Genomic DNA, 57671 nt, shown 5'->3' on the forward strand with positions numbered 1-57671 from the left:
CCCTTTTTGAATCCTGCATTCCTCTTGGTCTATGCACAGGCTTATGGAAAGGAGATGGGTTTCATCGGGGAGGACAATCCCCTGGAGGGTTTTTCAAATGATCCCCTGCTTTTCAAAAATGAGCTCTACGAATTGGTCAAGGAGCATTTCAGCCTACAATTCGGTACGGACCTGTATGAGGAGAAGGTTTTGCCTTTCCCCGACAGTGCCAAATCACTGGACGAAGACAGGCTCCAAATAGGCAAGCTCCAATTGAAGCCTTATGCGGTTCTCGGCCAGTTTTCCCAGAAAACTAGCTTTTTGATCGATGATTATCGGGAATTGCTTGCAGGAGAGGAGGGTGCCGATTTGGAGGAGTTGTTCCACAGGTATTTTTCTGCGGAGGAGGAAAAAAACACCCCCGTCCGCGAAGACCAACTTTACACCGTGTTCCCTTTGGATGCCAGTCAGGAGGAAGTGGTGCGCGCAGTTCGGGAAGGCAGGTCCTGTGTCGTGGAGGGGCCGCCGGGTACCGGCAAGTCGCAATTGATCAGCAACCTCGCGGTCGATTATATATCGAGAGGGAAAAAAGTTTTGATCGTTTCCCAGAAGCGGGCCGCTTTGGATGTGGTTTACAAACGCCTGGATGAAATCGGATTTGGGCCTTTTTTGGCCTTGGTGCATGATTTTCGTGCCGATCGGAAGGATTTGTACAAAAAGATCCACAACCAAATCCTAGCCGTCGATACCTACAAGGAAATGAATATCGGTATTGACGCCATCCAACTGGAGCGGGAGTTTTCGCGGCTTTCCCGTTTGGTGGAGGGGCATTCGGAATACTTCGCCTCACTCAAAAAAGCACTCTTCAATACCGAGGAATGCGGCGTACCGATCAAGGAACTCTATTTGGGTTCCAAGCGGGATGAGGAGTTCTTCGACATGACGCACCACTACCGGAAGTTTCCGGCCGAGAAGGCCGGTGAATTTGTCCGCAACCTCAGCCAATACCAATACTATTTCAGAAAATTCCAATCCACCGATTCTTTTTGGCTGCACAGGGTAGATTTCGGGGCTTTTTCTCCCTCGGTTTCCAATCGCATCAAAGAAGTAATCCGGGAGATAGCGGCTTTGAAATCTGCTTTTGAGGCCGACTTTGCCCATTTGGAGTCCTTTGACTTGTCGTTTTTGTTTTCATTTTTCGAGCAAAAGGAAACGTTAGTCAAGCTCACCAAACTCGCTAAAGACAAGGAAATCTGGGAGGTGTTTTGGAACCTGCGGGAACTTGTAAAGGACCAGGTGGATCGGGCATGGTTGGAAGAGCATCTTGAGAAAATCTTCCTGTTGTTTGACGAAAACGGGATCGAATGGTACAGCAAGGACAATGAAGCTGACGAGCTCTTGCAGCAGACCTTGCTTTTCAGGGAAAAGAAAAGAGGCTGGCGAAAGCTTTTGCCGGATTTGTTTGGGCGAAAGCGCTTCCACGAGGTGTACCGCCTGCTAATGGAAAATGACCTCGACAGCAACCGCTCAGGCATCGATCTGCTGATCAAAAGGCTGGAAAACAGGCTGAACCTCAACCACTACTACACGATTTTGGCTGAGAAGCCTTGGTTGGACTTGCCAGCAAAACCATTCAGCGCCGATCAGTTCCAGCATTTTTCCCACCTCTACCGCCGGGCTATCGGGGGAAAGGAACTGATATGGAGTTTTGGTACTCTGGCTAAGTTCTTGTACGAAAAAACGAATTCTTCCACCCAACTTCTTGAGCGGATTGGGATGCTCTTGCGGCATATTGAGGAATTTGAGCAAAAGATCCCCTATTGGTCATTGTACCTCAGCAAGGTGCAGATCCAGCATTTGGTTTCACATTCCGACAATGCCTTTTTCGAGTTTGTCTTGGAGGATATCGGGCAGAGTTTCGATGACTTGGTTGCCTTTGATCGCCTCAGGGCGACTTTGAGCGAGACCGAGATCGAGTTGATGGACCGATTGCTGAAAACGTATCCCGGGCAGGACTTTGAAGCGATTCGGGGCAAGTTTATGGCAGGTCTCAAACTGGCTTGGATTGGCCACATCGAGGCAAAATACCCCGTACTGCAGGAAACGAGTGGTCCCAAGCCCTTGCAGTTCCAAGAGGAATTTATGGAGTCGGTCGAATCCAAATGGCAGCTTTCGCGCTACATCGCCGAGATTAGGTTGCGGGAAAATACCTACAAAAACTTGGAGTACAACCGCCTCGGCAATCGGGTCACGTACCGTGATTTGGCCCATCAGGTCAGCAAGCAGAAGCGCATTTGGAGCATTCGGCATCTGGTGGAGCATTTTGAGAAGGAGATTTTCAGGTTGATTCCCTGTTGGTTGGCTTCCCCCGAGACCGTTTCAGCACTTTTTCCACTAAATCAATCTTTTGATTTGGTGATTTTTGACGAATCATCCCAATGCTATGTCGAGCGGGGCCTACCTGCCATGCTGCGTGGAAAGCAGGTCGTGGTGGCGGGCGATACGCATCAATTACGACCCTATGACCTTTACCAAGTGCGGTTGGAGACGGAAGATGAGGGCATCGAATCCGAAACGGAATCGCTCTTGGAACTCTGTTCGGCCTATTTTCAGAAATATTGGCTGCAAGGACACTACCGCAGTCGGCACTTGGGATTGATTCATTTTTCCAATGAGCACTTTTATGAAAACAAACTCCAAATGCTGCCAACACGGGAGTCTGTCAATGCCAAGGAAATCCCTTTCGAATGGATCAAGGTCGATGGGATTTGGGAAAAGCAAACCAATAAGGTCGAAGCGCATGAGGTTTTGCATCGGGTGAAGACAAGTCAAAAGCAGCACCCGGACGATACGATTGGCGTGATCACCTTCAATTATTTCCAGATGGAATTTATCCACGAACTCCTGCTTCAAGACGGCACTGTGGATATCGATAGGATCGCCGTGAAAAACATCGAGAATGTACAAGGGGATGAGTTTGATCGGGTGATTTTCTGCATCGGCTACGCCAAAAACAAGAAAGGTAAGTTGATTGCCAATTTTGGGACGCTATCCAAAAAGGGTGGCCTCAACCGCCTCAATGTGGCGATCACGAGGGCAAGGAAAAAAATAAGCGTGGTGACGAGTCTGCTGCCAACGGACTTTTCGACCGATCAAATCAAAAATCCGGCAATTGCCTTGCTGAAAAATTACCTCCAATACGTCCGCAGTGTCCATGATGGGGCCGAAATCGTGATCCAAGAAGATGCTTCTTACCGGTTTAAATCCACTTGGTCCTTGGCGGAGGACTTGTTGGGCAGTTACGAAGGATTCGATTTGGCCAAGTTTCCCGCTTCGAAGTGGATGGACCTTGCCGTGCGGATCGACGGCCAATGGGAAAAGGCCCTACTTACCGACGATCGCAGACTCCACGATTCTTATGGCCCCAAGGAGGCCTTTGTCTACCAACCGCTGCAGCTGCGGGAAAAAGGCTGGCCTTATCAGTTCTATTTCAGCAGGCAATTTTGGGTTGGGAAAGGCGTGGAGGAGTAGGGGATTGGAGGTTTAAAGGTTGCTAGGTTCGAAGGATTTTGAATTGGATTTGAGGATTGGAAAATTGTAAGATTTTTCAATTTGAATGGTGAGGTTTATTGAGTCTTAGAAAGTGTCTTTACTTTCTTTCTAGGTGCCGGTGCAAAGGGTGCCATTTGCCTTTTCCAAAAAATGCCCTTAATATGCCTATTCATTTTAAAGAAGAAAATGGGAGATTTTATCATTCAATTCAGCAATTGGATATGGGATACGCCGATGCTTGTCCTGCTGATGGGCGGAGGGTTTATACTGTTTGTGTATTCCGGTTTTGTGCCGTTTAGGTATTTTGGGCATGCACTCAAGGTCGTCAGTGGTAAGTACGACGACCAAAACCTCCCCGGGCAGATTTCTTCCCGACAGGCCTTGTCTGCAGCCATTGCGGCGACGGTGGGTCTCGGAAACATCTCCGGTGTTGCTATTGCCATCAACATGGGCGGGCCGGGGGCAGTGTTTTGGATGTGGATATCCGCATTCGTCGGGATGGCCACCAAGTATTTTACCTGTAGCCTCGCGATCATGTACCGGGGCAAAGACAGCGCGGGCGTAGTCCAAGGCGGCCCGATGTATGTGATAGAGCACGGAATGGGCAAGAAGTGGAAGCCTTTGGCTATACTATTCTGCGTCGCAGGAGTCCTTGGTTTGTTGGCGATTTTCCAGGCAAATCAGTTGACGGAGGTGACGCGGACCGTATTGCTCAAACCGTATGGATTGGATGCAGGGGATACCACCAAGTGGATCCTCGGTATCGGTATGATGCTGGCAGTGGCAGTCGTGATTTTGGGTGGTATTCAAAGGATTGCTGTGGTTGCCTCCAAGTTGGTTCCATTCATGGTGGTGGTGTATTTTGCTACCGTCTTGATCATCATGTTGAAGTTTTATGACAAGATTCCAGCGGTTTTTTGGCAGATTTTGGAAGATGCATTTACAGGAAATGCTGTCATGGGAGGCGCTGTTGGTGCTGTGATGGTGATCGGGGCGAGGCGTGCGGCCTTTTCCAATGAAGCGGGAATCGGTACCGCACCCATGGTGCATGGCGCGTCCAAAAACAATGAGCCCGTCCGGGAAGGAATGATCGCGATGTTGGGTCCCTTTATCGACACGGTCGTCGTTTGTTCCTTGACTGCATTTGTGATACTGATTACGGGCGTTTGGGAGTCCACGGAAAACGACGGGGTGACATTGACTTTGGCTGCGTTTGAAATGGGCTTACCAGGAATTGGCAAATATCTGTTGATGCTTTCGGTACTGACATTTGCGTTGTCCACCATGTTCACCTATTCGTACTACGGGCACAAATGCTTCAACTATCTTTTCGGCGCCGACAAGGCCAACTATTACAATTACTTCTACTTGGTCACGATTGTGTTTGGTGCGGTGGTATCATTGAACGTCGTGGTAAGTTTCATTGATGCGATGTATGCCATCATGGCGATTCCGACGATGATTTCGACGCTTTACCTCGCTCCTAGGGTGAAGGCTGCTACGAAGGATTACTTCAAGCGCTTTGGCAATGGCTAGCCGCCAAAAGTTTCTGATTGCCCCCAATGCCTTCAAAGGTACGATCGCAGCGGACCGTGCGGCGGATTTGATCGCGGATGCAATTTTGGGGAAAACACCCAATGCGATCATCGACAAACTGCCGATTGCCGATGGGGGAGATGGCACTTGTTTTCTGCTGGGAAAAGCGCTGGGATTGCAGCAAGTGGATTGTATGGCTTTGGATGCTTTGGGAAGGCCTGTCCATGGATACTATTTTTTGGACCCGAAAAATCTAACAACCTACTTGGACGTTTCGACAGTCTCAGGTATCAGGCACCTCAAGCCTGAAGAACGCAATCCGCGGGTGGCGAGTACTTTTGGAACAGGGGAACTTATCGTGGATGCCATAAAAAACGGCGCAGTCCATATTGTCCTGGGCTTGGGTGGTTCGGCCTCGGTAGATTTGGGAACGGGGATACTGAGGGCTTTGGGATTTCTTTTTCTGGATCAAAAAGGCAGGGAAATCCCGGTATTCTCGGATGGCTTTTTCTCGAAAATCAAACATGTGCAAGCACCGATCCAAAAAAATCCAATTCGGTTTACCTGTCTTTGTGATGTGCAGAATACCTTTTTTGGCCCGCTAGGTGCTGTACCCGTATTTGGGCCTCAGAAAGGCCTTTCCATTGCCGATATTCCTGCTTTTGAGTCGGAGTTGGCGAGGATCGTGGAAATGCTGATCAGGAAATCAGGAAAGGCTTTTACCGACCAAGCGGGTTTCGGCGCTGCGGGAGGAATTGCGCTTGGCTTGTCTTTGTTCTTTCCGGTTGAAATGCAAATGGGAGCCAAGTGGTTTTTTGAGAAAACGAATTTGGAAGAAAAGTTGGTAGATGCCGATTGGGTAATCACTGGAGAAGGCAAATATGACGGCCAGTCGGAAGGCGGGAAGGGCTGCTACGAGTTGCTTCAACTGGCCAAAAAACACCAAAAGAAAATCGCCCTGATCACCTCCGGGTCGGAAATTCCCGGTTCGGGGTTTGACAAATGGATTCGCCTTCCTGACTTGGATATGAAAGCTGGAAATCTGGTCGAAATGGCCGAAGAGGAACTGGAAAGGGCTGTCGAATTAACTCTGTGGGACTAAGTGAAAATACTTGGATTACTGACTTTTATCATGCTTTTCTGGCTGTGAATTGTTTACCTTTTCTCTGTCAAAAAAAACGAAAACTATCTATGAAAAAGCTCATTCTTCTACTTGTTTTACTAGTGCCTGTCTCCTTCCTTTTTGCCCAACAAAGCCGGGTTCAATTTGGTGGTGGGTACGTATTTGCAAACATCGAGGACGCCAACAGCAACGGTTCTGGCTGGAGAATCAATGGTAATTATGAGTATCAGCCAGCTGGCGGCTGGGTGGCGTATGGCGTAACCGCGAGCTACGTCAGTATCGTGGCCAATAACAACGGCAATGAGTACACGGTGAATACGGTTCCGATTTACTTTACGCCGAGATTTTTCTTTGGAGAGGGAAACTTCAAACCCTATCTGAAAGGCGTACTTGGATTCCAGTTTTCCGATATCAAAAGGGAAGGTACCTTGGCCACGTTTACCGGAAAGGACTCAGGGTTGAACTTTGGTGCCGGCGCGGGCCTGCAGTACAACACCAGTGGCAACCTGTTTCTCAACCTGGATTACGAATTGATGTACGTAATGAACGGATTCTACCGCGATGGACTACTCAACTCGGTCAATCTAGGTATTGGATTCAACTTCTAACCAAAAAAGCCGGGAAAATCTCCCGGCTTCAATTTTTAAAGACTACCTATCACTCGTTTCAGTTTTTCATAGATATCCCGCGCGAAGGGTTCCACTTCGGGAATTCCAATCCCGCCCATGGCCGCAATCGGATCAACTGCCGCGACTTCGACGTTTCCATCTTCCAGGGTACGCACCGTGACATTGCAAGGTAGAAAGGCGCTGATGTGTGGATCGATACCGAGCACTTTGTCGGCATAGTTTGGATTGCATGCTCCGAGAATCACAAAGGGACGGTATTCTTTGCCCAATTTGTTTTTCATTGTAGCTTGGATATCAATCTCCGTTAGGACTCCAAATCCTTCGGATTTCAGGTTTTCGACGGTTTTCTCCTTGGCCTTTTCGAAAGGTATTCCTCTGAGCGTTTTGTTGATTACAAATGCCATGGTTTAGCTGTTTTTTCGCTGAATATCCGTTTCTCAGAGGCTTCAAATCTGTAACCATTGTTACTTTGTGAACCGGACGGTCACATCGACCTGGACCTTTTCGGGAATCCCATCCTCTGTGATGTCATCGTTATCAACTTCGGAGAACTTGATTACCAAGCGGGTTTGGTTCAGTTCCAAGACTTCCACTTCATCTGTGATGCCTCCCGAAGTCAATTTCAAAATGGTCTTCGCAGCATTCAGCTCATAAGTGCCGGAGTCCTGTACGGTCCCGTTTTCCTTTACTTCGTATTTGCCGTCGTTTGTAAAAGTGATTGTTGAGTTATTGAGCGGAAGCTCGCTTTCAATGCTTCCTTTCAAGAATGCCTCGAGTACTGCTGCTTCACTCGGCGTATAATCCAAATCGTCGATCAGAAAATCCAGGAGCGGCTTGTCGTTTATTTTGATGTCAAAATCCAAACTGTTGAAATTCCAAGTAGCAACGATCTCCGGAATTCCAGGTTCTTCATCATCGTTGCAGGCGGTGGTCAGCAATAATCCCAAGAGTAGCGTTGCCAGCCAAAGGTGTCTTTTGAGTAACATAAGAGAAAAGGTTTAAAGTGGAAAAATTTGAACAAGGGCAAAACAAAGCCCTGACTCCTTTTACGGATAAAGGAGGTATTTCGATCTCAAAATGTTATACAATTCCAATTCTTTTTTCCAGCTTTCCCTGATTTCTGATTCGGACTTCCCTGCTAGGATATCTTTGCGGAGTTGGTCGGAACCGGCCAGTTTGTCAAAGAAGGTGTTGAAGAACTTCTCTTTTTTTCCAGAAATCCTGTATGCTTCCAGCAGGTATTCTAGAGTAAAACGATGGTCAAGGGAAGTATTGCGCAGGTCCCTGCCGTAACATTTTTTGTCCTGTTGGGGTGGGGTTTTGGACATGCCAGGAATGCTTACCGGGGTGAAGGTGAATTCACCAAACTTCGGATCAGGGTAGCCATATACTTGGAATGGATAGTAGGTGCCTCTTCCCGAGGAAACGTCCGTCCCCTCAAAATAGCAAAGGGAAGGATACAATCTGATTGCGACGTCATTGGGTAGATTTGGCGAAGGTTTGATGGGGAGGCTGTAATGCATGGAATGGTTCCAGTTTTTGACGGGAATCACTTGGATGTCCGCTTTGGCTTTTCCCTTGAGCCAACCTTCACCATTGATCATTTTGGCCAATTCACCGACGGTCAGACCGTGGACTACCGGAATCGGGTGCATGCCCACGAAGCTTTCGTATCCAGGTTTCAAAACAGGTCCGTCCACATAATCTCCGTTCGGATTAGGTCGATCAAAGATCAGCAGTGGTTTTTTGTTGTCAGCACAGCTTTCCATCACGTAGTGCATGGTGCTGATATAGGTATAAAACCTGATGCCCACATCCTGAAGATCGTAGATAAGGATATCGACATCCTTCAGGGTTTCCGCCGAGGGCTTTTTGTTATTGCCATAGAGGGAAACGATCGGCAAACCAGTTTGCTTGTCAATCTCGGAATTTACGACTTCGCCCGCATCTGCTTGCCCACGAAATCCATGCTCAGGAACAAAAACCTTGGCGATCGTGACGCCTTCTTTCATTAGGAAATCGACCAAATGCATATTGTCCCGACTGGTCAACACGGCGGTTTGGTTCACGATAAGGCCTACGCGTTTTCCTTTCAACAAGGGCAGGTAAAGCTCGGGTTGGTCGGCGGCGGTAAGGATGGGAGCTGCCGGTTCTCCAGACTCAGGAATGCCGATAGTGTTGGATTGAAATGATGTAGAAGCCTGCCACAAAATTGCCGCTAGGATGAGTATTTTCAAGGTGTTCATGATTACTTTGCAGATCGATTGACCTAAATAAAAGAATTCGTTGAATCTTTCCTATTTCATTGCCAAGAGAATCAGCTTTAAGGGGACAGGTGGCTTTACCGGCACCATCCATCGGATTGCGGTTGCTTCGGTGGCGATTGGGATCATCGTTTCGCTGATTTCCTTCATGATTTTGGGTGGATTCCAGCAAGAGATATCGAAGAAGGTTTTTTCATTTACCGGGCATTTTCAGGCACAAAAGTTTGTCGCTGGCAACGCCTTTGAGGAAAGTCCAATCTCTGTGAACGGTGACTTTTTCAAGAACTTCCCCAACAATCCTTTGGTCAAACATGTACAGGTCTATGCCCACAAACCCGGTTTGCTCAAAGGCGACGAGGAGGTCGAGGGGGTACTGATGAAAGGTGTGGGAAGGGATTTTGACACGCTGGGATTCAAAAATTCGATTGTTGAGGGCCGCTTCCCACAGTTTTCGGACACCGCCGCAAGCAATGAGGTGATCATCAGCCGAAAGATTGCTGACAAGTTGATCCTTTCGGTAGGGGACCGTATCACGATGTATTTTGTGCAGGAGCCGCCCCGCTATCGGAGGTTGGAGATTGTGGGCATTTATGAGACTTTCCTCGAAAACTTTGACGACAAGATCATCCTCGGCGATATTCAAATGATCCGAAATCTCAATGGCTGGAAGGAAGATCAGGTGGGTGGTTTCGAGATTTTTGTCCATGAACCTGGCAGATTGGACGCGATGGAAGAGGAATTGTATGACGCTTTGGATTATGACCTCAAGCTGATCAAGGTGACGGATAAGTACCTCGAGATATTTGACTGGCTCAAGTTGCTGAACAATAACGTTTATATTTTTCTGGGCTTGATTCTCTTCGTGGCGGCCTTCAACATGGTGTCGATCTTGTTTATCCTGATCATGGAGCGTACGCAGATGATTGGGATTTTGAAGGCCCTTGGATCGAGAAACAAGCAGATTAGGCAAATCTTTGTTTGGAACGGCGTTCGTATCATCGCCAAAGGATTGCTAATCGGAAATGCGATTGGAATTGCTTTCGGATTTATTCAGGATCGATGGAAGGTGATTCAGTTGGATCCGATGAGTTATTACATGGCCTTTGTGCCGATTGATTGGAATTGGCCGGTGTTTTTGCTGTTGAATCTGGCGGTGCTGCTCGTGACTTCGCTGGTGCTATTCATTCCTGCCATGTTGATTTCCAATATCCAGCCGATCAAATCGATTCGGTTTGACTGAGGGGGTATTTGCGAAACCAACTCCTGATTTTCATGTAAATCACACCAAAAACTGCCTCCCGAAAAATCCGCGTATTCATTTTGGATGTTCCTTTGGTACGGTCTGTAAAAATGATCGGAACCTCCTTGATTTTGAATCCAAGCTTCCAAGTCGTGAATTTCATCTCGATCTGGAACGCATAGCCGATGAAGCGGATTTTATCCAATTCCATCGTGGACAATACATGTGCCCGGTAGCATTTGAAACCCGCAGTCGCGTCCTTGATAGGCATTCCCGTGATAAACTGGACGTATTTGCTGGCGAAAAAGGACATCAAGACCCTACCCATCGGCCAGTTGACCACATTTACGCCGGTGATATAGCGTGAACCGATCGCAAGGTCAAAGCCCTCTTTGGCGCACGCTTCATGCAAGCGGATCAGGTCATTTGGATTGTGGGAAAAATCCGCATCCATTTCAAAAACGTATTGGTAACCGTTTTGAAGGGCATAATGGAAGCCTGTGATATAGGCAGTTCCCAAACCCAATTTTCCTGTTCGCTGGATCAAATGAATCCGCTCTGGAAACTCTGCCATGAGCTTTTTGACTTCGGCTGCGGTACCGTCGGGAGAGTTGTCATCGATGACCAAAAGTTCAAAATCCCCTGCCAATGCCATCACCGCCTGGGAAATATCCCGGATGTTTTCGATCTCATTGTAGGTTGGAATAATGACTAATTTCTCTTTCTTCATGGCTATGGGAGCCCAAAAATAGGATTAATCGCCCGTATTTTCCGAACCTGCAAAATAAAATGCTAACATTGCGGCCGAAAAGCCCCTGTCAATGTTGAAAGTTGCTGTCATTACCTACCATGCTCCTGAGGCCAATCATGGCGAAAATGTTGTGGACGAAGACAAACTCGTCGAAAGCGTCCTGCGCGAGTTGGGCGTAGAATTCAACTTCGAAGTTTGGTCCGACCAAAACGTCGATTGGAGCCAATACAGCCACCTTTTGATGAAGTCTCCCTGGGATTATTTCGATCGATATCCGGAGTTTTTGTCTTGGTGCAAGAGAATTCAAAGTCTTAGGATACCGGTTTTGAACGATATAGAGACGGTAATCTGGAACTCGGACAAAAGGTATCTGGCTGATGTTGAGGCAAAGGGTTTTCCCATTGTGCCCACCCATTTTCTTGCAATAGGTGAAGAAGTTGATTTGGAACCTGTCTTTGATCGTTTCCAAACCGATACGTTGGTCCTAAAACCCAGAGTCAGCGGGGGCGCGAAAAATACTTTGAAATTGGGCAAGGCAACGTGGGGACAGGAATCGGAAGAGATAAAGCGACTTGTTTGGGAGGAAGCGATGATGTTGCAGCCCTTCGTGCCGCAGATTGCCGAAGTGGGGGAGTATTCCTATATTTTTTTCAATGGCAAATTTTCCCACGCCGTACTCAAAAGCCCCCAGAAAGGCGAATTCCGGGTGCAGCATTTCTTCGGCGGGGAAATCCACCCTTGGCTGCCGGTCGGTTCTGAACTTTCCTATATCCAAAAGATCGCGGATGAATTTGCTGCGGACAAACTCTATGCACGGATTGACGGAGCGTGGGTTGGGGATACGTTTTGGATTATGGAACTTGAACTGATCGAGCCGTACCTGTTTTTGTTTACAAATCCCAATGCTCTAGGTAATTACAGAAACGCGATTGCGAAGAAACTGAATATGGGTTCCTAACTCCCAACCTTTCAATTTTCCAATTTTTAAATTCCTAAATATACCCCGCCACCTTATACATCGCAATGCCAATCCATTCCTTGAAAAGCTTGTGCCACATCAGCATCGCTTGGGGATCAGGAAATAAAAGCACGGGGATATTGAAGCGCAGGTCTTCTGCATAGTAGTCCACGGGGAAAATACTGGTCTGAAGGCCCACCTTGTCGAAGCAGGCTTTCGCCCGTGGCATATGCGAAGCTGAAGTAATCAAAAGATGTTTTTGTTGACTTGGATATCCCGAGGAATCGAGCAATTGCTTGCTGAAAAGCGCATTTTCACGGGTATTTTTTGCCAAAGGCTCAAGCAGGATTGAATCTTCAGGGACTTCCGCCAGAAGCAGGACATTCTTGAGCAGTTGGGCTTCGGGGGTATCTTGGCTTGGGTCGAGTCCCAGACCGCCTGTGATGAGGATTTTGTCGATTTTCCCCAAGCGATAGAGTTGGAGTGTATGCGTGACGCGGTCTGCACCCCTTGCGAAGAAAGTGCGTTTACCGGAAGACTTGTTGATATTGGTAACGCCAGTCAGGATGATGCCGACTTCGTGATGTTCAAGATCATTGAAATCCACCACTTCAGGTTCCCACCAGCGCATCACGGAATTTGCCAAAAATTGATTGGAAAAAAGATACAGCAACAGGATACCGAGGAGGATGCTTTTCCGCCCAAGTGGTTTTTTTCGCTTCCAATAGCCGAAGGCCAAGAACAACAAAACCAAAGTCAATGGCATCGCGAGGAAACTGAGGAACTGCGAAAGGTAGAAAAACATGGACAACAAAGATCTTTGCGCAAAAGTATGCCCGAAATGTCGAAAAACTCAAAACAAGGGTCCTAATTCAAGAAGAACGTCGGTTTGGCACTTAGAAATAGTAGAAGACGATCGCCAAAACAATCACTGCTGCAATGAAAACCCTTGTCCAAAAACTGAGCCGCTGGATATATTCCTTGCGCGCAAACCTGTGCGCCATCAACTCATCGTAGTTTGTGGAGTTGCGCAGTTCGGCTTCCGGTCCCGCAGGGAGAAAGGGATTATCCTTAAGCCGATTTCTTTTTTTCAGAAGATCAAGGTTGTTTTTGATCATCTGGTTCATGGCCGACATCGCTCCGAATCCGATCATAGCAGTACCGATAAAGCCAGCAAACAGACAAAAAGAAACAATCCGAGACCAAGAAAGACAAAAAGTCGGAAGATTTTTGTTCGATCCTTTTGGGCAATACGATGCAGGATTCCCTCGTTCAGTTGGATTTTCTGGGCGTCTTTATTCCTTTTTGGACCCAAATAAGGATTCTGCTTCATCTTCCTTCGGGGGCTTTTCAAGGAAAGGTTGTTCCGAATGGATTGAATCATGTTGAAAGCCGATGTTCCTCCTGCCATGAAAGCAAAATAAGAAATGTATAGTGAAAAGCAAAATAGTTTCTTTTTGTTGAGAACCTTTTTGCGTCAATGCTGGGATTATTTTTGTCAGTCAACCGCATCCATTGGGTACAGATTGGAAATACTTTCAAAATCCCGATGTTTGGATTTGGAATCCTTTTCTTGGGGATGATGAGCACATAGATTTCTTTGACTGCCAACCTTTCGATTTTCAATTTCCCGACCATGCTTGAGGTTTTTCTCACATTCATGATTTTGACGGGGCTGTACTTCTGGAACAGGAAGTTCGGCAACAGCCGTGGATTCCTGCCTTGGGAAAAGACCTTACTGCAGGTCTTATATGGCTATCACATGCTGTTTGCTGGAGTTTTCACATGGTATTTGCTGGAACATGGTGGCGATGCTGTTCGGTACTGGTCCTTGGAGGCAGATGTTTCCCAAAACCCAGTGAATTGGACGGATTATTGGGGACACGGGACATTTTTTCTCCAATGGCTCCATTATTGGCCTTCCAAGGTTCTTGGGCTTGAATTTTGGTTTGGGAATGTACTGTATGCCGGGATTTCATGGCTTGGATTTCGGGAGATTTTTTCCCTAATGCGGCCCTTCATAGCGAATTCGGGCAATCGCGTCCTGGTAGCATCTGGATGGTTGATTCTCTTTTTGCCTAATGCTCACTTCTGGTCTTCCGGAGTCGGCAAGGAGGCATGGTTGCTGCTTGGTCTGGCTTTGGTTTTGAAAGGGTTTTCCTCTTTGCGGGTAAACTGGTTCATTGCCGTTTTTGGTTTGCTGTTGGCATTTTGGGTGAGACCGGCGTTCGGGATCGTTTTGGGCTCGGTATCGTTCGTATTTGTCTTGGCGGATCGGAATTTGGGACTAAAAACAAAAGCCTTGGTTGGGCTCATTGGATTATTGGCTGGAAGTCTGGGTATTCGGAAACTCTCAGTCATGATGCATTTGGAGGACATATCTCTGGCGTCTATTCAGCAGTTTAGCGCATCGCAGCTTGATTTTTTGGCAGGATTCCGAGCCAGTTCCGAGATTCCTATGGCGGAATACAATTGGTTGCAGCGGTTTTGGGCGCTGTTATTTAGGCCAAATATCTGGGAGGCATCGGATTTTTGGAGTTTTGCTGCGGCGCTAGAGAATATGGTTGGACTGGCATTGACGATTTCAGGTCTTTTCGCAGTTTTTTCTATTCCAAAATCCAAGCTGTTTGCTTCTTTACCCAAATTTCTGATTCTTGCCCTTTTCGTTTGCCTGGGTATGTGCGTGGTATATGGACTGACCCTCAACAACCTCGGCATCATCATGCGTATGAAAAGCACCTACATGATATTTTGGTATTTTTCATTTTGGATGTTAGTCGTATTGCGAATAAAAAGTATAATTGCAGGAAAGGATAAGGATTGACTTTTTTCGCCAAATAATGATAATCGATTGAATACCGGGATTTTGACCATTTCTTTGGATTTTGAGCTGCATTGGGGACGTTTTGACAAATATCCCCTGAGTGGCTATGAAGCATACTATGCCCAAACCCGAGAAGTTATCCCGAGGCTTTTGGACTTGTTTGAGGAAAACAAAATTCGTGTGACCTGGGCGACCGTGGGCAGTCTGATGGCAGAAAGCCTCGAAGAATGGAACCACTTCAGTCCGGCCGTTTTTCCAAGCTACCAACTTGATAAGTTTTCGGCCTATTCTTGGGTGAAAAGCCAAAGAAACCTTCCGAGTGAGGCCCTCTTTGCCCCCAACTTGGTGAGACAAATACTGGACTGTCCCGGTCAGGAATTGGGAAGCCATACCTTTTCCCATTATTATACTTGTGAGAAAGGCCAAAACCATGAGCAATTCCGAATGGACCTGAAGGCTGCGGTCAGGATTTCGCAGGAGAAGTTTGGTAAATCACTGAAAAGCCTGGTATTCCCGCGAAATCAATATGACGAGCAATCGGTTCAAATCGCCGGGGAGGAAGGTTTTGAGTTTGTCCGGTCCAATCCTTCTGATTGGTTTTGGCAGCATACCGAGGAGGAAACCTTGGTCAAGCGGATATTTCGCACAGGTGACACTTTGATTTCGCTTGGAAAACAGAGTTTTTATCCAAAAAGCTCGTTAAGCCCATCCCGACCCGTGCGGCTACCTGCGTCACGATTGTTGAGGCCATACAAGGGGGATTCCATTTTGCATCGGCGGAGAATCGCGCGCATCAAAGACGAGATGGAAGCGGCGGCAAAATCCGGGCAGATTTATCACTTGTGGTGGCATCCCCACAACTTCGGTTTTTTTGCCGAAGAAAATATGGAAGGCTTGAGGCAGATTTTGACTTGGCAGAAAGTGCTTGAAATGCAGTATGGCATGCGGTCGATGCACATGGAGGATACGGCATCGGAAGTATTGGCCAAAGTCGGTACATAACAACTGTTAGACAGAGGCTATCATGAAATTATTTCAAGGCATATTGAAATAATTATATTTTAACAGAAAAAGGTAAATTAATCATCAGATTTTTATTGAAATAAATGAAAAAATACCCCAAACAGGGTATTTTTTTTTATTTGTGCTTCCTCTATTTTTGACATGGGTGATTAAGCGACTTTTCGCATTTACTTTTTATCGAGCAGATCATTAAGTAGGTAGGGATTCTAAAACTTAAATTTTTTAGCCCTACTTTTTTTATTCCCATTTCTGGACGAGTCCTGGGATCCGGTTGCCTTAAATTGAATTCCTCCAGTGAAATGTGACAATTCGTTTTAAAGGTGTTTTCACAATATGTCCACTCGGTAAACGTGGGTACCTCGTAAACTGTGATTTTGCGTTATGAAAGATTGCGGGAGATCGAGGTTTTAAAAATCAAGAAATGATACTGTTTTTTGTGAAAATTGTATATTGACTACCTTTAAGGCCTAAAATATCTATATTTGACCAAACGATTCACCCGAGTTACCTTTATGAAGCACGCTTTGATTTGGATGGTAGTGGTGTTTTTTTCGGTTTCGTGCATTAGCAATAAGCGACTCACTTACCTCCAAAACCTTCCCGAAAACCAATACATCGATTTGGATGAATTTATCCCCTATGCACAAGTGGAGTACAAATACATCCTTCAGCCATTCGACATTGTTGATATCGATTTTGCTTCTTCAAACGAGGAATTGACCAAGGCATTTGAATTTCAAGGTTCGCGGGCGATGCGTGGAGGTGGAATGATGGGAGGCGGTGGAGATATTTTCTATTTTACCGGATATTCGATCGACCAAGAGGGATACGTACTTCTTCCAAAATTGGGAAGGATCCATATTGCAGGTTTGACGGAGGAGGAAGCAAGATTAAGAGTGCAGGAAGCCATCAACGCTTATTTTAAAGAAGATGTTTTTGTGAAATTGCGCACAGGGGGAATCCGATTCACGGCTTTGGGCGAGTTCAACAGTAGTGGAACGAAGGTGATCATGAAAAACCGTGCAACAATCTTCGACGCCTTGGCACTTGCAGGTGAATCCAATATTTTGGCGAGGAAAAATAAGCTCTTCATCATCCGTCAATACGACGGAGGCACGAAGATCCACCAAATCAACCTCAACGACCGGCAGCTGTTGGCCTCTCCCTATTTCTTCATTCAACCGAATGATATTCTCTATCTAGAGCCTATGAAAATCCGTCAAATTGGGAACGCTGACAATTTTTCGGCGTCATTGGGTTTGATAGTTTCGATCACCACTTCCATCCTGTTAATTGTTGCATTGGCCACTGGGAATTTATGATAGACGGGAAAATAGATTTGTCCAAGTTTGAGCAGGAAGCCAAACCCATCGATATCAAGTACTACCTGATCAAGTATTCAAGGTATTGGCCACTTTACGCAACTTTTATTTTTATCGCATTGGTGATTGTTTTTCTGTTTCACAGATATGCCGTTGAGGAATATGAGGTGCGGGGAAGTGTATTGATCAAGCAGAAAAATTCTCCCGAGACCCGAATTTTGGACCGTTCCAATATCTTCAGCGGAACTAGCAATCTTGAGAATGACATTTTATTGTTTACCTCAAAGAACTTGGCCGAAGAAACACTGAAAAAGCTCCATTTTGAGGTAAGCTATTATGCTTCCACGAATATCAAGGAGGTAGAACTTTACGATAAGTCGCCGATTCGGGTCGAAGTCGATAGGAATTTCCCTTATCTGGAATCCGGTACCATACACTTCACGATGGTTTCGGATGGTGAATTTACCCTGACACGAGAGGACAAGGGGATTTTTGATTTTATGAATGCAAAAGCAAACGGACCTTTTGATGAAGAGATTCTTAACAAAACCTATCACTTCGGTGAATGGATAGAGTCAAGCAGATCTAGATTCAAAATCAACAAAGTCAAGAATATCCAATCTGGGGACAAGCTCTATTTCATCATCCACAATCCAGCCGATATCCTGGATAAATATTCGAAATCCGTCGTCGTTCGTCCGGTGAACAACCTCGGTACAGTGCTTCAGATTTCGATGGTTTCTCCCGTTGTGGAAAAGGGTCGCGACTACGTCAATGCATTGATGGATTCCTTTATTGAGTACGATTTGAAGGAGAAAAACCGGATGTCGGAAAACACCCTGCGGTTTATCGACGAGCAGATGTTTATCCTTTCGGATTCGCTCAAGGTTGTCGAGCAGCAGATGCTGAATTTCAAGGTTGAAAACAAACTCCTTGACGTCAATTCTGAATTTGGGGGCGTATTGGGCAATATCCAGAGCATGGAGGACTTAATCCAGCAAATTGAGTTTCAGTTGAGTTATTACAAATCCCTCCAAACCTATTTGGAGAAAAAGTCCAAGGATTACTCCGATATCATCGCGCCTTCGATCGTGGGTATTGAGGATGGGTTTTTGAATAACATGATCGGAAACCTCGTGGAAGCCTCCCTAGAAAGGCGGAAACTACTTGCGGTCGTCAATGAAAACCATCCGAACGTCGCGGAACTCGATGAACAGATTTCCAAATTGAGGGAGAATATTTTTGAGAACATTGATAATCTCGTCGCGAATACGGAAAGAAGAAAGGCCGAGGCGCAGAAGAAGATGAAGGAGTTGAACCAGGATTTTGCGCGACTTCCCAAGACTGAATCCGACTACACCAATATTTTCAGACAATACCGCCTCAGGGATAATTTATACAACTATTTGTTGGAAAAAAGGGCAGAGGCCGGCATTGCAAAGGCTTCCAATGTGCCCGACAATTCGGTCTTGGACTATGCCCGTCGCGGCGCCTTGATTTTCCCCAAGAAAACCCAAAACTATGGTTTGGCGGTCGGTTTGGGATTCTTTATTCCATTGGCGTTTTTGTTGGCTTACCATTATTTCAACAACCGGATCATGGATCAGATCCAGCTGAGGAATTCGATCCGGATTCCGCTGTTGGGTACGATTGGCCATAGCACCAAAGAGACCAACATGCTGGTTGCGGAACATCCAAAATCGATGGTTTCGGAGTCCTTTAGATCTTTGAGATCGGCCTTGTTCTATATTGCAAGCGAAAAGAAATGCAAGAAAATCTTGGTGACATCCTCTGTTTCCGGGGAAGGAAAAACCTTCGTCAGCCTCAACCTGTCTGCGGCCATGGCGCTGAGCGGTAAGAAGACTTGCCTCATTGGATTGGATTTGCGAAAGCCGAAGATTGCGGATTATGTGGGGCTTGGAAATAACAAGGGTTTATCATCCTACTTGGTCGATAGGGCTTCCAAGGAGGAAATCGTATTGAAAACCAAATACGATAATCTGTACTTGGTACCGTCCGGACCGATTCCGCCAAACCCTGCGGAATTGTTGCTAAAGGATAAGATGAAGGAATTCCTCGATTACCTCGAGCAGGAGTTTGAAGTGGTCATCATGGATACCCCGCCAATAGGTTTGGTATCTGAGACAATGGATTTGTTAAGATTTTCAGACGTGAACCTGTATATCGTTCGGCAGGATTATACCCACAAAAAGTACTTGCTAATGATCAACGATCTCTATGCCAATGACCAGGTTAGGGATTTTTATGCCGTGTTCAACGGGATTCGCGCAGGCGGCGATGTCTATGATTTCGGAGGATACAATTATGGTTACGGTTACAATTACTCTTACATGCGCAAAAACAAGTACACAGGAAACTATTACGAAATGGACGAGGAAAAAGCCAAACCAAAGCAATGGCTCAAAGGCTTTGTGGATAGGTTCAGGGTTTAGGTAATAGCTTTTTCAAAACCCGATTTTTTATCGACCAGAAATTCCCGCCGAGAGAATGGTCGCCACCCTCTTCATTTGAAAAGTGTGATTTTGATTTTTCCCGAATTTTGGACGTGGCTTGTTTCAGGCTAATTCAAAGATTTTTCTTACTGAAAGCCATGCAACCAACTGAAGGGATTTTGCATCTATTGTTTGTGATGAGCAGCAAAAGATCCGCATGTATCCAGCAAAGACGATTTTACTTTTAGGCGCCACGGGAAGAACGGGGCAAGAGGTTTTGGGTATGGCACTCACGAGGGGATTTAACGTCCACGTCTTGGTCAGGAATCCCGATAAACTGAGATACAATAGCCAGAATTTAAAAGTTTTTCAGGGTGATACACGGGATCCAAAGGATGTCTCGGCTGCCATGACCGGCGTCGGATACATCGTAAGTTGCCTGAACATATCCCGAAAAAGTGACTATCCATGGTCCCCGCTACGTACGCCGCCTGATTTTCTATCTGAAACGATGAAAAATATCCTACAAGTTGCCAAGGCCCAAGGCATCAAAAGACTGATTTTCACATCTGCTTGGGGTGTTGCTGAAAGTAGGCCATTTATTCCTTCTTGGTTCGCTTGGCTCATCGACAACAGCAATATTTCTGCAGCCTATTTGGAACATGAGCGGCAGGAAGCTTTGGTCAAAGCATCTGATATGGATTGGACGATCGTTCGCCCGGTTGGTCTCATTAATTCAAGCTGCACAAGACCTACGCGGGTTTTTTTGGAAAATAAAGCTAAACCGGCGCTTACCATTTCGAGACGCAATGCCGCTGGTTTTATGTTGGATTCTTTGGAAAGTGGAAAATACATCAGACAAATACCTGTAATCAGTCATTGAATATGGCAAGTCGGCATAAACTCTTTCTTTTTTTCGCCATTCTCCTTTTGGCAACCAGAATTTATGGACTGTGGATGGAGGATGGTATCCGTTTCATTAGAGTAATCGGTTGGTGGGACTTTGGATTTCTCGCTTTGGGATGGATTCTTTCAAATTACCAGCAAAAGGCGGAATTGCCGCCGATTTTGGGTAAAGAACTACTTGGGAAAAATTGGTTGAAGCCCTTTTTGGCAGGGATGTTTTTTGCCGCGTTGGATGTGCTGGTGATTGAAGGTATCCTCAGGAATGAAGCCCATACAAGCCTGCCGCCTTATACACAACCATTTCCCTATTCGATTTTTCTCTACAGTTCGGCGACGGTTTACATGGAGTTGGTGTACAAACTAATTCCATTTACGCTTGGCTTGATGCTTTTGGGATTAATGGGACTAAGGAAGAAAATGTGGGTTTATGGCTTGATGTTACTATTGGCGTGTTGGGAGCCACTGGAGCAAATGCCGTCAAGCCCAGCTTGGTTTGTGGCATATAGTTTGGGTAGCGGATTTTTGTTCAATTTCATGCAGCTCTATTTCTATCACCGATTCGGCTGGATTTATTCGTTTTTTGCTCGTCTAGGTCTTTATTTGGTTTGGCATGTGGCACTTGGGGTTTGGATCGAGTATTCTGCCCTGGGATGATTAAATTCGTTTGTTTTTATTGAAAAAGGGGCGCTGACTGAGTTAATTACCCCTGTCGCTACCATTCACCAAAGGCATAGTCCTTTTCGACCAAACAGACTCTTGTTTTGTAAGCCTGATACCATTTTTCACGTCCTAGTCTTTGGGCCACAAGGTGTTCTCCGACCATTTTCCAGTTGCGGATGGATTCGAGCGATTCCCAATAACTCACCGTGATTCCCAATCCGTCCCTGACAGATTCATGCCCGAGGTAGCCCGGTTGCTTTTCGGCTAGTTCGACCATTTCTTCGGCCATGATCCCATAGCCTTCGCCCACATGGGTGCGGATGTTGGAGAAAATGACTGCGTAATAGGGTGGGGGTGGCGTTTTTGCGATCATTGGTTGCTAATTTTTTGGTTGTAATAATACTCTGAGCGTAATGCCTGGAGTCGGATCGGATTTTAAATTGAATGTAAGCGTTTGAGAGCTTGCGTGACAAATGCAATACATTCTTTTTTTGAGAAGATGCTTTTTTCCATCAGACTTATCTTCGGATGCGGTCAAAAAATCATTATTTTTAAACGCTCTTTCCAATAAACCCAAATATGGAATCCACTTTTTATTCATCTGAGGCCGATCCGGATATCGATGTCAGTCGGGCATGGTCAATGCTGCGAACCGGTAATATGGAGGGTTTGGAATGGCTTTACATGAACCATGCGGAGGAAATGTTCAAGGTTGGTATGGCTTTGGTTTCTGATCGGGATTTCGTTTGGGATTGTGTGCAGGATGTCTTTGTCGACCTTTGGAAATACCACCAGAATCTCGCCTCAACCGATCAGGTTAGACTCTACCTCTACAAATCGCTGAGTAACAAAATCAAGAAGGAAATCAAAAAACACCGGAAAGAAGAAAGGTCGGTAGAGCCAAGGGAAATTGATTCGGTTTCTGCATTTGAGTCCCATGAACAAGCTTGGATCCGAGATGAACAGGATAAGAGCCGAAAAAACAAAGTTGCTTTAGCTTTGGAGAAGCTTCCGCTTCGGCAGCGGGAAGTCATACATTACTTATTTTTCGATAATTTCAGTTACGAGGAATGCTCGAAACTGCTTGATATCAACCTCAGGTCGGTTTACACATTGGCTTGGAAAGCGCTGCGTTCGCTTAGGAAGTATGCTTCGGTTATGGGTTTTTTGGCGTTTTATCCCTTGCTGTCCTGAATCTAGAGGTTCAAAAGGATATTTCTTTTCTGATTTTTTCTATTCAATTTGAAATAAAAATACTGGTTGTCAGATCATTGACCACCGAATCAATCCAATGTTAAAATTCTTTTAAAAAAAGTCGCTTATCAGAGGATAACTTTTTTCAATTGTTGCCTTACTCAAGTAGGGTAAAAATGCCGAGGGGCAATTTCCCTGTGAATTCATTTTCCATGGAGAAAAATAAATACGCAATAGAGGATTTCGTCTTGGATCAACAGTTCAGAAAGTGGGTGTTTGATCCCGACTTGGAGACGATGGATTATTGGGAATCCTTCATGGAAGCCAACCCTGCCAAAATCGATGACATGTCTAAGGCAAGACAGGTGCTCTTACATATGGCCAAGATGAAGCATGAAGTAGGTACAGCTGAGTTGGTGGTGAAGTGGGAGAAGATAAAGGAGAGGGCTTCAAAGATTACACCTGAAGACCGGGCCGCAAAATCTGTCGTCCTACGCACTAGGACCGGGTTAAACCACTCCACGGAACCTCGAGGCTACCATCCCCCAGAAAAACGTAGAAAGCGTCTCTTGAAAATATTTGCCATTTCTACATTGCTTCTTTCTGTTGGATTTGCGGTGTTGTGGTGGGCGCAATACCCCGAGCCGCCTCAACTGACTGAGACTGTGATCGAGTGGACCGAATTTGAAGCAACAAAGGGAAAAAAGACGGTCGTCAGTCTTCATGACGGATCCAAAGTGACACTCAACTCTGGCAGCAATATCCGATACCTCAAGAATTTTGATGGACAACGGAGAGAGGTGTTTTTGGTAGGGGAAGCACTTTTCGAGGTTGCGCCGGACGCTAGCAAACCATTTGTGGTCAATGCCGCCGGTATGGAAACCAAGGCGTTGGGGACGATATTCAACGTGAAGGCATTTGAGGGCAGGACTGCACAGGTGTCACTGCTCGAGGGAAGCGTCGAAGTCACTGGAGAAGCAGGTACCGATTCCATCGTTTTGCATCCTGGTGAAGCCGTAAGAAATCGGCCAGGACAAATCGGGTTGAGAAAAGGCAAGTTCGAGACTGAGGAGGTGATGGCTTGGACCAACAAGACACTCTACTTTAAAAACACTCCCGTACCGGACGTCGTCGAGGAATTGGAGAATTGGTATGGGGTAGATATTGTTTTGGCCAACAATCCGCCTACAAATCTGAAAATCACTGGAAAATACTATGACCAGACACTTAGAAATGTGCTTGAGGGATTGAGTTATGCCGCCAATTTCGAATATGAAATGAAAGAAGATAATGTAAGCCTAAAGTTTAATCCTTAAAAATTGCCTATGAAACATCAAGATTGATAAGCGGCAATGGACTTTTTGAGAAGAACCCGGACCAGACTGCCATCTGATTCCGGGTAGAAGGTTCATTGGGAATTGTGACAATTACCAAAATAAACCAATTAAACATATGAAAAAATCACTACTTAATCATGTGTGGTACATGACAAAAATTTTTGCGTTCGCGTTCGTGATTCAGGTACTTGGGATGAGTCTGCTTTTTGCAGGCAATGGAAATGCCCAAGTCAAAGGTATAGATGAGATATTTCTGACCATTTCCATCAAAGACGTTTCAGTGGAAAGGGCTTTTGGAATCATCGAGTCTGCCACCGGATATACCTTTGTGTATACCAACAAGGAAATCAAGGACGCTGGCATGGTGAACATCGACGCAGAGAATCGTACGCTCTACGATATACTCGCCGAAATGTCACTCGAAAACAAGCTTCAATTCAAACAGATCGACGAGTCGATCCACGTAAAGAAGTCTTCTACCGCTTCGGTTGAAGTGAGTCCCCAAGCAAGGGTAGATCAAACTGTCTCGGGAAAGGTCGTAGATCCGCAAGGACAGCCGCTTCCCGGAGTAACCGTGCTTGTCGAAGGCACGACCAAAGGCACAGTCACCAACATTGATGGACAATATACCATCGAAGTTCCCGATGGTGGAGCTTTGCTTTTTTCTTTCGTAGGATTTCAGACCCAAAGATTTGTGGTCGCAAACACGACGATTATCAATGTTACGATGGTGGAGGACGCCGAGTCCTTGGAAGAAGTAGTCATTGTAGGATATGGTACCCAAAGGGAACGCGATCTTACTTCTGCCATTACCACGCTGAAGTCGGACATGATTGTGAAAACACCAACCGCCAATGCCATGCAGTCCTTGCAGGGAAGGGTAGCAGGTGTTCAGATAGTCAGTAATGGTGCGCCAGGTGCGTCGCCAACCGTTAGGGTGAGGGGTGTTGGTTCTTTTGAAGGAAATGCCGCGCCATTGTATGTCGTAGACGGTATGTTTCTTGACAATATTGATTTTCTAAACCCAAATGACATCGAATCCATAACCGTACTAAAAGACGCTTCCGCTTCGGCAATTTATGGTGTGCGCGCATCCAACGGTGTCGTATTGATTGAGACAAAATCAGGAGCCTATGGCAAAAAGGGCGAAATGGTTTATGATGGCTATTATGGAACTCAAATTCCCCAAAATGTCCTTCAGATGGCCAATTCGCAGCAATTTGTACAGTATGTGAATGAGACCGGGTCTGTTGCGGATATTGCCTTTGTAAACAACGCCATGCAGCGCTACGGAAGAAGCCGTGTGGATCCAAACATTCCCGCGCCAAATACCGATTGGTACAGCGAAATCATGAGCCCAGCGGCCATCCAGAACCACAACCTATCCTTCAACGGTGGCAACGAGACCACGCGGTATTCGATAGGTGGTAGCTATTTTGACCAAAAGGGACTATTGAATGAAACCAGGAATGAATTTCAAAGGGTGAACTTCAGGGCTAGGGTCGATACGGACGTCAGGGATTGGTTGACCGTAGGTGCCAATTTCAATACCGGGATTTCCCGCCAGTATGTTGGCGATGACGCGGCTTGGTTCAGGGCCTATTTTGCGGTTCCGATCGTGCCGGTCTACGACGAACTCAATGTCAATGCAAGTCCATTTCAACTGTCCAATGCACAGCAGATAGGATATCGTGGCAACCAAAATCCATTTTACAGCTTGCTGTACAGGGACAATCGAATCAACAACGGCAAAGTCTTGGGTAATTTTTACGCCAACATGGAAATCTTGCCAAACAAACTTTCCTTCCGGACTGCTTACCACTATGCTCTACAATCAAGCAATTCTAGAGGAGTTGGATTTGAATTTAACGATGGTGTGACCGAGTTTCCTTCATCGATCAGGCGACAGACTTTCCAGTCCTTTGACCAGGTTTGGGACAACTTCTTTACCTACAACAACAGCTTTGACAAACACAACCTGACTGTTGTGGTCGGGCAGTCTTTCCGAAGCGAAATGAACGAATTGCTTTTTGCAAGGGGAGAGGGCATTACGCCAAGCCCAGATAGGTTGCGGGAAGAGTTTTGGTATTTGTCCAATGCGACCAACTTTGACCTCAACGATATCGGCGATGCGGGAGGCAATGTGCTCAACTCAAGGCTGTTTTTCCAATCATTCTTTGGGCGTGTCGCCTACAATTATGATGACCGATACCTTGTTTATGGTACCATCAGAAGGGACGGAAACAATAAATTCCAGCAGAAATGGGGGAACTTTGCCACCATAGGAGCCGGTTGGGTAATTTCTTCGGAAAACTTCTTCAACGTCAGTGGGATTGACTTCCTGAAGCTCCGCGGTTCTTGGGGCCAATTGGGGAATGACGGCATCCGTCCATCTGTAGGCGCTCCGACCATCGAGGAAAACAGCACCGCTATCAATGACGTCCGCATCATCGGCAGGAGATTGAGACCGGTGTATGATTTGATCGATAGTTGGGAAACCACGGTAGAAACAAACCTCGGCTTCACGGCACGTCTGTTCAAAGAAAGGCTCTCCGTGGAAGCAGATTATTTTATCCGTGACACCAGAAACCTCGCCGTGAGTATTATCCCTCCCGTATTCCGGGCCACCGAGCGCAGGAGTGTCGGCGAAATCCGCAACCAAGGCTTGGAAATGACGCTCAATTGGCAAGACCAAATCAGCAACGATTTCAGTTATTTCATTGGGGGTAATTTTGCTACATTGAAAAATACCGTGAGAAGCTTGGGGGGGCCGACATCGCTGGATGCAGGTTCTGCTGAGTTTAGACAAAGGTCGATCGTCGGACAGCCATACAATGCATTTTTTGGATATGAGGTTGTGGGAGTTTTCCAAAATCAAGCGGATATCACCAACAGCGGCTATACCAACGAATTTATCACGGCAAGCAATCTGGCTCCGGGTGATTTCAAATACCGAGACCAAAATGGTGACGGCGTCATCAATGACCTTGACCGGGTTGTTTTGGGCTCTTTCCTGCCAAAACTGACCTACGGCGCCAACATGGGCTTCAACTATAAGAATTTTGAGTTTGCATTGTTGCTCCAAGGCCAGTCAGGTTTCAGTATCCTGAACAGGAAAAGAGGGGAAATCATCTTTACCAATGACACCAACCTCGATGCAGAATTGGTCAACAATCTTTGGAGAGGTGAAGGTACTTCAAACCGCTATCCATCTGCAGCGGGCCTGAGAAAAGGCTGGAACCAGCGGATGAGCAGCTACTTTGTGGAAGACGGATCCTATTTCAGGATCCAAAACGTCAGGCTGTCTTATTCATTGGTAGACAAAGAGCTGTTTGGCGTGGCGATGCCAAGGACGCGTTTCACCTTCACGGCAGAGCGACCATTGACGGTGTTCAGCTACAATGGCTTCAATCCTGAGGTGGCAAACGGCATTGACCGTCAGGTCTATCCGATTCCTGCCATTTACACCTTCGGTCTGAATATCAACCTCTAAACCGACGATCTATCATGAAAGCTTTAAAAAATATCAAAAATAAACTTGTGATGGTATTGGCCTTGTCCATGACTGTGTCCTGTATGGGGCTGTTGGACGAGCCATTGCAAAACCAACAATTGGTCGAGGATACGGACTATACGCGTTCCGAGGATATGATCCTGTTGGTTTACGGCGCCTATGCGGAGCTAAACGATCTCCAATGGGAAACCTTCCCGATCATTGCAGTGCGTGGGGATGATGTCAATGCCGCAGGTGACCAGTTTCCTTTGACCGAGACAGACCAGTTCAGGTACGACAGGAATTTTTGGATGTACAATTCGACTTGGCTCAACCTTTACACGGACCTGTTGTACTGGCATGGGGCCATGGAGGAAATCCAGAAATACCAGGACGCAGGTGCCAACGCAGCGACCGCACAGCAATACATCGCAGAGATTAAGGTCATGCGTGCTTTTGAGTTGTTGCAGCTGGCGAGACTTTGGGGCGAAATTCTGATTCCAAGGAATTCCCAGCCGAGTGACCTATACAATGTAGAAGTTTCAACATATGAAGAGGTCCTACAGCATATTTCCGACCAAATGGACGAGGCAATTCCAAATCTTCCAAATCTACATCCAAACCAACGGTCTGACATCAGGGGTGGAGTTACAAGATTTACGGCTTTGGCTGTAAAGGCAATGGCCAACCTCGAACTGAAAAACTACACTGCCGTCGCGGAAGCCACAGGACAGATCATCAGCAGCAACCTGTTTGCTTTGGAACCAGACTACTACCAATTGTTCAAAATCCCAGGTAAACTCAACAAAGAGAACTTGCTCGAACTTCAGTACTCTGATTTTGGACAGGCTTCTGGAACGGTATCAAGGTACCTATGGGATTTCTTTGGTCCTGCAAGTTGGACGCCTGCCGTAGCGGGCGCAGGAGGCGGTTGGGGTTTTTGGGAACCAAGCCAAACCTACATCAAATTCATGCTGGATAGGGGAGAACAGGAGCGCTTGCAAACGACTGTATTGTTCACGCCAGCGGGTATCCAGGCCATTCAGGCTGATCCAAACTATGCAACTCTACCAGCTTGGGTTTCCAACGTGACGCCGGATGGTGACGTGTTCAATAACCATCCACGCTACAGGTACCTGAGTGGCAAGTTTTACCTGCCGTCGACACAGTTGACCCCAGGTAGGTTTACCTATGGGGAAAACAACAACTTCCATTGCATCCGGTATTCCGAGATTCTTCTAATGCATGCGGAGGCCTTGGTCAACGGAGCAAGCAGCTCAGTAAAATCAGCAGCCGATGCTGTCAACGAAGTACGTGCAAGGGTCGGTTTGGCACCATTGGGATCGGTCGCTCTGGACGATGTCTTGGATGAGAAGTATGCGGAATTCGGAACTGAATGGGGCATCAGGTTCTTTGATTTGATGCGTTATAACAGAGGTTCGGAATTGAACTATGAGGGCAGAACCTTCAACATCGATCAGCACCGGTTTTTGCCTTATCCATTGGAGCAGCAGGATATCTTGCCCCAATTGAGAGAGCGATCCAACTAATTGATTGTAAATTCTAAATGACCAAAAAATGAAAAAGTTATTGTATATCGGATTGTTGCTTTCGGTGTCCTTTGGTTGTGACCAAACCTACATCGATGAAATCCAAAGCGTAGATCCGGGTCCAGATACTTCGGCACCCGTAGTGAATGTGAACTTCCCCCTACAAGGCACGCTGATCCGTGTGGTGGAAGACGTGACGTCAATTGACATTAATTTTGAAGCTACGGATGATATCGAGTTAAAGGAAACGGTATTGAGACTAGATGGCAACGAAATAGCCAGATTCAACGAATTCAGGGATTTCAGGCGGTTTTTGAAAACCTACACGTATGAAAACCTCACCAACGGCTCCCATACATTACAAGTGACGGCGACTGATTTGTCTGGTAAATCCACTACCAAATCCGTGGTTTTTGAGAAAGTGGAACCTTACAGGCCCGTTTACGATGGGGAAATTTTCTATTTGCCTTTTGACGGAGACTACACCGAATTGGTAAGTATCCGCGCGGCTGCAGTCAGCGGTGCCCCCGGTTTTGTGGATGGGGTTTCTGGCAAGGCCTACGCTGGTGCAGCAAACGCTTTCCTCACATTTCCATCTGCGGGATTGTTGGGAAGCCAGTTTTCCGCCGTGTTTTGGTACAAAGTCAATGCTTCCCCGGATCGGGCAGGAATCCTGACGATTGGACCACCTGATCCAGCGAGGCCAAATGCAATGAACAACAGGACGGCTGGATTTAGGCTATTTAGGGAAAATGCAGGCGGAAAGCAACGATTCAAGCTCAACGTGGGCAACGGTTCTGCCGACAACTGGTTTGACGGCGGGGCGGCTGCAGATATCGATCCGGCAAGTGGCACTTGGGCGCATATTGCGTTTACCATTTCCAATTCCCAAGTCACTGTCTACATCAACGGGCAGGTCGTCAGCCAAGGCAATTTCCCAGGCATTAGCTGGAACGGCTGCGACATTATCACCATTGCTTCCGGCGCGCCGAGATTTACCGAATGGGGACATCTGTCTACCCAAAGTCTGATGGACGAGCTGAGGCTTTTCAACAAAGCCCTCAGCCAAGCTGAAATCCAGGCCATCATCGATGCTGAAAAACCATAATTGAAACCAAACACCGTCAAGAAGGGATTTCGGAACCTCCCGAAGTCCCTTTTTCATTTGAACACCATGAAGAGATTAGCTTTCCTTTTTTGTTGCATCATTTCCCTGGCTTCCTGTGAAAAGACCGAGCAAGATGTGACACCAATGACACTGGAAATGGTGACTCTGGGGGGGCAGGTGATTTCGCGCACGGCTCCCTTCAGCACCAATCAACCAATCGATCGACACATCTCGCTTTTGTTCTCCCATGCCTTGGATGAAAACTCAGCCAAGCAGTACATCAGTCTGATGACCGGTAATCAGGTCGTAAACCTTTCGATGACATTCAACGGCTCAGGTACCACAGTGACGCTGTTTCCGGTGGGTCTATTGGCCAATCAAACGACCTATCGAATCGTAATCTCCGAAAATCTCAAAGGTGTCAACGGAAATCCATTTGCGGGGACTGAGGTTCAGTTTGAGACATTAGTCGGTGGTTTGACCGTAGTAAACGCTGAATTTGAGCAGTCACAAAAAACCCGGACTGGAAGGGTGGTGGATGTTTCCCTGGAAATGGATTTGGTCATGGAATTTTCAGATCCCTTAGACGCAAGTAGTATTCCACAAGCCCTAAGATTGACGCGCAACGGCAATGTTCCAGTTCAGTATGTTTTGGAAAATGAAGGAAAAAAGCTGCGGATCAAATCCCAAAACAAACTCCAGTACCTATCCAAATACCAAGTCAGCCTTAGCAACCAACTCAAAGGAAAAGATGGGCAAAGTTTTTCGGGCTGGAACCAGAGTTTCTTTACCAAAGTCGATCCTACGTTCAAATTCCCGCAGATTTCCGATGAGGAACTGATGACCAAGGTGCAGGAGCAGACTTTCAAATATTTCTGGGATTTTGCCCATCCTGTGTCTGGGATGGCAAGGGAAAGAAATTCTTCCGGCAATTTGGTGACGATGGGCGGATCGGGATTTGGCGTCATGGCGATTTTGGTTGGGATTGAGCGTAGTTTCATTACGCGGCAGCAGGGCGTGGATCGACTTTCTAAAATAGTCGATTTCCTCGAGCGTGCTGACCGATTCCACGGTGCGTGGCCGCATTGGCTTGACGGCAATACGGGGGATGTGATTCCCTTTAGCCAGTTTGACAACGGCGGTGACCTTGTGGAAACCGCTCTGATGGTGCAGGGGCTGTTGACCGTACGCGCTTACCTACAAGATGCGAATCCTCAGGAAAAGGCGATCAAGGAGAAAATCACCCGGCTGTGGGAGGAAGTTGAATGGGATTGGTACACGCGTGGCGGACAGAATGTACTTTTCTGGCATTGGTCGCCACAGCACCAATGGCAAATGAACCTTCCGATACAAGGCTGGAATGAATCTTTGATCGTGTATGTATTGGCGGCGGCATCGCCCACACACCCTATTTCCAAAGCGGTATACGATGTGGGGTGGGCCAGAAATGGCGCGATGAAGAATGGAAAGATATTCTTCAATTTTACGCTTCCCCTTGGTTATGACTTTGGTGGACCATTGTTCTTTGCCCACTACTCATTCTTGGGACTCGATCCACGAAATCTTACTGATCAATACGCCAACTATTGGACCCAAACCGCCAATCATACCCGCATCAATCGGGAGCACTGTATACAAAATCCTCTGGGATTCGTCGGATACGGCCCGCAGTCTTGGGGCTTGACGGCAAGTGACAACCACCAAGGCTACAACGCACATTCACCAACCAATGATTTGGGGGTAATTTCGCCGACGGCTGCGCTTTCCTCCATGCCTTTCACGCCAACAGAGTCTTTGGAAGCGCTCCACCATTTTTACTATTTGATGGGCGACAGGTTGTGGGGTGAGTTTGGATTTTACGACGCCTTCAATGTGACCGAGGAATGGTATGCAGATTCGTACTTGGCGATAGACCAAGGCCCAATCATTTTGATGATTGAAAACTACAGATCCGGCCTTTTGTGGAAGTACTTCATGCAGGATGCTGAAGTGCGGGCTGGATTGGATAAACTGAATTTTAACTATTAAAAAACCCAAACCAATGAAGTATTTGAGCTGGGTGGCGGTTATCGCGATTTTGTTCGCTTTCTCATGCACCCAAAACAAACAACAAGAAGATAATACCGGGGTCTTGGATCGCATTTCCGACGATTCGCTGATGACCCTGGTGCAGTACCGCACCTTTCAGTATTTCTGGGAAGGGGCGGAACCAAATTCTGGCCTTGCGCGGGAGCGATACCATGTAGATGGGAACTATCCTGAAAATGATCAAAATGTGGTCACTTCCGGAGGCGCTGGTTTTGGTGTCATGGCGATCCTAGTTGGAATCGAAAGGGGCTTTATCACAAGGGAACAAGGATTGGAGCGCTTGGAGAAAATCGTAACCTTTCTTGAGAATGCTGAGACTTTTCACGGCGTTTGGCCGCATTGGTGGGATGGAGAAACGGGAAAGGTGAAGCCATTCAGCGACAAGGACGACGGCGCGGACTTGGTGGAGACTTCCTTTATGTTGCAGGGATTGCTCACCGTGCGCCAATACTTCAGGGAAGGGAGCGAACGAGAAAAGGCCCTGGCCGAAAGAATCGACAAACTCTGGAGAGCGGTGGAATTTGATTGGCATACCAAAGGCGGGGAAGATGTCCTTTACTGGCATTGGAGCCCGAATTTTGGCTGGGCTATGAATTTCCCCGTCACGGGCTACAACGAGTGCATGATTATGTATGTACTCGCGGCTGCAAGTCCCACCCATGGCGTATCTCCCGATGCCTATCACAAAGGATGGAACCGGGGTGGAGCTATCAAAAACGATTCCAGTCACCAGGCTTTTGGCCATCATTTGGCACTTCGCCACAACGGTGCCGAGCAATACGGCGGCCCACTTTTTTGGGCGCATTACTCCTATTTGGCATTGGATCCGAGGGGACTGAAGGACAAATACGCCGACTATTGGCAGCACAACACCAACCATACTTTGATCAACCGCGCTTGGTGCGTGGAGAATCCGATCGGTTATAAGGGATATGGGCCGGAGAGTTGGGGATTGACGGCCAGTTATTCTGTCAAGTTCTACGCAGGCCACGCCCCCGGCGAAAACTCGGATTTGGGCGTTATTTCTCCCACGGCAGCATTATCTTCATTTCCCTATACACCGGAGTATTCGATGCAGGCAATGCGGCATTGGTATGAGAATCTCGGCGATAAAGTGTTTGGAAAGTATGGATTTTATGATGCTTTCAGCGAAACGGATAACTGGTTTCCGCAACGTTACCTTGCCATTGACCAAGGGCCTATTGTCGTGATGATTGAGAACCACCGTACCGGGTTGCTTTGGGATCTGTTCATGAGTAGCCCAGAGATACAGGATGGCTTGAGGAAATTGGGTTTGGAGAGTCCCCATTTGAAATAGGGTATTTCACCTGACGCTGTTTGGCTGATTCAAAATAGATTTGGCAATATGTCAAATTGTTGATTTACCTGTGTATCGGATCTACCAGGCCGTTGATTTGATCTAAGGAAAAATTAGGCATAAGTGAAGGTAGGAAATCGCTCGATTCTGCATCAAAATTCCTTTCAAACTGCAACCAAAAAAGACATTCTTTATGAAAAACATCCTCGCTTATCTTACCATTGGATTTGGGCTGATGACAGCCTGTACCGCTCCCCAAGGTCAAATTTCTGACCAAGATCCATTCCGTGACCGAGTGGATTCCGTGATGGCTTTGATGACCTTGGAGGAAAAGATTGGTCAATTGAACCTCCCGGCTGCAGGGGATTTCACGACTGGACAAGCCAGCAGTTCCAATATTGCGGAGAAAATCAAAGCCGGATTGGTTGGTGGACTTTTCAACATCAAGTCCGTCGCAAAAATCAGGGATGTACAGCGTGTGGCGGTAGAGGAGAGCAGGCTGGGAATACCCTTGATTTTTGCCATGGATGTGATTCATGGATACGAAACCGTTTTCCCAATCCCTATAGGGATGTCTTGTAGTTGGGATATGGCATTGATGGAGAAATCAGCACGTATTGCTGCCCAGGAAGCGAGTGCGGATGGCATCAATTGGACATTTTCCCCGATGACCGATATTTCCCGCGATCCACGTTGGGGGAGAATGTCCGAGGGTAGCGGGGAAGATCCCTACCTCGGAGCCCAGATTGCGAAGGCGATGATCAAAGGCTATCAAGGTGATGACCTAAGCCTGAACAATACGATTCTGGCCTGCGTGAAGCATTTCGCTCTCTATGGCGCTCCCGAAGCTGGGCGCGACTACAATACCGTGGACATGAGCCGTCAGCGGATGTTCAACGAGTATTTCCTGCCGTATCAGGCAGCCATAGAAGCAGGAGTAGGATCCGTGATGACATCTTTCAACGACGTGGACGGGATTCCGGCGAGCGCCAATAAGTGGCTGATGACGGAGGTACTGCGTGAGCGCTGGGGTTTTGAGGGTTTCGTCGTCACTGATTACACGGCCATCAACGAAATGACTGACCATGGATTGGGGGATTTGCAGCAAGTTTCGGCTTTGGCGATGAATGCCGGCGTAGACATGGATATGGTCGGCGAGGGGTTTTTGACTACTTTGAAGAAATCAGTTGAGGAAGGGAAAGTCTCCGAGGCAGAGATTGATGCAGCCTGTAGAAGGATCTTGACTGCGAAGTTTAAATTGGGGCTATTTGACGATCCCTACAGGTATTGCGATGTGGAGCGTGCAAAAAGGGAAATATTCAGCGACGCGCACAGGAAAGTTGCGCGGGAAATCGCCACACAGACATTCGTTTTGCTCAAAAATGAAAACCAGACTTTGCCGCTTAAAAAGGAAGGAACGATTGCTTTGGTTGGCCCAATGGCTGACAATACCGAAAATATGACCGGAACTTGGTCGGTTGCGGCAAGATTTGAAAACTCGATTTCGCTGAGAAAAGGCTTGGAAAACGCCTTGGGAGACCGTGCGAAGATCGTCTATGCCAAAGGTTCCAATATTTATCCCGATAGCCTTTTGGAATCCCGCGTGAGTATTTTCGGCAAGCCAACCTATCGGGACAACCGACCTGCGCAGGTTTTAATCCAGGAAGCGCTCCAAGCGGCAAGAAATGCCAATGTGATCGTCGCCGCGATGGGCGAGTCTGCCGAAATGAGCGGAGAATCTTCCAGCCGTACCGATATAGAAATCCCCGAAAACCAGCGAGCCCTCCTGGAAGCGTTGCTGAAAACTGGAAAGCCTGTGGTGCTCGTGCTTTTCACGGGAAGACCTTTGGCCATCAAATGGGAACAGGAAAATCTCCATGCAATCCTCAATGTGTGGTTTGCAGGGTCTGAGGCTGGCCATGCGATCGCTGACGTATTGTTCGGCGATGTCAATCCGTCCGGCAAACTCAGTGCGACCTTCCCCCAAAATGTAGGTCAAGTACCGATCTACTATAACCACAAAAGCACTGGCAGACCGCTTGCTGCTGGACAATGGTTCCAAAAGTTCCGCACCAACTACCTCGACGTGTCCAACGATCCACTGTATCCTTTTGGTTTTGGCTTGAGTTACACCGATTTTGAATATGGGGAAATCAAACTTAGCAAATCGGAGCTTGTCGGTGATGAGCGTATAAGGGTTTCGATTGATGTGAAAAATGCAGGAGGTGTCGACGGGGCGGAAGTAGTTCAGTTGTATGTGAGGGATATCGTCGCGAGCATGACCAGACCGGTGAAGGAACTCAAGGGTTTTGAGAAAGTATTCCTAAAGGCAGGCGAATCCAAGACGGTCCGCTTCGAATTGGGCCAAGAACAATTGAAGTTTTACAACAATGACCTCAATTTTATTTTTGAGCCTGGTGAATTCGAAATCATGGTAGGCGGAAATTCCCGAGACCTCACATCCAAAAAAGTCATCTGGAAATAGAATTTACGCCAAGTGTCTATCGTGGTGCTTGGCGTTTCCTTTCTTTTTTCAATATTAGCCGCCTGAAAAAATCAAACCCATGAGAATTGCCCGCTTGTTATCGCTTTTTGCCCTTCTTTTTACTTTCCAACATACCATCGCCCAAGAAACTCCCAAATGGCTTCGCTATCCGGCGATTTCGCCAGACGGAAATACAATTGTATTTACATTCAAAGGTGACCTCTATACCGTGCCAACTGCCGGAGGAAAGGCAACCCAGTTGACGTTCCACGAAGCGCATGATTTTATGCCTGTTTGGAGCAAGGATGGCAGCAAGATCGCATTTGCATCTGATCGCTATGGCAACTTTGACGTGTATATCATGTCCGCACAGGGCGGAAATGCGACGCGGCTGACTTACCACTCGACAGATGAAATGCCCTACAGTTTTTCTGCCGACGACCAGGCCGTGATATTTGGAGGCGTAAGGCAGGATTTGGCAGAGCACAGGCAGTATCCCACAGGTTCGCAACCTGAACTTTACCAAGTTCCAGCCAAGGGAGGACGGGTAGATCAGGTGTGGACAATTCCTGCCGAATATGTCAAGGTCAGCGCCGACGGCAAGAAGATGATTTATCATGACAAGAAAGGTGGCGAAAATGAGTGGAGAAAACGCCACCAATCCGCGATTACGCGAGATATCTGGATGTATGATGCCACCACAAATTCCCATACCCAAATCACATCCTTTGCCGGAGAGGACAGGAATCCTGTTTTTTCTCCAGATGAAAAGTCGATCTATTACCTCAGTGAGGAAAAGGGGAGTTTCAATGTTTTCAAAACCTCACTCTCTAATCCTAACGCAAGTATGCCGCTGACAAGCCTCAAGGATTTTCCGGTTCGCTTCCTGAGTATTTCCAATACAGGCACCATGGCATTTTCCTACGACGGTGAGTTGTACACCTTGAAGGAAGGCACCCAACCGCAGAAGCTTGAAGTAAGCATTACCACCCAAAAGGCTAGCAATCCCGATTCCTACATCAGCATCAATGGAGGTGTTCGCGAGATGTCCATATCCCCTGACGGAAAAGAAATCGCTTTCATCGCGCGCGGTGAAGTATTTGTGACCGCCGTGGATGGTTCCCTGACCAAAAGAATCACCAATACTGCTCAACAGGAGCGCTTTGTGCAATTTGCACCGGATGGAAAATCGGTCATTTATGCTTCCGAACGAAACGGGAAATGGTCCATTTTCCAAACCAAGAGAGTGAGGGAAAAGGAAGAACCATTCTTCTATGCCAGTACCTTGCTCAAAGAGGAAGTGCTGGTGGATTCGGAAAAGGACTGCTACCAGCCACAACTTTCACCGGATGGTAAAAAATTGGCCTATATCGAGGGAAGAAGATCGCTGGTGGTGATGGATTTGGCAACCAAAGCCAAAACGAACTTGATGACTCCAGAGCAGCTCTTTCACATGCAGGATGGCGACCAATACTTTTCATGGAGCCCCGACAGCAAGTGGTTGCTTGCCGAGTACAATCCGACAATGGCAAACGGTGAGGTCGTGCTTCTGGATGTCACAGGCAAAACAGCCATGGAAAACCTGACGCGCAGCGGCTACGGTGATGGCAGGCCGAAGTGGGTCAATGGTGGAAAACAAATGATCTGGTTTTCCAACAGGGATGGCTTGAAGGGTTTTGCGACAAGCGGTGGTTCACAAAATGATGTATATGCGCTGTTTTTTACCAAGGCCGCGTTTGAGCGCTTCAAGCTCAGCAAAGATGAGTTTGAACTTCTGAAGGACGTAGAGAAAGCCGCGAAAAACGGAGAGGAGAAAAAAGACGAAAAGAAAGAGCCTGCCAAAGTGGAGGACATAAAGATTGACTGGGATGAATTGAGGGATAGAAAAGCCAAATTGACTATCCATTCTTCTTCCTTGGGCGACGCTGTACTTGACAAGGATGGAGAAAAGCTATTGTATCTGGCTCGCTTCGAAAAGGGCATGAACCTTTGGAGTACTGACCTGAGGACCAAAGAAACCAAGCTCGAATTGAAGTTGGATGCTGGATTCGGCCGCTTGGAATGGGACAAGGAGATGAAAAACCTCTATCTCTTGGCCGATGGAAATATTTCCAAGATCACGGACAAAGGGTCCAAGCGTGAGCAGGTCAAAATCGCGGGTGAGATGACATTGGACACGGAAGCAGAGCGTGCCCAGATGTTTGAGCATATCCGAATCCGTACCAAGGGGGCATTTTACACCCCGGATTTTCATGGTGTGGACTGGGATGCGCTTACTGCCCATTACCAAAAGTACCTTCCCTCCATTGGCAACAGCTACGAATTTGCCGAAATGGTTTCGGAGATGATAGGGGAATTGAACGTGTCCCATGCAGGGGCGAGGTTTAGCAGAAGCATTCCGCAGGCAGATGCGACTGCTTCATTGGGAATTTTTATGGATTACGCTTTCAAAAACCAGGGTATCAAGATTGTTGAAGTGCTCAAGGGCGGACCTTTGGACAAAGCCGGCATGAATGTGCAGCCGGGCATGGTGATAGAGAAAATCGACGGAGAGATGATTTCCTTGGAAAAGGACATCGCACAGTACCTCAATAGAAAAGCGGACAAATTCACGCTTTTAGAAGTATTTGATCCGAAGACAAATGCACGGCAACAAATCACCGTCAAGCCAATTTCCCTTGGCGAGGAAAGCCAATTGCTTTACAAGCGATGGGTGCGCAAAAACCAAGAGGAGGTTGAACGCCTGTCAAATGGCGCACTGGGCTATGTGCATATTCCGGGCATGGCAGACGGTCCCTATCGGACTACTTATGAGGAAATGATGGGTAAATTCCATGACAAAAAAGCCGTCATCGTCGATACGCGCTTCAATGGTGGGGGTGATTTGGTGGCAGATTTGGCGATGTTCTTCACTGGGGAAAAATTCATCACCTATGCCACCGAAGACAGGGTAGTGGGTTATGAGCCAACATTCCGCTGGACAAAACCTACTTTGGCGATGTTCAATGAAGCCAATTATTCAGATGGACATTGTTTCGCCTGTGGTTATACGGATTTGAAAATCGGCAAAACGGTCGGTATGCCGACTCCAGGAACCTGTTCCTTTGCAGGTTGGGAAATGCTTCCTGACGGAGGCAGATGGGGTATTGTTCCGATTTCGGCTAAAGACAAGCAAGGCAACTGGATGGAAAACAACGAGACCAAACCCCAATTCCAAGTCAAAAACATGCCTGGAAAAATCGACAAAGGTACCGACCAACAGCTTGAAAAAGCCGTGGAGGAACTGTTGAAAGATGTGAATTAGAGTTCAGTGTTCAGTAGCAGTTGGCAGAGGTTTTGCCAACTGCTGCCGCCAACTGCAACAGATGCTTGGCGTTCTTTGCTCTTCCGCGCTCGTTGCGAGAACAGATAGCCACGAATGCACAAATAGGAATTCATTTCTGCAAACTGCCACTGCCAACTGGGACTATCCTTAGCGTCTTGGTGAGAACTTTACTGCATTTTTTGCTCCTCTGTGCTCTTTGCGAGAACAGATAGCCACGAATGCCCGAACGTGATTTTGGAACTGCTAACTGGAACTGCCAACTGCTACTGATTCTTTGCTCCCCCACGCTTTTTGCGAGAACCGCAAATCACTCCACATAAAGCACCAAACCCTTCAAGTACTCCGTCTCGGGATGGAAGATATTGACCGGATGGTCGGCAGGCTGGGATAAATAGTGCAAAATCCTGACGCCCCGCCCCACTTCCAATGCCGCTGCCGTCACCGTATGGGCAAAGAGCTGTTTGTCCACGACCTGTGAGCAGGAAAAAGTAAAGATCAATCCACCTGATTTGATTTTTTTCAAAGCCTCGGCATTGAGTCGCTTGTAGGCTTGCACAGCGTTGTGTTTGGCTTTCAGGTTTTTGGCAAATGCAGGCGGGTCCAATACAATGATATCAAAATCCGGCTCGATCTCCCGGATGTATTTGACGACATCGGCCACTTTCGAATGGTGGGAGCCTTGAAAACCTGGATTCAGCCCGACATTCCGTTCCGTCAGCTCGATGGCTTTGGCCGAAATGTCCACTGAATGTACCTCCGCAGCACCCGCATTGAGGGCAGCTACTGAAAAGCCTCCCGAATAGCAAAAGGTGTTCAGCACTTTTTTCCCGGCACTGTATCGTGCAAGGAGGTGGCGGTTCTCACGCTGGTCCACAAAAAAGCCTGTCTTTTGGCCTTTTTCCCAGTCAATCTCGAAACGGTTGCCATACTCCAACACCTGGTTGGAGATGGGTTCTCCCCACAGCAAACGATTTTCGACACCACTGTTTTTTGGCAAAGTCTCAGCGCTTTTGTCATAGACTGCCTGAAGTTTTTCTCCGTAAACTTCCTGCAATGCTACGGCAATTTGTTTGACATGCTTGAACATCCCCATGTGATGCGTTTGGATCACAGCTGTTCCATTGTAAAAGTCCACAATCAATCCGGGTAGGCCGTCCCCTTCACCATGGATCAGTCTGTACACATTCGTTAATTCATTGTCAACCAATCCAATAGCATTTCTCAATTGATAGGCTGCTTGAATTTTTGTTTTCCAAAAACTCGCGTCAATCTCAGTTTCCTCAAAGGTGACCAAGCGCACCATGATGCTGCCATATTGGAAATGGCCGACGCCCAGAAACACGTCCCGATGACTGCAGACTTGCACCAATTCACCATTTTGGAGGCTATCGTCTTTGCTTCCTATGGCACCCGAGAATATCCAATGGTGCCGTCTTTGGATGGAAATTTCTTTTCCGGGCAGTAATTTAATTTTGGGATAGGGAAGCATGGATTTCTTTGTTTTTGGGGAAAATGACAGAACCAACCACCATCATCACTGCGCTCACGATCAATGCAGGTAGATGGGGATAGAATGGAAGTTCGAATGAGGAAAGGCCCATGTAGGCAATCATGCCGAAAACAATCGACATCAAGGCTCCCATTTCTGAAGCCTTTTTCCAATACAAACCAGCCACCAAAGGAACGAATAGCGAAACAAGCATCAGAATCGAAGCCCCTGCAACCAACTCATAGATGTTGGACTTCCATTGGGCCATGATCGTGGAGATGATCGCGATGCTGACGATATTGAAGCGGAGGATCCAAAGGAAATGCTTGTCTTTGAGCTTTCCGCCGAAATACGGGCGAATGAGGTTCTCCGATACAATCGCTGATGGTGCCAAGAGCCCCGAACTAGTCGTACTCATAATCGCCGAGATCAGGGCTCCAAAAAACAAAATCTGAACATGGAGACCACTGTGCCGCAGTACCATATCCGGAAGCAAGAGCTGCTTGTTTTCCAAGTAGATTTCGGGATATAAATGTTTGGCACCCAATGCGATAAATAGAGGTAGCAAACCAATGGTTACATAAAAAGTCCCAGCCAAATAAGTAGATTGCACGGCAACTTTCTCGGATTTGGAAGACATCACGCGCTGGTAGATGTCCTGGCTTGGAATGCTGCCCAAGCCCAAAATTATCCAAGCACCGATGTAATTGGTCCAATCCAACACCTTCGCGTCTGGGATAAACTGGAAGCTTCCCTCGGGCGCTGAATCCAAAATCGGGGAAACACCGCCAGCTTTTTGGGCCACCAAAACAGCTACCCATACCAAGCCAACCACAATGAAAGTCGTTTGGATAAAATCAGTGATCGAGATTGCCCACATGCCTCCTAGGAAAGTGTAAAACACCACAATCGCAGCCGAGAGTATGATTCCTTGGGTAATGCTGATATCGGCGACAGTGGTGAAAATCAAAGCCAATGCGACCAACTGTGCCGCTACGTATCCGAAGTAAACCGGCACCATGAAGATGGAAGCAAAAAACTCCACTTTTTTACCGAAAATACGCCTGTAAACGTCCCCGATGGTCAGGACATTCATCCGGTACATTGGGCGAAGGAAAAACCTGCCGAACAAAATCAGACACAATGCCCCTCCAAAAGGATCTTCGATCACGCCCAGCAGCCCGTTTTCCAAATATTCCGATGACGCCCCGAAAATCGTCTCCGATCCAAACCATGTCGCAAAGAGCGCCGATGCCGAGAGAAACAAGGGCAACTGCCGGCCTGCCAACACAAAGTCATTCGAGTTTTTGACCAGTTTGGAGGACCAGGCACCGATCGCCACGGTAATCAAAAGGTAAATGATGATGGCTGTGAGGAGCAAAGTCTGAAGAGAATTGAGATGTTAGAAGTGAGATATGAGATTCGGGTTCCACCTGCTGTTTGGATTAAAACCTAGATTCCATCTTTAATTAAATGAAGATTGATGAACTCCGAATACCGAATCATGAAGTGGATCCCGTTCGATATTCGATATTGGACATTCTAAATTCGAAATTCAAGGAAATAATGAATGAGTTTAGTTTTTATTCACTCTACCCACACGGAGAAGACTCGCCGATTCGCAGAGTTGATGTTCAAATCTTGTGTCTTGAGTCTCAAATCTCAAATCTCCAGTTTCAACCATACATCTTCTCCCTCAAAGCTTTGATTTCGGCGGATTCGAGGTAGTCGTCGTAAGGCATCCTGCGGTCGATGGTTCCTTTGGGGGTAAATTCAATGATCCTATTGGCGGAAGACTGTACAAAGGCATGGTCGTAGGATGTCATCAGCACAGTCCCGTTGTAATCGATGATCGCATTGTTGAAGGCTGTGATCGATTCAAGGTCCAAGTGGTTGGTCGGTTCATCCATGACCAGGAGGTTGGGGTTTTGGAGCATCATCCGGGATACCATGCAGCGGACTTTCTCGCCACCCGATAGGACTGAACATTTTTTCAATGTTTCTTCCCCTGTGAAAAGCATCCTTCCCAAAAACGTCCTGACATAGGCCTCCTCCTGATTGGAGGAATACTGGCGCAGCCAATCGATGAGGTTCAGTTCGGTTTGGAAATATTTGGAGTTATCATTCGGCAAATAGGCCTTATTGATCGTGACGCCCCATTTGTAATGGCCTTTTTGGACGGGAATTTCGTCCATGATGGTCTGGAAAAACTTGGTGACGGCTTGCTTGGTCTTGGAGATGAAGGCGATTTTGTCGCCTTTGTCCACCATCAGGTTGACGTCGGTGAAGTAGATGGCATTTTCATCCTTGAGTTCCAATCCCTCGGTAAGGAATATCTGGTCACCGGCCTCACGCTCAGGCTTGAAGATGATGCCCGGGTATTTTCTCGTGGATGGCTGGATGTCATCGATATTGAGTTTTTCCAACATCTTTTTTCTGGCTGTGGCTTGTCGTGACTTCGCCACGTTGGCCGAGAAGCGTTGGATAAATTCCTGCAATTCCTTCCGCTTATCTTCGATCTTTTTGTTCTGATCGGACTTCTGCTTGGCGGCCAATTGGGAGGATTCGTACCAGAAAGTGTAGTTACCGGAGTAGATCCTGATTTTCCCAAAATCGATATCCACGATATGTGTCGAAACCGAATCGAGGAAGTGTCGGTCGTGGGAAACGACGATGACAAGGTTTTTGAAATTGACCAAAAAGTCCTCCAACCACACGATGGTTTCGGCATCGAGGTCGTTGGTAGGTTCGTCAAGGATGAGGATATCAGGATTTCCAAAAAGCGCCTGGGCCAACAATACCCGTACTTTTTGGTTTCCAGCAAGTTCCTTCATCTGCAGATAATGGAGGTTTTCCGAAATACCCAAGCCCGAAAGCAAGGCAGCGGCGTCTGATTCCGCATTCCATCCGTCCATTTCGGCAAATTCCGCCTCCAATTCAGAAGCGCGGAGACCGTCGGCCTCCGTAAAGTCGGCTTTCATGTAGATCGCGTCCTTTTCCGCCATGATGGAGTAGAGTTTTTTATGCCCCATGATGACCGTCTTCAGCACCTCCACCTCGTCAAATTCAAAGTGGTTTTGTTTCAAAACGGCCATCCTTTGGCCTGGGGTGAAATTCACCGAACCCGAAGTGCTGTCCACCTCGCCGGAGAGGATTTTCAAAAAAGTGGATTTTCCCGCACCGTTGGCACCGATGACGCCATAGCAGTTGCCGGGGATAAATTTGAGGCTGACGTCCTCAAACAAGGTCCTTTTCCCAAACTTCAGGGAAAGATTATCTACTGAAATCATTTTTGGCTATTTGATAAGAAGCTGCAAAGATAAGGAAATTGGGGAAAAGGGGTAACGACGACCGAAAGCTTGCCCTACTTGGAACTTGAAGCGCTATTCCCTGATAAAATACACCTCCGCGATCTTCCCGTCCTTGATTTTGTAAATGGCGATGGCACGGAATGGCGGGTCCTTCGGCGAAATCGTGACTTCCTCCTGGTCGATGACGGTATTGCCCATCACGATCCTGTTGACGAGGCGGCAATGGAGGTCAGGAGTCCGCACAAACATCCTCCCGTAGAGGTCCTTCATTTCGGTGAGGCCTTGGAACTGCAGTTGGTCGGGAAAGTCGTACACTTTGACGTCGTCCGCATAGGGGAGGAGAAATGCGTCGATATCGCGGTTGTTGTAGGCATCCAATTGCTGTTGGGCGAGCATTTCGGCTTGTTTTTCAAGATCTGATTGGGCCATCGCAGTGCCGATTAGGCTAAGAAAAAAGAAACTGAGAATCCATTTAAACACGGTGTCTGTCCTCCTGCCAGTCAGTGACGGCTTTTTTGATGTCGTCTGCTTTCATTTTTTCCTTGATTGCCCGATCCATCAACGGCAGCAATTCCGCATCCCCGGCAAACCGCAAGGCGATGATCTGCGACAGGCGCAGTTGGCTTTCCTTTTCTTTGAAAGACTTTCCCGTCAACTCAAAGTAGCGCTGACGCATTTCCAGGCGAATGATCCGGTTTTGGTTTTTGAGCGCATAGATACGAGCCAGGAAAGGAAAAGAGGCGAACAAAAGTGCTCCCATTAGCTGCTGGATCGTAGGTGCCAATTCTTCTCCTCCCATAATTCCGTGGATGAGGTTTGCCAGGCTCCAAAAGAAATAGAGCAAGGTGATTGGCACGAGAACAAAATGATGAAAAGGATACAACCTCCTGTGGTTTTTGTAGTTCTGCATGGGTTTGATTTTCTTTTTCGTTAAAAGTAGCAAAATTCCACATGCGAATATTGCCACTGCGCTGGTTTTGGAAAGCAAGGGCCTTCTTTTTACCTTCGTGCCAAATTCATTAGGTGGACATGGACTTCAAAAAACTCAATGCCGAATTGGCCAATATCGTGGAAAAGCGAATCGCCCTTAGTAAGATTTCCTATGCCGACGAGGCATACGATACGATTGAGGAGGAATTGCACGACTTGGAGGACGATTTCAACGAGGCCTATGGCGACGAATTGGAGTCGGCGCTGGAAAAAATCTATGACCAGCTGAAATCAGACAATGATGTCCTCTTGCCTTCCGCTTATCTTGCCAATTCCTATGTCGCCATGAAGCCTGATGCTCAAGGTTTTATCAACTACGAGGTAAAGGGAAATGAAGGCGTTCCCTTGGAATCCGAACAGTTTGACAAGATGGATGTTCGGCTTGTCTTGGTTCCAAATCCCACCCGCTTTGTCCTTCGGATCAACGGCAAATCCATGAAGGACCTGTGGATTGCGAAATAATCCCTAGACGTTCCTGAATCGATAGAATATGCCGAGTGGCAATTTTTTCTTGAACCGATCGATGAGGTAAAGCTCTCCGTGTTCGGCATTTTCTACTTTTTCAAAATTGCCTTCGATCAGGTTGGCGGCAATCATCGAACTGAAGCTCAAGGAGTACATGTTGAGGATCAGAAAGTGATGATCAGGGTGTAACAGCTCCGCGCAACTTTTGAGCATTTCATTGATCTGTTCTTCCAAGATCCATTTTTCCCCGTCCGGCCCGCGGCCGTAAGCGGGCGGGTCAAGGATAATCCCGTGGTACTTGTTGCCGCGTCGGACTTCCCGTTTGATAAACTTCATCGCGTCATCGACAATCCAGCGGATACCGTCCAAGCCCGAAGCTTCCATATTGAATTTGGACCAAGTGACTACTTGCTTCACGGAATCCAAATGTGTGACATCTGCGCCAAAAGCCCTGGCTGCAACAGATGAAGCACCCGTATAGGCGAAGAGATTCAGGATCTTGGGATTTTTGACTGGGAATTTCCGGAGTGTATCCGAGATATAGTCCCAATTCACCGCTTGTTCAGGAAACAATCCGATATGCTTGAAAGCCGTCATGGCGAGGTTGAGCCGCATCGATAGGCCGTCAGGGTTTTTGTAGGTGACTTGCCATTGTTGGGGAATCTTTGTGTACTCTTCCCATTGGCCCTTTTCGGGATTGTTTTTTTCCTTGGCAAAATGCGCGTCAGCCATTTTCCGCCATTCGGTTTCGGGAAGCGACTTGTCCCAAATCGCCTGTGGTTCTGGCCGGCTGAGGACATACTTTCCAAAACGTTCCAGTTTTTCAAAACCTCCGGTATCGATCAACTCGTAGTCTTCCCAATGCTGGGGGGAAAGGGACAAAATCGTTTCTTTCATGCCACAAAAGTAAGCAGATAATCGAAATGCGGTTGGATTAAATAAATGCGATTACTTTTCGGTAACTTCGATAGGTAAATCCAAAAAAAATGATCCTAAGAGCCGCATTCCTTCTGTGTTGCATGCTTGGTCCCTTGGCTTACCTGTGGGCACAAAGCAACGCCAATGTCCAACCTGCCGAGAGCAAGTACTTGGGGACTTTTAGAATCAACGCCAAAAGCGACGGCGTCAAGGGCACTCCATTTTTGTTTGACAATCCTCCAAACGGAAAAATCAAGTTGTCTGGCGGCAAAGAATACGAAAGCATTCCTTTCAATATCCTCCTAGAGAAAAACGAAGTATACATTCAGACTGATGGGGTCGATTCTGACCCGCTTCCGGTCAGGAACTGGGAAACAATTGTGATTCCTGAAGATGGCAATAGGCTATTTCGCACGGAGTACCTCAATGGGAAACCGCAGGTTTTGGAAATCTTGTTTGAAAAGGACGGGGAAAAATTTGTGGCCCAACATGCAAAAACACTGATTCGCCCAACCCAGCAGCGGGATGGCTATACTGGTCCGCAGTATGATACTTTTCGACATGAAATCAAGTATTTCAGAATCAAGGGTATGCAAACTGTTGAAATCAAGGTAAATACAGCGGGTTTGAAGGAGTTGGCGGGAAGCAAGTACGAGGATGTTAGGGATTACATTAAAAATGAAAAATTAAAGCCCGAGGACCCAAAGGATATGTCAAAAATTCTTTCGTATATTTTCGGCGGTTGACGCGCTCCAAATCCATGAAAACTAGCATTTCTCCCCTGTTATTGTTATTTTTTGCTCTACTGGGCATTTCCTGCGTTCCCGAAGAGACAGCCCCTTCCAATGAATTGGAGGCTCCGCTATCGATCGGTTCGATAAAGACACAAGCCATCGCGGATCAGTATATTGTGGTATTGAACGCTACCGATGCTTCGAGCCGGAAGTTCTGTGACGGTCGGGTGGATGAAGCGGGATTTCGTATTTCTATTGGGAAACTGTTGGCAAGCCATCGGATCAGTGAAGATAATGTGGTCCGCACATACAGTTCAGCTTTGAATGGTTTTTGCGCAAAGCTGACGCCAGACGAAGTCGAGAAATTGAAAGCGGATCCCTCCGTGAAATACGTAGAGCAAGATAGGCAGGGGGAACTGGGTTTCGGGGTCAATAATTTGCCTTGGGCCAACTCAGGCAGCTTTCAGACAGGCCAAGTCATCCCTTGGGGGGTCAAAAGGGTGGGAGGTCCATTTCAATACAGCGGACCAAATCGTGTATTTGTGATCGATACCGGGATAGATGTTGACCACCCAGATTTGAATGTAGATATGGAAAGGGGCTTTGATGCTTATCAGTTCAATGACAAGGTGAATCTGGATGACGAGCATGGTCATGGTACGCATGTGGCGGGCACAATCGGTGCACTCGACAACAACTTTGGTGTGGTAGGTGTAGCCGCCGGCGTACCCGTGGTGCCGATCAAAATCTTTTTTGGACGAAGGGCTGCCTTTACCTATTCTGGAATGCTCGCCGGTGTGGACCATCTGTGCAAATGCGCAGGACCTGGCGATGTCGCTAACCTGAGTTTTGGTGGTTTTGACAACAGCGCTGCGATGGATGAAGCGGTGGTAAATATTTCAGAGAGCAGAAAAATCTGGATGGTGATCGCGGCAGGAAATTCCAGCCTTCCCGCCAATTCCTTCAGTCCAGCCCGAGTCAATGGAAAATACACCATTACTGTATCCGCGATCGATGCATTCAACAGATACGCTTGGTTCTCACACTATGGATCGCCGGTCAAATACGCCGCACCAGGTGTCAATGTGGTTTCAACCTGGATAAATGGAGCCTACAGTAACCAAACTGGAACATCGATGGCTGCTCCACACGTCGCTGGATTGCGAGTCTTGGGCGAAATTGGGACAGATGGAAATGTCGTCAATTACCCCGTATCCCCCGCGGACCCAATCGCGGTGCGGAAAACTGCAAATTAAATTCTTGATCTCTTGTATAACTTATTTTTTTTCAACACCTTGTAGGGCTTAAATCATCCCTATAATCATCTCGCAAATATGCTCAGGCTTTTTTTGATGTTGGCGGTATTTGGCATTACCGCTATGCTGCACACAAAGGCTTCAGAATTGGATAGCCTCAAAAAGGTTTTCCAAGGCCTGCCATCTGAGCAGAAAAGGTTGGAATTTTTAAATCAAGCAGCATTCAATCTCCGGGAAAAAAATCCTAAGCAATCCTTGGAGTGGTCACTTCAAGCTGAGCAGTTGGCCGTTCATTTGGAGGATAGTGTACAATTGGTCGCATCAAAAGGCAACTTAGGATGGGTTTATTACAGATTGGGTATTTGGGACAAATCATTTAGGTACTCAAAAGATGCCTACCTTATCGGTACCAAGATCGGAGATCGGAAGGAGGTGGGTATGGCGCTCAACAACCTTGGATCCCTTTATTACCAAAGGAGAAACTATTCCGAAGCCATCCAAAAATTCAAGGAAGCATTGAAGGTAGGGTATGAGGTCAAAGATGATTACTTGATCATCAGGAGTATGAACAACATAGCGCTCAATCTTTCCAAGGTGGGTGAATTGGACTCGGCCTATTGGTATGCTAAACAAGCCCTCAAGCGAAATGAGGCAGTCGGTGCCGTTTATTTCAACAGCTTTACCCATCGCGTTATCGGGGATATCCTGCTTTCAAAAGGCGAATTGCTTCAAGCCATAAGGACTTTTGAAAGAGCTTTGGAAGTGTCGTCTAATCACAAACTCGCCTCGTTTGAAGCTTCGATTTTTCACCGTTTGGGCAAAGCCTATATTCTTTCGGGTGATAAGACAAAAGCTAAGGAGTATCTGGAGAAAGGCTTGAAAGTTTCGCAAGAGGGTGGTTTCAAAGATGAATTGTTACATACATACCAGGAGCTCGCGAATTTGTACCACGCACTTGGCAATGTGGAAAAGGCCTACGAATACCACCGGGATTTCATTGAGTTGAATAGGATTCAGGATGAAGCAAATGACAAGGAAAGAATTGCGGTGCTTCAGGCCATGTTTGAGGTTGAGAAATCGGACGCGGAGATCAATTACCTCAAGATGGAGAATAACCTTAAAGAGCTTGAAATCCGAAACTTCAAACGATTGGTTGCCATTATCGCCATTTCAGTCGTTATGGCCTTGTTTCTATTGATCCGGCTATTGGTACTCAATAAGCGGCTGAAGCAAGCGCACCGGGATTTGGAGAGAAAGAAGGACGTATCTGAAATTCAGCGGAAAGAATTGGAGGAGAAATCCATGGAGCTTGCGGAGTCCAACCGCATGAAAAACAGGATTTTCTCTATCTTGGGTCACGACCTCAAAATGCCTGTGGCCCAATTGAAAGGTGTATTGGAGCTTCTTCACAACCAAGAATTGTCTAAGGAGGAGTTTGAGGGTATCTCCCATATCCTAAAAAGAAATGTTGATGGGCTTTTTGAAACGATTGACAACATCCTTATCTGGTCAAGGTCCCAAATGGAGGGATTTCGTGTGCAGCCCTCGAGGGTGAAGATGATTCGTGTCGTCCGGCCTTGTTTGGAATTATTGCAGTATCAGGCTAGTTCAAAGGACATCATCGTATATCTATATGTCGATCCGGATGAGGAAGTTTTCGCAGATCCGGACTTATTGCAGATCATCATCAGAAACCTCATCAGCAATGCGATCAAATTTTCCAATAAGGGTTCCCGAATCGACGTGATGACCAAAGTCGAAGGCGATATCCTCAAGCTGATTGTCCAGGATTTTGGGACGGGAATGAGCGAAGTCAAACTCGATACGATTCTCAACCAACAAGTTTTACTTTTGGAATCAAGTGCCGGCACTGAAAAGGAAAAAGGTACCGGGCTAGGTCTGAGCCTTTGTAAGGAGTTTTTATCGAAGATGCAGGGATCCCTTGAGATCGAAAGTAAAAAGGGAGAGGGAACAAAGGTAACCGTCGTATTGCCAAGGCTTACGAATCAACCAGTGCTGCCAGTGAAGGCGCAATAAACTTTTCAGCATTTATTTTTTGATCGATCAGCCCGAGTTCCAGCAAAATCTTTTGGGTGATTTCGATGTCGGGTTTCCGGATATGGTTGTCTTTGGCCCACTCCGTATGCTGTAGCCATGTTTTAATATCGTCCATTTGAATGCCGTAGACTGCCGAAATTTGCTGTGCCAAGGTTTTCTCCCTTCTTAAATCGATGGACTTTTGGTAAACCAAATCCCGAAGTTCGCCTATGACTTTTCCGAATTTCTTGATGGAGTTTTCGTGCGCTACTATCGCAAAACAAGGCCAGGGTGTCGGGATTTCCCCGATTCTTTTGAACAACCCACGGTCAACAAGGGGTTTGGTCGTGAATTTTTCCCAAAGGAACAGTTTAGCCTTGCCATCTTTCATACTTTCTATGGCTCCATTCAGGTCACCGATAATTTCAAATTTCAGCCTATCGATATCCCAACCTTCTCTTTTTGCCAAAATAAACGCCATCAAATGGGAACCGGAGCCCATTCGCGAAACCAGAAATGGGGCTTCAGCAAATGCGGCGATCTCAGACCTTTCTGAGCTGCCTGGAGCATGAATACCCCAAATCAGCGGCGAACGGACATGCATACCGACCATCAGCCCTGGGTTGCCTTCGATTTTATCCTTGATATAGCTCTCGGTGAGCACGATTGCGATATCGGTTTTCTCTTCCCTGAGAGCCTTGTTCATGGCTCCGGAGCCCTTCGGCTCGTTTTGCCAGACAAGTTCGATTCCGCGGTTCAAAAAAGGCTGAGTCGCTACTACATTCACCCAAGGAAAATTGAAATGCTCAGGGACGCCAGTGATAATCAATTTTTCCATATTCGATTTAATTCAAACAAAAATACCGCTATTTTATCGATAGCGGTATTTGTGACAGGAACCATTTTACGATCAGCCATCATGTGTAGCTGACCGGTCGGTGATCAGCAAGTTTGCCAAACCCGCAATAATCAGTGAGGTGCCAGCCAGGACCATTGTGTAAATGACTTCCTCTCCAAACAGCAGTTTGTAGCTAAAGTTAATTCCCCCCAATGCTGCCACGATCTGCGGGATGACGATAAACATATTGAAAATCCCCATGTAAACGCCCATCTGCTTGGGATTTACAGCACTCGAAAGCATGGCATAAGGCATTGACAAAATGCTCGCCCAAGCGACACCGACCAATGCGAAACACAAATGCAACATCCAGGGTGTCTGCACGAAGTAGATGGAAATAAACCCAACCCCACCTGCGATCAGACTCAGCATATGGACCATTTTTCTGTTGATTTTTACCTTGCTGGTGACAAAGGCCAAAATGAGGGCAAAAAACATGGATACCAATCCGTAGGTGCCGAGATAATTACCAACGCTATCGGCAGCATCATTGTACACTTGGGAAGTAGTATCGGTGGCTTTGAATACGTGTTCGGTAATGGCAGGCGTGGCAAAACTCCACATTGTGAAGAAAGCAAACCAAGAAAAAAACTGGACAATGCCCAGCTGTTTCATGACCGGGGGCATGCCGGCGATATTTTTGAAGATCTCTTGAAGCCCATTGATGAAGCCTTTACTTTCCTCATTTTCCCGCTTAAAAGCGTCCAAATCCTCGGGAGGATATTCGTCTGTAGTCAAGATGGTGTAAAGGATCGAGCCGAAAAGCACCACTGCGCCTACGGCAAATGCAAATTTGACTGAATCTGGAACCACGCCGGCCTCTGCTGTATTGGGGATGCCTATTTGGGTCATGAACCAAGGGAGGTTGCTTGCAACCCAAGTTCCAATGCCAATGATCAAGGTTTGTACAACAAATCCATAGGACCGCTGGCTATCGGGAAGCTTATCGGCAACGAGTGCCCTGAAAGGTTCCATCGAAATATTGATCGACGCATCCAAAATCCATAAGGCCCCGGCCGCCATCCACAGCGCGGAGGAATATGGGGCAAAAAACAGCGCAATTGTACTCATCACCGCGCCAATCAAGAAGAATGGCCTTCTTCGGCCAAATCTGGAATGCCAAGTACGGTCGCTGAGGTAGCCGACAATTGGCTGTACCAACAATCCTGTCAGGGGTGCAGCGATCCACAATAGCGGAATAGCATCTTTATCTGCTCCGAGGGTTTGAAAAATCCGGGACATGAATCCTCCCTGCAGGGCAAATCCGAACTGGATGCCCAGAAATCCAAAGCTCATGTTCCAGATTTGCCAGAAGCTGAGCGTGGGTTTTTTACTTTCTTTTGCGTGCATTATTTTGGGTCGGGGAAATAAGCTTAAATTGTCTTTGTCAGTTGAATCTGACCGTAAACTCGTCCGCTGAATGGTCAATGATTACCGTCGGAACATCCTTCATTTCGAAATAGGGGTGACTGTGATCAGGAAGTGGATCAAACTCTGTCAGTTTTTCCAAGAAAGCAAAAGACTCCAGTTGAATGGGAAGCATGTGTCCTTTCCAATGGATTTCCTCGACGCTCGCGCCGTGGAAGTAAAGTTTGATCTTTGAAAATGTGCTTTTGAATTTTCCTTCAGATGCTGAAAAGCGGATTGTTTTGTGGGTAGGATCCACGCCAATACTGCGGCGAAGGTATTCGCCGTTTTTGTAGCCGAATCCAATACCGTCATCTTCGTAATGCTGGTAAGAGAATGCCCTTTCGCCCATGAAAAGATGAAGACGAAGCACTCCATCATGGCGCACAGAAGTATGGGGGATCATTGATTGCATGGCCAGGATTGAACCAGCACGGACATACACCGGCAGGTAACTAATTGGACAATCCTGATAGACGACCTGATTTCCCTCGTGTAACCTACCGTCAAACAGGTAATACCAATCTCCATCAGGAAGAAACACCTTGGTGATTTCCTTGGTACTTTCTACCGGCGCGACCAGCAGGTTTTCGCAAAACAAATATTGGTTTTGAAAGGCTGAATCATACACCAAAGAATCATGGGGATGATCGATTGCAAGGCTTTTTGCCAGTGGCAATCCAGTTTGGGTACTTTGATAGAAGTTTGAATAAATAGTGGGTAAAAGTTTGTATCTCAGATTCATATAATTTCTGGATATCTCCTCTACCTCTTCTCCGAATGCCCAAGGTTCGGCATCATTGCTGTTGATCATGGAGTGCGCCCTAAACAAAGGTGCAAACGCGGCAATGCTCATCCACCTTGCAAACAATGATTTACTTGCCTCGCCTGCAAAACCTCCCACATCATATCCCGAAAATGAAACACCGCTCAAACCTAAGCTATTGACCAATCTGATACCTGCCATCATGTGCTCTTCACTTGCGACATTGTCACCGGTCCAAGCGGCTGCATACCTTTGGATACCTGAGAATCCGGAGCGGGTAAGGATGAAAGGACGTTCTTCGGGCCTTTGTTGGATGCTTCCCAATTGCGCACTTTTTGCCATTTGGAAACCATATATATTTCTCGCTTTTCGATGTGAAACGTGTTCGCCTTCGTAGTCGAATTCGATCAGGTTTGGCGTGAATTGGCCCCAAGAAGCAGGTTCATTCATATCTGTCCAATAGCCGTCGACACCGGCCTCTTCATAAAACTCCATCTTGTCTGCCCACCATTGCCTTGTTTCGGATTTGGTGAAGTCCGGAAATGCACACCAACCGGGCCAGACTTGGGCTTCATACACCTCTCCGTCGGGGTATTTCACGAATAAATCCTGCTCTAAGCCTTCATCGTATGGAGCATAGCCTTTTTGGGTCTTGATTCCCGGGTCCATGATGACGACCACCCTGAATCCTTTTTGCTTCAAGGCTTTGATCATGGATTTTGGATCCGGAAACTTCTCTCCGTCAAATGTGAATACCTTGTATTTTTCCATGTGGTGGATGTCAAGGTAGATCACATCAGCTGGCATTTTTTTGTCCCGGAAGGTGTTTGCTAATGTAAGTACCTCAGAATCGGGATAATAAGAATACCTGCACTGTTGGTAGCCGAGTGACCACAATGGTGGCATTTCCATTTTTCCCGTTAACTCTGTGTAGGCGCTGATGATTTTCCCCACATGGTCATCATGGAAGAAATAATAGTCCAGATCGCCGTCATCCGCCGAATAGTAGACAAAGCGGTTGGTAGAAGCCCCAAAATTGAAGATGGTCTTGTGGGTGTTGTCCAGAAATATTCCGTAGGCCAGTTTGTTGTGGATACCCAAATAGAAAGGAATACTCATATAAAGTGGATCGTCACCGACCCCGTAGGCAAAATAGTCGGTGTTCCAGTTTGTATAGGCTTTTCCAAATCGGTTGAGGTTGCCGGTTTTTTCACCAAGACCGATGAATTTTTCATCTTTTTGAACCTTCTTATAGTTACTCACCTCGGTGCCAAGCCATGAGACCGCAAAAGCTGGATCATCCTCATTAATGATTTGGCCAAGCGGAGTTTGGAAAGAAAGATGAAAAGGGTCAAGATTGACGTTTAAGTGAATTTTGGAGGTTTTGATCCAAATGTTCCCGTCAATCTTCAAGATTTCCACGGCAACGTCCTTCGGGTTTTTCACCACAGAATAGGGGTTGGGCAAGAAGGTCTCATCCCGACCGATCTGTACCCTGATTGTATGTTCGTCGTAGACCGTGATTTCAAAATTGGCTGAGGATGTCCTGCCTAAGATTCCGTTTGCTTTTTCTTCCCAAAAAATGACATTCCCAATGGGAAGGTTTCGCTTGTTTGACTTCTGGATTTCTGTTGTTGCCATGCTGGTGCCGCAATAATTTTTTTAACCCTTTTTGAATGCTTGTTTGGGCTAATTTAGGAACTATCACGAAAGGATAAAATGTGCGCTGTGACCTCTTTAGTTCGGAGAAATGCCTTCCGTATGGGTGTCAAGGCCATTTATTTCCAAAAAATCAATATTCAATCGTTTGCACAGAAAATTGAAAAAAAATGAAAAAATCAACGCTGATTCGAAGAATTGACGGCATAAACCCAAAATATTGATAAACACCGCCGTATTCTCTTTGGGTCGGCCTCAGTCAAGGCACTCTCAGTGATGATTTCCTGATGACCAATTCAGTGTCCAGCATGACATCTTGCGGTCTTTGGTATCCCGGCTCCTTGCCTGCAATCATATCCAATAGCAAATGCGTTGCATTTTCACCGATGCTGAATCCCGGTTGGGATACTGTGGAAAGGGGAGGGTCAATCATCGAGGAAAATTGCCAATTGGAATAGCCGACTACCCCCACATCTTCCGGGATTTTCAATCCCAGTTTTTTGATGGCAATCATTGCGCCCGCTGCGACGATATCATGATGGGCAAAAATAGCGTCGGGCCTGTCGGTTTTATCTTTAAACAGTTCCATGGCGATTTGATAGCTTTCTGACTCTGATCCACTTGGACATTCCACTATCCAATCGGGACGGCCGCTGAGCCCTGCGTCTTCCAAAGCTTTCAGATAGCCTTCCTTTCTTCTTTTGCTGATCGCGAGGTTGCTCGGACCCGCCAAATGTGCAATTTTCACATAACCCTGGCTGACCAGATGCCTCGTGGCGTCGTAGGCGCCCTGGTAGTCGTTGACAGTTACATTGACGGTGTTTTCCAAATCTGGCTTCCTGTCAAAGAAAACGATTGGAAAATCTAGGTCCATCAATTTCTTGAAATGAGAGAAATCCGTCGTTTCTCGTGAATAACTCACAAGAACTCCGTCAATCTGATTTGAAAGCATGGTTTCGATGGAGCTCTTTTCCCTGCTCAATTTCTCATTTGTTTGGACGAGGATCACGTTATAGCCATTGGCATGGGCGACCTCTTCCACGCCGCTGATCACAGTCGAAAAGAAAAAATGAACAACCTCCGGAATAATCACGCCTATCGTAAAGGACTTGCTTTTTCGCAAACTGAGCGCAACCGCATTTGGGCGATAGTTGAGCCTGTCGGCCAGTTCTTTCACCTTTCTTTTCGTTTCATCGCTGATACCGGGGTAGTCCTTCAACGCCCGCGAAACGGTCGAAGTCGAAACATTCAGTTCTTTAGCAATGTCTTTGATGGTCGCCTGGCCAAGTTTCATAAAAATTATATTTTTCGAAGATTTTGCTACGCACTTAAATTAACCAGTCAAATAAACAGATGTTTTTTCAGATAATTTGATGGCCTGTATTATTCATGCAGTTTTTATTGAAGAATTGTGAAATTTAGTAAAATGTGCAAACGATTGCGGTACCGTTTGCACAAAAAAAAACAAATTTTTAAGATGATTTAGGTTTGCATTAAGGTTTTAGATTGCTTAATATTTGGTTGTAAAAGTTGGAGAACCTTTCTGTCGATTATTTTGGAGAATGAATCCAATACAAACTCAGGTTCATTAATTGCATTAATCCAATAACAATTGAAACAATAAATACCAAACACAATTACCTATGAGAGTTTTATCTAAAATTTCCTGGGTAGCATTTATGCTCCCGCTACTGATCTGGTCGTGTGCTCCAATGGACCAGCCGACGATTATCCCGCAGACCGGATCAACTTTGGTGTCACCTGCAGCTGGTTCCAGCCTAGTATTGTTGGAGGCGTCAAAAGGAGACTCAATCAGCTTTCAAGTTACGCCACCTGATTTTGGTGTACCAGGTGCTGTTGAGATTACCTACAAACTGGAGATGGCGAAAGCCGGAACGAATTTCGCCAAAGTCGTTGCACTTGGCACTTCAAAAAGCCCGATCATCAAAGTTAAAACCGAAGATTTAAATGGCAAGTTGTTGGCCGAAGGTTTGGAAGCTGGAAAATCCGCAGCAGTTGAATTTCGCGTCACTACCTCCATCAACAGGTCATTGAGTGACTTGGTAGGTGCGGCTTCAAACCTGAATGTCACCCCTTACCTCGCCACAGTCGTGTTGCCTTCGCTGAGGGTGCCTGGAGATTATCAAGGTTGGAATCCTGGAAACAACAGCACCATCATCTATTCTGCGAACTCAGATAACATTTATGAAGGCTTCGTACACATTCTTTCCGGCTCCGGTGAATTCAAATTTATCACCGGTCCTGAATGGGATAAATATCCAGATTATGGCACAGACGCCGCTCCCGGAAAATTGATCCAAAAGGGCGGCAACATCAAGATTCCTGGTGATTTTGGGACACACAGGGTGAAGGCGAACTTGTCTGCTTTGACCTATGAACTGGTTAGAATCGGGGTATGGGGAATCATCGGTGATGCCGTAAATGGATGGGATACTGAAGTCCCAATGAATTTCAACAGGGATCAGAATATCCTGACGATCGACTATGCCCTCAAAGTCGGTAAAATGAAATTCAGAACAAATACTTGGGACCATAATTATGGGCTAGGTTCAGCTCCTGGCGAAGCTAGTGCAGGTGGTCCAGATATTCCGATCGCAGAGGC

At 46.8% G+C, this 57671-nt stretch carries 44 protein-coding genes (2 of these 44 running past the window's edge); 26 read left to right on the plus strand and 18 right to left on the minus strand.

Going from position 1 to position 57671, the window contains the following annotated elements:
- The 4 genes from C943_RS18145 to C943_RS18160 all read left to right on the plus strand — a co-directional run.
- A protein-coding gene (locus tag C943_RS18145; protein WP_008630791.1) for an AAA domain-containing protein crosses the window boundary here: on the plus strand, positions 1-3510 show its 3' portion. The gene continues 432 nt to the left of window position 1, outside the view; 3510 of the gene's 3942 nt are visible here — the last part of the coding sequence; its start codon lies beyond the left edge, outside the window; its stop codon occupies positions 3508-3510.
- Between the two features lie 207 nt (positions 3511-3717).
- Positions 3718-5067, plus strand: a complete 1350-nt coding sequence (locus tag C943_RS18150) for an alanine/glycine:cation symporter family protein (RefSeq protein WP_008630795.1) — start codon at positions 3718-3720, stop codon at positions 5065-5067.
- Entirely contained in the window at positions 5060-6169 is a 1110-nt protein-coding gene (locus C943_RS18155) for a glycerate kinase family protein (protein WP_008630797.1), read from the plus strand. The genes C943_RS18150 and C943_RS18155 overlap by 8 nt, the downstream gene beginning before the upstream one ends.
- 89 nt (positions 6170-6258) lie before the next feature.
- Complete coding sequence (locus C943_RS18160; RefSeq protein WP_008630798.1) at positions 6259-6798, plus strand: outer membrane beta-barrel protein; 540 nt, start codon at positions 6259-6261, stop codon at positions 6796-6798.
- Positions 6799-6833: 35 nt separating this feature from the next.
- On the opposite strand, the gene C943_RS18165 is transcribed toward C943_RS18160, so the two are convergent.
- From C943_RS18165 to C943_RS18175, 3 genes are read right to left on the minus strand one after another with little or no spacing between them, the layout of a single operon-like run.
- Positions 6834-7223: a DUF302 domain-containing protein gene (locus C943_RS18165; RefSeq protein ID WP_008630799.1), complete on the minus strand. Its 390-nt coding sequence runs from the start codon at positions 7221-7223 to the stop codon at positions 6834-6836.
- A 60-nt stretch (positions 7224-7283) separates the two neighbouring features.
- Complete coding sequence (locus tag C943_RS18170) at positions 7284-7805, minus strand: lipocalin family protein (protein ID WP_008630800.1); 522 nt, start codon at positions 7803-7805, stop codon at positions 7284-7286.
- Between the two features lie 60 nt (positions 7806-7865).
- Positions 7866-9065: an exo-beta-N-acetylmuramidase NamZ family protein gene (locus C943_RS18175; RefSeq protein WP_008630801.1), complete on the minus strand. Its 1200-nt coding sequence runs from the start codon at positions 9063-9065 to the stop codon at positions 7866-7868.
- 40 nt (positions 9066-9105) lie between these two features.
- Between C943_RS18175 and C943_RS18180 the strand changes: the two genes are divergently transcribed.
- Complete coding sequence (locus tag C943_RS18180) at positions 9106-10323, plus strand: ABC transporter permease (protein ID WP_040481261.1); 1218 nt, start codon at positions 9106-9108, stop codon at positions 10321-10323.
- Here C943_RS18180 and C943_RS18185 read toward each other — a convergent pair.
- The gene (locus tag C943_RS18185; protein ID WP_008630803.1) at positions 10301-11053 is read right to left on the minus strand and encodes a polyprenol monophosphomannose synthase; all 753 of its coding nucleotides are present in this window, start codon (positions 11051-11053) and stop codon (positions 10301-10303) included. The genes C943_RS18180 and C943_RS18185 overlap by 23 nt on opposite strands.
- A 91-nt stretch (positions 11054-11144) precedes the next feature.
- Between C943_RS18185 and C943_RS18190 the strand changes: the two genes are divergently transcribed.
- Positions 11145-12032, plus strand: coding sequence for an ATP-grasp domain-containing protein (locus C943_RS18190; RefSeq protein WP_008630805.1), 888 nt, complete (start codon positions 11145-11147; stop codon positions 12030-12032).
- 34 nt (positions 12033-12066) lie between these two features.
- On the opposite strand, the gene C943_RS18195 is transcribed toward C943_RS18190, so the two are convergent.
- The 3 genes from C943_RS18195 to C943_RS18210 form a co-directional block, all read right to left on the minus strand.
- Positions 12067-12837: a YdcF family protein gene (locus C943_RS18195; protein WP_008630807.1), complete on the minus strand. Its 771-nt coding sequence runs from the start codon at positions 12835-12837 to the stop codon at positions 12067-12069.
- Positions 12838-12928: 91 nt separating this feature from the next.
- Entirely contained in the window at positions 12929-13186 is a 258-nt protein-coding gene (locus C943_RS18200) for a hypothetical protein (protein ID WP_008630808.1), read from the minus strand.
- Positions 13187-13412: 226 nt separating this feature from the next.
- On the minus strand, positions 13413-13688 hold the full coding sequence (locus tag C943_RS18210) for a hypothetical protein (protein ID WP_157198606.1): 276 nt from the start codon (positions 13686-13688) through the stop codon (positions 13413-13415).
- Between C943_RS18210 and C943_RS18215 the strand changes: the two genes are divergently transcribed.
- From C943_RS18215 to C943_RS18240, 6 genes are all read left to right on the plus strand, one after another.
- Positions 13669-14856 carry a hypothetical protein gene (locus C943_RS18215; protein ID WP_008630811.1) on the plus strand — a complete coding sequence of 396 codons (1188 nt, stop codon included), beginning with the start codon at positions 13669-13671 and terminating at the stop codon, positions 14854-14856. The two genes, C943_RS18210 and C943_RS18215, sit on opposite strands and share 20 nt — an antisense overlap.
- Positions 14857-14883: 27 nt before the next feature.
- Positions 14884-15858, plus strand: a complete 975-nt coding sequence (locus C943_RS18220; RefSeq protein WP_008630812.1) for a polysaccharide deacetylase family protein — start codon at positions 14884-14886, stop codon at positions 15856-15858.
- Between the two features lie 554 nt (positions 15859-16412).
- Entirely contained in the window at positions 16413-17201 is a 789-nt protein-coding gene (locus tag C943_RS18225) for a polysaccharide biosynthesis/export family protein (protein WP_008630813.1), read from the plus strand.
- A complete protein-coding gene (locus C943_RS18230; protein WP_040481271.1) occupies positions 17198-19654 on the plus strand; it encodes a GumC family protein in 2457 nt (818 codons plus the stop codon). The genes C943_RS18225 and C943_RS18230 overlap by 4 nt, the downstream gene beginning before the upstream one ends.
- A gap of 217 nt (positions 19655-19871) precedes the next feature.
- Entirely contained in the window at positions 19872-20537 is a 666-nt protein-coding gene (locus C943_RS18235; protein ID WP_008630815.1) for an NAD(P)-dependent oxidoreductase, read from the plus strand.
- 47 nt (positions 20538-20584) lie between these two features.
- Positions 20585-21214 carry a hypothetical protein gene (locus C943_RS18240; protein WP_157198607.1) on the plus strand — a complete coding sequence of 210 codons (630 nt, stop codon included), beginning with the start codon at positions 20585-20587 and terminating at the stop codon, positions 21212-21214.
- Positions 21215-21272: 58 nt separating this feature from the next.
- Here the strand turns inward: C943_RS18240 and C943_RS18245 are convergent, their stop codons facing one another.
- A complete protein-coding gene (locus tag C943_RS18245; RefSeq protein ID WP_008630819.1) occupies positions 21273-21593 on the minus strand; it encodes an antibiotic biosynthesis monooxygenase family protein in 321 nt (106 codons plus the stop codon).
- Positions 21594-21799: 206 nt separating this feature from the next.
- On the opposite strand from C943_RS18245, the gene C943_RS18250 reads away from it, so the two are divergent.
- The 9 genes from C943_RS18250 (at position 21800) to C943_RS18290 (ending at position 39097) form a co-directional block, all read left to right on the plus strand.
- A complete protein-coding gene (locus C943_RS18250; RefSeq protein ID WP_008630822.1) occupies positions 21800-22414 on the plus strand; it encodes an RNA polymerase sigma factor in 615 nt (204 codons plus the stop codon).
- A gap of 212 nt (positions 22415-22626) precedes the next feature.
- Positions 22627-23730 carry a FecR family protein gene (locus tag C943_RS18255; protein ID WP_169334639.1) on the plus strand — a complete coding sequence of 368 codons (1104 nt, stop codon included), beginning with the start codon at positions 22627-22629 and terminating at the stop codon, positions 23728-23730.
- A 136-nt stretch (positions 23731-23866) separates the two neighbouring features.
- Positions 23867-27244: a SusC/RagA family TonB-linked outer membrane protein gene (locus tag C943_RS18260; protein ID WP_008630826.1), complete on the plus strand. Its 3378-nt coding sequence runs from the start codon at positions 23867-23869 to the stop codon at positions 27242-27244.
- 14 nt (positions 27245-27258) lie between these two features.
- Positions 27259-28794, plus strand: a complete 1536-nt coding sequence (locus C943_RS18265) for a RagB/SusD family nutrient uptake outer membrane protein (protein ID WP_008630827.1) — start codon at positions 27259-27261, stop codon at positions 28792-28794.
- Positions 28795-28822: 28 nt separating this feature from the next.
- Entirely contained in the window at positions 28823-29902 is a 1080-nt protein-coding gene (locus C943_RS18270) for a LamG domain-containing protein (RefSeq protein ID WP_040481272.1), read from the plus strand.
- A 66-nt stretch (positions 29903-29968) separates the two neighbouring features.
- Positions 29969-31930, plus strand: a complete 1962-nt coding sequence (locus C943_RS18275) for a glucoamylase family protein (protein ID WP_040481274.1) — start codon at positions 29969-29971, stop codon at positions 31928-31930.
- 13 nt (positions 31931-31943) lie between these two features.
- Positions 31944-33308, plus strand: a complete 1365-nt coding sequence (locus C943_RS18280) for a glucoamylase family protein (protein WP_008630831.1) — start codon at positions 31944-31946, stop codon at positions 33306-33308.
- A gap of 193 nt (positions 33309-33501) precedes the next feature.
- Positions 33502-35793, plus strand: coding sequence for a beta-glucosidase BglX (gene bglX / locus C943_RS18285; protein WP_008630833.1), 2292 nt, complete (start codon positions 33502-33504; stop codon positions 35791-35793).
- Positions 35794-35872: 79 nt separating this feature from the next.
- Positions 35873-39097, plus strand: a complete 3225-nt coding sequence (locus C943_RS18290; RefSeq protein WP_008630835.1) for a S41 family peptidase — start codon at positions 35873-35875, stop codon at positions 39095-39097.
- Between the two features lie 328 nt (positions 39098-39425).
- Here C943_RS18290 and C943_RS18295 read toward each other — a convergent pair whose 3' ends face one another.
- The 5 genes from C943_RS18295 to C943_RS18315 all read right to left on the minus strand — a co-directional run bounded on the left by C943_RS18295 (position 39426) and on the right by C943_RS18315 (position 44828).
- Positions 39426-40607: a class I SAM-dependent rRNA methyltransferase gene (locus C943_RS18295; RefSeq protein ID WP_008630837.1), complete on the minus strand. Its 1182-nt coding sequence runs from the start codon at positions 40605-40607 to the stop codon at positions 39426-39428.
- Positions 40585-41988, minus strand: coding sequence for a high affinity choline transporter 1 (locus tag C943_RS18300; RefSeq protein ID WP_008630840.1), 1404 nt, complete (start codon positions 41986-41988; stop codon positions 40585-40587). The genes C943_RS18295 and C943_RS18300 overlap by 23 nt, the downstream gene beginning before the upstream one ends.
- Positions 41989-42283: 295 nt before the next feature.
- Positions 42284-43897, minus strand: a complete 1614-nt coding sequence (locus C943_RS18305) for an ABC-F family ATP-binding cassette domain-containing protein (protein ID WP_008630841.1) — start codon at positions 43895-43897, stop codon at positions 42284-42286.
- Between the two features lie 93 nt (positions 43898-43990).
- The gene (locus C943_RS18310) at positions 43991-44347 is read right to left on the minus strand and encodes a nuclear transport factor 2 family protein (RefSeq protein ID WP_008630842.1); all 357 of its coding nucleotides are present in this window, start codon (positions 44345-44347) and stop codon (positions 43991-43993) included.
- 43 nt (positions 44348-44390) lie between these two features.
- Positions 44391-44828: a DUF6526 family protein gene (locus tag C943_RS18315; RefSeq protein WP_040481310.1), complete on the minus strand. Its 438-nt coding sequence runs from the start codon at positions 44826-44828 to the stop codon at positions 44391-44393.
- 119 nt (positions 44829-44947) lie between these two features.
- Between C943_RS18315 and C943_RS18320 the strand changes: the two genes are divergently transcribed.
- Complete coding sequence (locus tag C943_RS18320; RefSeq protein ID WP_008630848.1) at positions 44948-45370, plus strand: hypothetical protein; 423 nt, start codon at positions 44948-44950, stop codon at positions 45368-45370.
- 3 nt (positions 45371-45373) lie between these two features.
- Here C943_RS18320 and C943_RS18325 read toward each other — a convergent pair whose 3' ends face one another.
- Complete coding sequence (locus C943_RS18325; protein ID WP_008630851.1) at positions 45374-46270, minus strand: class I SAM-dependent methyltransferase; 897 nt, start codon at positions 46268-46270, stop codon at positions 45374-45376.
- Between the two features lie 89 nt (positions 46271-46359).
- Between C943_RS18325 and C943_RS18330 the strand changes: the two genes are divergently transcribed.
- From C943_RS18330 to C943_RS18340, 3 genes are all read left to right on the plus strand, one after another.
- On the plus strand, positions 46360-47037 hold the full coding sequence (locus C943_RS18330) for a hypothetical protein (RefSeq protein WP_040481275.1): 678 nt from the start codon (positions 46360-46362) through the stop codon (positions 47035-47037).
- Positions 47038-47051: 14 nt separating this feature from the next.
- Positions 47052-48281 (plus strand): S8 family serine peptidase, encoded by a 1230-nt coding sequence (locus tag C943_RS18335; protein ID WP_008630855.1) that lies wholly within the window; start codon positions 47052-47054, stop codon positions 48279-48281.
- A 78-nt stretch (positions 48282-48359) separates the two neighbouring features.
- Positions 48360-50318: a tetratricopeptide repeat-containing sensor histidine kinase gene (locus tag C943_RS18340; RefSeq protein WP_008630857.1), complete on the plus strand. Its 1959-nt coding sequence runs from the start codon at positions 48360-48362 to the stop codon at positions 50316-50318.
- Here C943_RS18340 and C943_RS18345 read toward each other — a convergent pair.
- From C943_RS18345 to C943_RS18360, 4 genes are all read right to left on the minus strand, one after another.
- The gene (locus C943_RS18345) at positions 50281-51156 is read right to left on the minus strand and encodes a type 2 periplasmic-binding domain-containing protein (RefSeq protein ID WP_008630860.1); all 876 of its coding nucleotides are present in this window, start codon (positions 51154-51156) and stop codon (positions 50281-50283) included. The genes C943_RS18340 and C943_RS18345 overlap by 38 nt on opposite strands.
- A gap of 72 nt (positions 51157-51228) precedes the next feature.
- Positions 51229-52566: an MFS transporter gene (locus tag C943_RS18350; RefSeq protein WP_008630862.1), complete on the minus strand. Its 1338-nt coding sequence runs from the start codon at positions 52564-52566 to the stop codon at positions 51229-51231.
- A 37-nt stretch (positions 52567-52603) separates the two neighbouring features.
- A complete protein-coding gene (locus tag C943_RS18355; protein WP_008630864.1) occupies positions 52604-55030 on the minus strand; it encodes a glycoside hydrolase family 31 protein in 2427 nt (808 codons plus the stop codon).
- 277 nt (positions 55031-55307) lie between these two features.
- Positions 55308-56342 carry a LacI family DNA-binding transcriptional regulator gene (locus C943_RS18360; protein WP_008630869.1) on the minus strand — a complete coding sequence of 345 codons (1035 nt, stop codon included), beginning with the start codon at positions 56340-56342 and terminating at the stop codon, positions 55308-55310.
- 349 nt (positions 56343-56691) lie between these two features.
- On the opposite strand from C943_RS18360, the gene C943_RS18365 reads away from it, so the two are divergent.
- A protein-coding gene (locus C943_RS18365; RefSeq protein ID WP_040481277.1) for a SusE domain-containing protein crosses the window boundary here: on the plus strand, positions 56692-57671 show its 5' portion. Its footprint extends 70 nt past the window's final position; the window shows 980 of its 1050 coding nt (coding positions 1-980); its start codon is at positions 56692-56694; its stop codon lies beyond the right edge, outside the window.

The organism is Mariniradius saccharolyticus AK6 (assembly GCF_000330725.2).
Lineage (GTDB): Bacteria > Bacteroidota > Bacteroidia > Cytophagales > Cyclobacteriaceae > Mariniradius > Mariniradius saccharolyticus.

Coding starts and splice junctions, on each gene's coding strand:
- C943_RS18195 (WP_008630807.1), bottom strand. CDS start 12,837: ATGTTTTTCTACCTTTCGCAGTTCCTCAGTTTCCTCGCGATGCCATTG.
- C943_RS18340 (WP_008630857.1), top strand. CDS start 48,360: ATGCTCAGGCTTTTTTTGATGTTGGCGGTATTTGGCATTACCGCTATG.
- C943_RS18305 (WP_008630841.1), bottom strand. CDS start 43,897: ATGATTTCAGTAGATAATCTTTCCCTGAAGTTTGGGAAAAGGACCTTG.
- C943_RS18345 (WP_008630860.1), bottom strand. CDS start 51,156: ATGGAAAAATTGATTATCACTGGCGTCCCTGAGCATTTCAATTTTCCT.
- C943_RS18315 (WP_040481310.1), bottom strand. CDS start 44,828: ATGCAGAACTACAAAAACCACAGGAGGTTGTATCCTTTTCATCATTTT.
- C943_RS18225 (WP_008630813.1), top strand. CDS start 16,413: ATGGTAGTGGTGTTTTTTTCGGTTTCGTGCATTAGCAATAAGCGACTC.
- C943_RS18160 (WP_008630798.1), top strand. CDS start 6,259: ATGAAAAAGCTCATTCTTCTACTTGTTTTACTAGTGCCTGTCTCCTTC.
- C943_RS18175 (WP_008630801.1), bottom strand. CDS start 9,065: ATGAACACCTTGAAAATACTCATCCTAGCGGCAATTTTGTGGCAGGCT.
- C943_RS18150 (WP_008630795.1), top strand. CDS start 3,718: ATGGGAGATTTTATCATTCAATTCAGCAATTGGATATGGGATACGCCG.
- C943_RS18355 (WP_008630864.1), bottom strand. CDS start 55,030: ATGGCAACAACAGAAATCCAGAAGTCAAACAAGCGAAACCTTCCCATT.
- C943_RS18290 (WP_008630835.1), top strand. CDS start 35,873: ATGAGAATTGCCCGCTTGTTATCGCTTTTTGCCCTTCTTTTTACTTTC.
- C943_RS18215 (WP_008630811.1), top strand. CDS start 13,669: ATGCTTGAGGTTTTTCTCACATTCATGATTTTGACGGGGCTGTACTTC.
- C943_RS18200 (WP_008630808.1), bottom strand. CDS start 13,186: ATGATCGGATTCGGAGCGATGTCGGCCATGAACCAGATGATCAAAAAC.
- C943_RS18165 (WP_008630799.1), bottom strand. CDS start 7,223: ATGGCATTTGTAATCAACAAAACGCTCAGAGGAATACCTTTCGAAAAG.
- C943_RS18190 (WP_008630805.1), top strand. CDS start 11,145: ATGTTGAAAGTTGCTGTCATTACCTACCATGCTCCTGAGGCCAATCAT.
- C943_RS18360 (WP_008630869.1), bottom strand. CDS start 56,342: ATGAAACTTGGCCAGGCGACCATCAAAGACATTGCTAAAGAACTGAAT.
- C943_RS18280 (WP_008630831.1), top strand. CDS start 31,944: ATGAAGTATTTGAGCTGGGTGGCGGTTATCGCGATTTTGTTCGCTTTC.
- bglX (WP_008630833.1), top strand. CDS start 33,502: ATGAAAAACATCCTCGCTTATCTTACCATTGGATTTGGGCTGATGACA.
- C943_RS18310 (WP_008630842.1), bottom strand. CDS start 44,347: ATGGCCCAATCAGATCTTGAAAAACAAGCCGAAATGCTCGCCCAACAG.
- C943_RS18350 (WP_008630862.1), bottom strand. CDS start 52,566: ATGCACGCAAAAGAAAGTAAAAAACCCACGCTCAGCTTCTGGCAAATC.
- C943_RS18255 (WP_169334639.1), top strand. CDS start 22,627: ATGGAGAAAAATAAATACGCAATAGAGGATTTCGTCTTGGATCAACAG.
- C943_RS18325 (WP_008630851.1), bottom strand. CDS start 46,270: ATGAAAGAAACGATTTTGTCCCTTTCCCCCCAGCATTGGGAAGACTAC.
- C943_RS18155 (WP_008630797.1), top strand. CDS start 5,060: ATGGCTAGCCGCCAAAAGTTTCTGATTGCCCCCAATGCCTTCAAAGGT.
- C943_RS18235 (WP_008630815.1), top strand. CDS start 19,872: ATGTATCCAGCAAAGACGATTTTACTTTTAGGCGCCACGGGAAGAACG.
- C943_RS18295 (WP_008630837.1), bottom strand. CDS start 40,607: ATGCTTCCCTATCCCAAAATTAAATTACTGCCCGGAAAAGAAATTTCC.
- C943_RS18275 (WP_040481274.1), top strand. CDS start 29,969: ATGAAGAGATTAGCTTTCCTTTTTTGTTGCATCATTTCCCTGGCTTCC.
- C943_RS18170 (WP_008630800.1), bottom strand. CDS start 7,805: ATGTTACTCAAAAGACACCTTTGGCTGGCAACGCTACTCTTGGGATTA.
- C943_RS18245 (WP_008630819.1), bottom strand. CDS start 21,593: ATGATCGCAAAAACGCCACCCCCACCCTATTACGCAGTCATTTTCTCC.
- C943_RS18260 (WP_008630826.1), top strand. CDS start 23,867: ATGAAAAAATCACTACTTAATCATGTGTGGTACATGACAAAAATTTTT.
- C943_RS18185 (WP_008630803.1), bottom strand. CDS start 11,053: ATGAAGAAAGAGAAATTAGTCATTATTCCAACCTACAATGAGATCGAA.
- C943_RS18250 (WP_008630822.1), top strand. CDS start 21,800: ATGGAATCCACTTTTTATTCATCTGAGGCCGATCCGGATATCGATGTC.
- C943_RS18335 (WP_008630855.1), top strand. CDS start 47,052: ATGAAAACTAGCATTTCTCCCCTGTTATTGTTATTTTTTGCTCTACTG.
- C943_RS18330 (WP_040481275.1), top strand. CDS start 46,360: ATGATCCTAAGAGCCGCATTCCTTCTGTGTTGCATGCTTGGTCCCTTG.
- C943_RS18270 (WP_040481272.1), top strand. CDS start 28,823: ATGAAAAAGTTATTGTATATCGGATTGTTGCTTTCGGTGTCCTTTGGT.
- C943_RS18230 (WP_040481271.1), top strand. CDS start 17,198: ATGATAGACGGGAAAATAGATTTGTCCAAGTTTGAGCAGGAAGCCAAA.
- C943_RS18265 (WP_008630827.1), top strand. CDS start 27,259: ATGAAAGCTTTAAAAAATATCAAAAATAAACTTGTGATGGTATTGGCC.
- C943_RS18320 (WP_008630848.1), top strand. CDS start 44,948: ATGGACTTCAAAAAACTCAATGCCGAATTGGCCAATATCGTGGAAAAG.